Origin of the sequence: Syntrophotalea acetylenivorans (assembly GCF_001887775.1) — a bacterium.
GTDB lineage: Bacteria > Desulfobacterota > Desulfuromonadia > Desulfuromonadales > Syntrophotaleaceae > Syntrophotalea_A > Syntrophotalea_A acetylenivorans.
The window spans coordinates 1,671,340-1,729,010 of record NZ_CP015519.1; the positions used below are offsets into that span (position 1 = coordinate 1,671,340).

Sequence of the window (57,671 nt, forward strand, 5' to 3'; positions counted from 1 at the left end):
TTATCCGCTTCAAAGGAAACCTTGCCAAGAGGAGCCTGCACAATGCCAGCCTTCTCTACACGATAGGACACCTTACCGGACTTGGCTTCTTCTACCGCTTTACCGACTTCGAAAGTAACGGTTCCCACCTTCGGGTTAGGCATCAGGCTACGAGGCCCGAGCAAACGACCGATCTTACCAACTACGCCCATCATGTCAGGGGTAGCAATGGCCGTATCAAAGTCGAACCAACCACCCTGAATTTTTTCGACCAAATCGTCACCGCCGACGTAATCGGCACCAGCTTCTTTGGCTTCGAGAGCTTTTTCGCCTTTGGCAAAAACCAAAACGCGAACCGTTTTACCTAGACCATTCGGCAGTACAACCGCACCACGAACCATCTGATCGGCCTTACGCGGGTCAACGCCCAAGCGCACGGCAATCTCTACGGTTTCGTCAAACTTAGCGTAAGCAGCATCTTTGACCAGCGCCAGCGCCTCTTCAACAGGATAGTTGCGGCTCCGGTCAACCTTGGCCTTGGCTTCTTTTTGAAACTTTCCTATAGACATTTGCGTACTCCAGATTTTGCCAGGGATTAGATGACTTCCAGGCCCATGCTGCGGGCGGTTCCCTCAATGGTCCGCATAGCTGCATCGATGTCGAAGGCATTAAGATCGGGCATTTTTATCTCAGCAATCTCGCGCACCTGATCTTTGGTCACCTTGCCAACTTTGTCCTTATTAGGGACGCCGGAACCCTTTTCCAGCTTGGCGGCCTTAAGCAGCAGCACAGCAGCAGGCGGGGTCTTGGTGATAAACGAAAAGGACCGATCAGCAAAGACCGTGATGACAACCGGAATGATCATCCCGTCCTGGCTCTGGGTCTTAGCGTTGAACGCCTTACAGAATTCCATGATATTGACCCCGTGCTGACCGAGCGCGGGACCAACCGGAGGCGAGGGATTCGCTTTGCCGGCAGGAATCTGAAGCTTTATCATTCCTATTATCTTCTTGGCCATGAATTACTCCTTAACTTTATGACTTGCAGAACCAGCTTAACTGGTCTTTTCTACCTGAATAAATTCGAGTTCGACAGGGGTAACCCGACCAAAAATGCTGACCATAACCTTCAGCTTGGCCTTGTCAGGCTTAACATCTTCAACGACCCCGGTGAAATTCAGGAACGGACCATCAACAACCCGGACAGTCTCTCCGACCTCAAAAGCCACCTTCGGCTTGGGCCGTTCAACGTCCTCTTCCATGCGGGCGGTAATCTTGGCCACATCCTCATCCGGAATAGTAGCTGGCACAGTGCCGCCGCCGACAAAACCGGTAACCTTGGGCGTATCTTTCACAACATGCCAGGTTTCGTCGTTCAACTCCATCTGCACCAGAATATAACCGGGAAAGAATTTCCGCGTCGAAGTTTTACGTTCGCCCTTCTTCAGTTCAACAACCGTCTCGGAGGGAATCAGCACTTCACCGAAATATTCTTCGACATTCAGCGAGCGGATGCGCTCTTCCAAGGACAGCTTGACCTTGTTTTCGTAACCCGAATAGGTATGTACGCCATACCACTTCATTGTCATAACAACTCTTCTTTGGTGGCAGGCTTAAAGCACAGCCCGAATGGAAGTTGACAAAGCCGTGTCGACAACCCAGAGAAAAACGGCCGAGACAAGCACGAGCACAATAACTGCCAGAGTGGAGGCATAAGTGTCTCTCTGTGAAGGCCAGGTGACTTTACTCAACTCACTCTTTGCAGAAGCAAGAAATTCACTGACTTTATCAAACACCCGAAGCTCCCATAACAAATGCCGCACTGTGAAAATGGCAGGCCAGGAGGGACTCGAACCCCCAACACCCGGTTTTGGAGACCGGTGCTCTAGCCATTAGAGCTACTGGCCTGCATACAAAAAGCCGCACAAACCTGCGGCCCTGTCCTTACCCTTCGGAAACTATTTTGTCTCGCGATGAGCCGTGTGCTTTTGACAGAAGCGGCAGTACTTTTTAAACTCAAGCCGTTCCGGCTTGGTTTTTTTGTTTTTGGTGGTCGTATAGTTACGACGCTTGCAGTCGGTGCAAGCGAGGGTGACAATATCCCGCATAGCTAAACCCTTTGGCGGCTCCGTTGAAACCAACGGAGCCGCCTGCAGTTATAAATTACTCGATAATTTCGCTAACAACACCAGCGCCAACGGTACGTCCGCCTTCGCGAATCGCGAAGCGCAGCTCTTTGTCCATGGCGATGGGCGTGATCAGATTAACGGTCATCGCCGCATTGTCGCCAGGCATTACCATTTCAGTGCCTTCGCCAAGCTCGACGATACCGGTCACGTCCGTGGTACGGAAGTAGAACTGAGGACGGTAGCCATTGAAGAACGGCGTATGACGGCCGCCTTCTTCCTTGGTCAGGATATAGGCTTCGGCCTTGAACTTGGTGTGAGGGGTGATGCTGCCGGGCTTGGCCAGTACCTGGCCGCGCTCGATATCCTCACGCTTAACGCCGCGAAGCAGGATGCCGACGTTATCGCCAGCCTGGCCCTGATCGAGCAGCTTGCGGAACATCTCAACACCGGTAACGACGGTCTTGGTGGTATCTTTGATACCGACGATCTCGATCTCTTCCTGAACCTTGACAATACCGCGCTCTACACGACCGGTGGCGACAGTACCGCGACCGGAGATGGAGAAGACGTCCTCGACAGGCATCAGGAAGGGCAGGTCAATGGCACGAGCCGGCTCGGGGATGTAGCTGTCAACAGCTTCCATCAGCTCGAAAACAGGCTTGCAGGCCGCACAGGCAGCATCGCCGCAACCGCACTCCAGCGCCTGCAGGGCGCTGCCGGGGATGATCGGCAGATCGTCGCCGGGGAAGTCGTAAGCGGACAGCAGTTCGCGAACTTCCAGCTCGACCAGTTCCATCAGCTCTTCGTCGTCGACCATGTCGGCCTTATTGAGGAAGACAACCATGGCAGGTACGCCAACCTGACGGGCGAGCAGGATGTGCTCACGGGTCTGAGGCATGGGACCGTCAGCAGCGGAGACAACCAGAATGGCGCCGTCCATCTGCGCCGCACCGGTAATCATGTTTTTGACGTAGTCGGCGTGGCCGGGGCAGTCAACGTGAGCGTAGTGACGGTTTGCAGTCTCATATTCGACGTGGGCAGTGGCGATGGTAATACCGCGCTCACGCTCTTCAGGAGCGTTGTCGATCTGATCAAAAGCCTTGAACTCGGCTCCGCCGCCAGCGGCCATAACCTTGGTGATGGCTGCAGTCAGAGTGGTCTTACCGTGGTCGACGTGACCGATGGTCCCAATATTGACATGGGGTTTTGTTCTTTCAAATTTTTCTTTTGACATTGCGTCAACCTCCCTTGTTTTTTTATCTTTTTGTCGTGACTTAGGTGGGGCCGCCAGAGCACTGACCGGGGCCGATAAAATTTGCTCCAAAGCAAAATACCCAGCGACGAAACATCAACAAATGGAGCCCACAACCGGATTTGAACCGGTGACCTCATCCTTACCAAGGATGCGCTCTACCAACTGAGCTATGTGGGCCTATTCGTGATTACGCCTACTGGAGTCGCTGCTTTTTCTAAAATGGAGCGGGAAACGGGACTCGAACCCGCGACCCTCAGCTTGGAAGGCTGACGCTCTAGCCAACTGAGCTATTCCCGCCCGAGAAAACGACAACCAACCTTTGGTGAAGCATTTTGGACTCGGCGACAGCACTGCTTCCAGTACTAACGGCATCAGCCTCCTGGGATACAGCCACCGGCACTTTGCCCGGCAAGATTATTTGGTGGAGGGGGGAGGATTCGAACCTCCGAAGTCTACGACGTCAGATTTACAGTCTGATCCCTTTGGCCACTCGGGAACCCCTCCAAAAGAAATTTCTTTGCTATTCAGTTTTATGCGCCGTCCGATGCGCAGCCTACTGGAGCTGGCGACAGGAATTGAACCCGCAACCTGCTGATTACAAGTCAGCTGCTCTACCAATTGAGCTACGCCAGCACAGAACACAGACAGACTTTATACACGCTAAGCGATATCTTTGCAAGGAGCATTTTCAGAAAAATGCCGCATGCCGAACAACGGCGTTGTGTATATTATATTTTCGCGCCCCCTGTCAAGCACATTCAATGTTTTTTTCCTGGACCGGCCAATTTAATTATCGGATGAGGGCAGACGTCTCTGGCGGCCGGCCTCAAAAAGGGCTACGGATGTCGCTACCGACGCGTTGAGAGACGATACCTTCCCACGGAGAGGGATCGCCAGCAACAAGTCGCAGTGAGACCGGGTATTAGGGCGCAAGCCTGTCCCTTCGCTACCGACCACAAGGGCCAGGTCACCGCACAAATCGGTATCGTAGAGAGGGCTGGCCCCTTCTTCCCCAGCCAGCCCATAGACCCAAACACCCTCCTTGCGCAAGGCATCGAGAGTGCGGGCCAGATTGGTGACCTGACATAAGGGCACATGCTCCAGGGCACCGGCGGAAACCTTATCCACTACTCCGGTAACGGGACAGGCGCGGTCCTTGGTCACTATTACCCCATGACATCCTGCCCCGTCGGCACTGCGTAAGATCGCACCCAGGTTATGGGGGTCGGTAATACCGTCCAAAACCAGGAAAAAGGCCGGCGCTTCGGAAACCCGCCAGCGCTGCAGAAGCTCCTCAAGGGAAAGATAGGCGAAGGGTTCGATCTCCAGCAAGGCTCCCTGATGATGACCATGCCCTACTAGTCGGTCGAGCTCACGTCGGTCCCGGCGAGCAACCGGCACCCCTGCAGACTCTGCCTCCCGCTGCAATTGCACAAGGCGGGGCGACTTGCTGTCCCGCTGCAAGACCAACGACAACGGTTTCCGCCGCGAACTGCGCAGTCCTTCACTTACCGCATTGATGCCATAGATGAGATCAGCCACAGTCGACCTCGGCTAAAGCCCGGGCCATTTCTTCAAGAATCATCGTTGCCGCCACCCTCGAATCGTCTGCCTTAGCAATCGGCCGACCGACTACCAGGTAGTCCGCACCGGCGACGATGGCATCAGCTGGCGTGGTGATACGCTTCTGGTCGTCGACAGAAGCAAACGCCGGGCGCACCCCGGGAGTAACGATTACAAAGTCATTACCGCAGGCACGCCGGATCAAGGGCACTTCCCGGGGCGAGGCCACCACTCCGTCAAGACCGGCCTGCTGGGCAAGCTTGGCGAGGAGCGGCACCATCTCTTCTATCGGCCGATCAATACCTACCGCGCGCAACGTCTCCTGGTCACTCGAGGTCAGGATGGTCACCGCCAACAAAATAGGTCGTTCAAGATTTTCAGCCGCGCAGCATTCCTTCACTGCAGCCGCTGTTTCACGCATCATGGTTGGCCCGCCGAGAGCATGCACGTTGACCATTTTAACTCCCAGGCGGCAAGCTTCCACAGTGGCTCGAGCTACCGTGTTGGGGATGTCGTGGTACTTCAGATCAAGAAACACCTGCCCGCCCCGCTGCTGAATCCGCCGAACAATATCGGGGCCGCACTTGGTAAACAGCTGCTTACCGACCTTGAACAATCCAACCTTGTCATGCAACTGTTCCGCCCAACGTTCCGCAGCAGAACAGGAATCAACATCCAGAGCAAAAACAAGTCGTTGTTTTGCTGCCTCAATCATGATTTTCTCTCCAGAATATTTTTGATCCGCCGGGGGATTTCCTGCACCCGTTGCAATAATTCGGCAGATGCAGCGTTGCCGAGATCACGGCGCGCTGCGTGGCACTCCATATAAACCAGCTCACTCAGTGCTTCGGCGAGCAACTTCTTTTTGTCCCGTTCTTCGAGACCGGCCAGATTGGCTAAAATCCGTCCTCCATCCACAGAGCCGTCATCAAGCAAGGCAACATCCCGAAACACGTAGGAGAAGGGAGAAGGAACAGCCCTCAAGAAATTGCGCAACTCATCATTGAACCGGGGGTTGTTTTCGACAATTCGACGATACAGAAGAACGAGCACGCCGTTGAACACTTTGAGCATCTCGCCAATATCGCCGCCAATGGCAAAAGAGGGAGCATCCTCAATGCGAACAAGCCCCTTGCTTACCAGCTGGTGCAACAAACGCAACCCGTCGAGCTCGGCAACGCCACTGCGCCGTAAAACCGACTTGACATTGAGCCGACCGCGCCCAATAACATCGAGCATCACCTGTTCCTGCTCACCGAGGTTCGTCGCCTCTTTGTCCGTGGGCATGGGAATCGTTTCCAAAGAGCGAATCTGGCGCATGAACAGGGTCCGTTCATCGACCCGCCGCAGCCCCTCCATAATCAGATTCTGGGTGCTGGTGGACAGCCTTACCGCCTGGTCCTCTTCGACCTCCCGGTCCTCGTAATAAAAGCTGCCTTCAGCCGCCAGGAAGAGATTATATATACTCACTTCCACCTGATAGCGACTGGCAAGCCAGAGATCCTTGGCGGTAACAATTTTCTTTTCCACCAGACATTTGCCGATCTGAGCCTGACTACCCGCCAACTGACGGGCCTTGTGCAGGGCATCCCGGTCGAGCTTACCCTGATCATAAAGAATCTCGCAGAGATGTTCTTCGGCAAAGGTGCTGGTCGCAAAGACAATCTCACCCAGTTTGAAATAAATTTCTTTGCGGCCGCCTTTGAGTTCCAGGCATAGCACCCCGGTCTTGCGAAACATGTTAAAAAAGGACAACAAGTCAACCAGGGCAATATCACCCAGCCGACCAGCCATCTGCACAGGATTTTCGGGATCAATCACAAACAGGTGGCCAGGCCCATGGGAAGCAAGCTCCAAAGAATGGCCGCCGAGCTCCTTAGCCGCATAAAAGGGCAGCGCCAACCGGCCACTGCTATCGATACTGGTTTGTTTCATGACATGCACCTTTCACCCTGTGTCATGCAGCCAAGCGTTATTTATAGGGCCAAGGCCTGGCGGACTTCCTCGGCAAGGAGTTCCGCAGCCCCTGCCAGAGGCAGCATAGTCCGCTCACCGTCTTTGCGCCGCTGCAGCTCCACCGCCTCCTCTTTAAGACCACGGGTGCCGACCGTCAGTCGCAGGGGAATACCGAGAAGGTCGGCATCCTTAAACTTGCTGCCCGGGCGTTCGTCGCGATCATCCAACAGCACCTCGACACCAGCCTGCTGTAACGACTGATAGAGATCTTCAGAGGCCTTCAAGACCGCTTCATCCTTAGGATTAACCACTGCAATCAACACCTGGAAAGGCGCGATGGGCAGCGGAAAGATAATTCCATTTTCGTCGTGATTCTGTTCGATAGCCGAGGCAACGGTTCGACCGATACCGATGCCGTAACAGCCCATGATCAACACCCGGTCTTTGCCCTGATCGTCGAGAACCGTAGCACCCAACGCTTCGGAATACTTGGTGCCGAGCTTGAAGATATGCCCCACTTCAATCCCTCGCCAACTCTCCAACGGACTTGCGCAGCGGGGACAGGGATCGCCCGCCACGGTCAAGCGCAGATCGGCAAAGGCTTCAACGGTAAAGTCCCTCTGCAGATTAACACCGGCATAGTGACTGTCGGCAGCGTTGGCACCGACAATAAAATCGGCCATGGCCGCCACTTCGTGGTCGGCCAGCACTCGCAATTCAAGACCGACCGGACCGGCAAAACCGCTGGGCGCGCCGGTGACCTGCTGCACGACCTCTTCGCTGGCCAGAGTCACCTCGTTGCAGCCGAGCAAACGGCAAAGCTTGATGTCGTTCAGTTCCCGATCACCGCGCAACAGCACCGCTACGGTCTCTCCGCCATCGGTCTGCAGAACCAGAGTCTTGACCAGGCGCTGGGGAGTAACCTCAAGATAGGTCGTCACTTCTTCCACCGACTTCATACCGGGGGTGGCCACCTTCTGCAGATCCATCGCTGGCTCCGGTGTCGCCTCGGCAGTGGCGATCAGCTCCGCCTTCTCTACGTTGGCGGCATATTGGCAGCTGCTACAAGAGACAATAGCATCCTCGCCCGATTCGGCTAGAACCATAAATTCATGAGAGGAAGAACCGCCGATATTTCCGGTATCGGCTTCAACCGCTCGAAATTTCAGGCCACAGCGTTCAAAAATTCTTCGATAAGCCTGGAACATCTTTTCGTACGCGGCATCGGCACCGGCCTCATCGAGATCAAAGGAATAGGCATCCTTCATGATAAATTCACGACCGCGCATCAGGCCGAAACGGGGCCGGATCTCGTCGCGAAATTTGGACTGAATCTGGTATAAATTGAGAGGCAATTGTCGGTAGGAGCGTACCGCACCCCTTACGATGTCGGTAATAACTTCCTCATGGGTAGGTCCCAGACAGAAGTCACTATCTTTACGATCCTTGAGTCGCAACAGTTCCTTGCCGTACTGCTCCCAGCGCTGCGATTCCTGCCACAACTCAGCTGGGACAACCATCGGCATGAGCAGCTCCAGAGCTCCAGCCTTCTCCATTTCCTGACGAACGATCTCTTCCACCTTACGCACTGCACGCAATCCAAAAGGCAGATAGTTGTAGATGCCGGCGGCAACCTTACGGATCATGCCCGCCCGCAGCATGAGTTGATGGCTGACGATCTCAGCGTCAGCGGGGGTTTCCTTAAGGGTGGTGAGCAGGTATTGGGAATAGCGCATGGAGTACACCTCTGACTTGGCAGATTACAGAACACAGAAGCAGCAAAACAGCAGCGTCGAATTTAAAACAAAACAAGGCACCAAGTGCCTTTACGGGGCAGAAACTAGCTTATTTCCCGCCAGAATGCAAGCAAACTCGCTCACCAGTTAACCTCGTCAGGTTCACCAGTATCAACAGGCACAGGCATTCATGGACATTTTTCGCACAATGAATTAATGTTCAGTTCACAACCACCTGTGACCTTCCTTCACGGAGTATTCCCATGGACGAATTGCTCAATCCCTCTGTCTTTATCCGCCTGGTTGCAGCCGGAACGCCCCTGCTGTTAATTGCCACGGACAACGAGCAACGCAGCGAATCGTTGCTGAGCCGCTCCCTGCAGCAGGGTCTCAAAGATATGCCCGAGCCCCGGTCATGGAGTTGCACGGACGGCTTTCCCAACCAGGAAGATACCATCGAGCCGCTCAAAGCCCTGTCCTGGGCTATTAACCAGGAAGGCCGCGGCATCTATATCTTCAAGGATCTGCATTGGTTCTGGCAAGACCATCCCTTTATCCAGCGGCTGCTGAAAGACTTTGCCAGTCAACGCCGGGCCGCCGGCAAAGTGCTGGTACTGCTCTGCCCGAGGGTCGAGATCCCCCTGCCCTGCAGCCCTATATCACCGTACTGCGCCATGCCCTGCCAGACCGAGCCGAAATTCGCGGTTATCTGCAAGCCCACCGAGACAAGGACCCGGCGCTAGGCCGCATGATTACCGGTGATAACGACCTGAATCGTCTGACCCTGGCTGCCCAGGGCCTCGATTTGCGTGACATCGACGGTGCTCTACGCCTGGCCCGTGTCACCCGGGATGCGGGAGCCGAAGGAATTCGTGCTGCCCTGTTTCAAGACAAGAAGCAGCTATTGGCCCGCACCGGCATCATGGAATTCGTCGACAACGAACTCAATGTCGATCAAGTCGGAGGCATGGAAAACCTTAAGCATTGGATGGACAAACGGGAGCAGGCCTTCGGCGCCGAAGAACTGGCTTCCGGCAACAACCTGCCCAAAGGCGTCCTGATGATGGGTATCAGCGGATGTGGCAAAAGCATGTTTGTCAAAGCCATTGCCGCCCGCTGGCAGCTGCCCCTGGTGCGTCTCGATATGTCTACCGTCTACGAAGGAACCTACGGCTCTCCGGAAAGCAGCCTGCGCCAGGCCTGCAGTCTGGCCGAGTCGCTCTCCCCCTGCGTGCTGTGGATCGATGAAATCGAGGCCGGGATTTCCAACCAGGGCTTCAAGTCCGAAGGCGGCGCAGCATCCCGGGTGCTCGGCTATTTTCTCACTTGGATGCAGGAAAAACGCGCGCCGGTATTTGTGGCCGCCACGGCCAACGCTATCGAAATGCTACCGGCAGAGATGCTGCGCAAAGGAAGGTTCGATGAAATCTTTTACATCGCTCTGCCTAGCGTCGAAGAGCGGGAAGAAATCTTCAATATCCATTTGCGGCGGCGTGACTTCCAACCGGCGGACTTCTCGCCGTCGATGCTGGCTCATTCAACGAAGGGTTTTTCCGGCGCCGAAATCGAACAGGCGGTGGCCGGAGCCTCCTTCGAGGCCCTGGCCCAAGGCCGCCCCATGAACCAACAGGATATTATGGAGGCCATCGGCCGCACTGTGCCTATTTCGGTAACCATGGCCGAGCAGATCAAAAAGATCGAGGCCTGGGCCTTTAAACGGGCAGTACCGGCCAGTAAAAACGGCGGCCGCTGACTAAAGCGGCTAAGGAGAGCAGTATGTCCATCCATCGTTCACACCGCGCCGACTCCGTAACGCCCTTTCTGGCCATGGAGGTCATGGAGCGAGCCCAAGCCCTTGAAGCGGCTGGCCGCGATATTATCTATCTCTGCCTGGGAGAACCGGACCTACCAACACCGGCACCCGTTGTCAACCGGGCCATTGCCGCCATTGAACAGGGCCAAACCCGTTATACCCACTCTCTGGGTGATCGGGCAATCCGGCAAGCCATTGCCGATCATTACCGAAACCGCTACCGGGTAACCGTCGATCCAGACTGCGTGCTGGTGTCAGCCGGAACCAGTCCGCTGATGCTTCTGCTGTTCTCCATGCTGCTCGACCCAGGTGACGAGGTTATTCTCAGCGATCCAAGCTACGCCTGCTATCCGGACTTTATCCGGTTTGCCGGCGGCGTGCCTCGCCAGCTGCGCACCTTGGAAACGGCCGGGTTCCAGCCGCATCCGGCCAAGGTCCGCCCCTTGGTAAACGACCGTACTCGGGCAGTGCTGATCAACTCACCCTCCAACCCGACCGGCAGCCTGCTACCAACAGCCTGGCTGAAAGAACTGGCTCAACTACCAGTGCCTCTTGTTTCCGACGAAATCTACCACGGCCTGACTTATGAAGGAGAAGAACACAGCGCTCTGGAGTTCAGCGACCAGGCCTTTGTCCTCGGTGGGTTCTCCAAGGCCTATGCCATGACCGGCTGGAGACTGGGGTACCTTATCGCGCCGGCGGAGGCCATGCGTACGTTACAGACGCTGCATCAAAACTTCATGATCTGCGCCAGCAGTTTTGTTCAACAGGCCGGCATCAGCGCCCTTGAAGATTGCCAGACCGACCTCTGCCGCATGCGGGCCACCTACAATGAACGCCGCCTGTTTCTGCTGCAGGGACTACAAGATCTGGGGCTAAAGATCAAAAGCCAGCCCGCTGGGGCCTTTTACATTCTGGCCGATAGCCGCCACATCTCTGCCGACTCCTTGAAATTAGCGATGGAAATCCTTGAACAAACCGGCGTTGCCCTGACTCCGGGCATCGATTTCGGTGCCGGAGCCGAAGGTTTTTTACGTTTCTCCTATGCCAATTCCCGAGAGAATATCGACACCGCCTTGCAGCGACTTGCTCCCTTTTTCAAAGCCTGGGCCTGAAAAGTATACCGACAAAAGAAAGCGGGCCCCTCGATTCTCCGAGGCGGCCCGTTTTCTTTTGTCGGTCAGCTGACACCTGCAGCTTACTAGGTCCCTGCCTCAACCGGTCATAATGACATCGACCGGGCACACGTCGTCGCAGATTCCACAGTCGGTACATAATTCCTGATCGATCACATGGATTTCACCTTTTTCGCTGATAGCATCCACCGGACAGATATCGTCGCAGGCTCCACAATTGATACAGTCTTCCGTAATGTAATGTGTTCCCATTCTGGTACCTCCTCTGGTGATTGGTTTGGTCTGAATGACGTACTGATTTACAGCATAGCGAGGCCCGTTGGGATGTCCAGCCCGAACCACAGTTTTTTGCCTGCTATCGAATTGGCGGCCAGCTGGTATAATTACAGTCAGAAACAGCTCCAAGGCATCACGAAGGGAGAGTCACATGTTCCCCATCGTCAGCAACGACCTTATCGCCCCCAACCTGTATCGCATGGTGATTCGCGCACCGCGAATTGCCCGGTCTCGGCAGCCCGGCCAGTTTGTTATTGTACATGCAGATCAAGAAGCCGAGCGCATTCCCCTGACCATTGCCGACGCGGATATCGACCGGGGAACCGTCACCCTCTTTGTTCAGGCGGTCGGCTATTCGACCTGCCGTCTGACGGCCTTGCCGGCCGGAACCTCCTTGCGTGATCTGGCCGGCCCCCTTGGCCGACCGACGGAAATCAAACCCTGGGGGCGGGTCGCCTGCATCGGTGGCGGTGTCGGCACAGCGGTACTCTACCCTCTCGCAAAAGCCCTGGCCGAAGCCGGCAACCAGGTGATCAGCGTCATCGGCGGCCGTAACGCCGACCTCATTATCCTGGCCGACGAACTGGCAGAGTTTTGCGTCGAAGTGCTGGTAGCCACTGAAGATGGCAGCCGCGGCAGGCAAGGCTTTGTCACCCATGTTCTGCAGGGACTTATCGCCGACCCCCGCTCGATACCGCAAGCGGTCTACGCCGTCGGCCCGGTACCGATGATGAAAGCCGTAACCGAGATGACTCGCCCTCATCAGATTCGCACCATTGTCAGCCTTAATCCGATCATGATCGATGGGACCGGCATGTGTGGCGGCTGCCGGGTGGTGGTTGGCGGCGAACTTAAATTTGCCTGTGTAGACGGACCGGAGTTTGACGGCCATTTAGTTGATTTCGATTTATTGGCCGACCGGCTTTCCACCTATCGCACGGAAGAATGTAAAATGATCCGGAAACTTCCAGAGCAGCAACGCCCGGAGCAACGCAATCAATAGCCGGGGGTCCCGTCAACCGATCTCGGGCGTACACAAAAGGGTCATTTCCATTTCTGGAAATGACCCTATTTTATGTTTCACAATGGCTTGATCGACAAGCCGCTATGGACAGTCTTTCAGACTTAGATCACAAAGGCGAGTGCCCCGCACGGCTCCTTTCACGACGATGCGGAGCCCGCTCCGACATCCGGGCGCCCGTGGCCACAGGGGTCATCTTTTCCCCGTTACACATAACCTCGGCATCGCACTCGCTCCAGCAAATATCGCCCTTGCATACCTTGGTTACGGTAAATTCAACATCATATTCACCCGCTTTACCGATCAGAACATCACCATCTTGGAGTCTCATCTCTATTCTCCTTTCTTTTACAGAAGGTGGCATTAACCACCCTCTATATTATAGGCGTCTGCCAAACTTCCCGCAAGGCAAGCACCGACAAATATCACCGAGCAAAACACATCTGAAATCTTGTGCTTTGGATAAGACCACGCAAGGCCGCACACGCTGCTGAAGCAAGAACACACAGCAGTCAAAGACCATGACAATCACTCTTCGCCAACTTATTGAAATTGCACTGGAGCCGCCACGATCCGCCGATAAACGACAAGCTCCCGGTGATGAGGCTGCCACTCAATGAGCAGATTGGCCAAAGCCTGCCACAAGGAAACCCAGGCGGCTACCGTTAACCCCTCGGTGAGAATTTGACCTGGCACGCTGCCGTCATGGGCGATCTGTTGGCCTGCGATAATCGCCAGGGTCATCAGTGCCAAGCCAAGTCCGAACAGCGCCAGAGAGCGCCGGAACATGGCTTTTAACTCCCGTACCGTGACCTGTTGCAGATAATAGAGGTAGTTGCGAATACTCTGTTGAACCCGCTGCTTATTCTCTACGGAAGCAGGGCTTGTCAGGTTGATGCGGATGGTGAAATCGTGGCGGCCAAGCTCTTGGGCACAACCGATCAGGTAATCGACGAACTGGGGGTCGAGATCTTTTTTCAGATAAGGCGCGCTACGGTCAAAGCGGTCGAAAAGGTCTTCTACGGACCGTACCGATACGTCTACCACCACCTGCCGACTGTCGTTCATTTCGTAGCGGTCAATAATGCTTCGTTTCATAGCCACTCCACAAGCAGGGGTCCTTAATTACCAACATAGCCTTCGGAAACATTCTTACACTCCCCCACCTTATCCACCGAGTGAGGAAACCGGACTGGGCGCGGTATCTCCCACGCCAACGACTTCGCCTTGGTGAAAGAGCCACATTGTTCCGGGACGCATGGCCACCCAGGCTTCGTTGTCTGTCAGGGGTTGAGTCGCGATAAGGGCCACCCGATCGTCGGGAGTGGTCACCTGACTAAAATCAATGGTGACATCTTCATCTTTAAGATGAGCTTCGGCAAAAGGGGCGCAGCGAACGATGTAGTTCAACTCCGTGGAGCAATGCGCCACCAGGCAGTCACCGTTGGATAGCAGATAGTTGAAAATGCCAGTACCGGCGAGAGGCAGCGTCAATTCCCGTAACGCTTCGAATAATTCATCGCGCGGCGGCAGACTGGCACCAAAACGTTGCTGCAGGCTCTGCAGTAGCCAGCAGAAGATGAGTTCGCTGTCGGTATTACCGACCGGGATAAAATTACCGTCCAGTTCGGGCTTAAAATCGGGAAGGTGACCGTTGTGGGCGAAGATCCAGTAACGCCCCCAGAGTTCACGCATGAAGGGATGGGTGTTTTCAAGACTGGTAACACCAAGGGTCGATTTACGAATATGGGCGATAACATTGAGGGAATGGATGGGATAGCTGCGCACGAACTCCGAAACAATCGATTCCGCCGAAGGTTCCGGATCAAGGAACATTCGCACTCCCTTCCCTTCGAAAAAGGCAATCCCCCAACCGTCGGAATGAACATCCGTGTCTCCGCCACGGCGTCGAAATCCGGTAAAAGAAAAACAGATATCTGTGGGTACGTTACAGTTCATGCCAAGCAACTGGCACATAAGCCTTTCCCTTTCTCGTAAACACCGCGCCTCAACAGGCCGTGCACAAAATTTCAGGCGATATAGAGTCGGGGATAGTATAGCAGTTGCCCGAACTCCTCGTCTATCAACGACAGGCAACAGAAAAAGAAAGAAAGAAAGAAAAAAAGAGAGTGAAATCAGAGTCGGTTTTAAGCGGCACCTTTTCGACAGCCACGACGCTGCTGCCACTCAATACCATAGTAAACCGCCAGCCCAACCAAAAAGCCGCAGGCCATATTAATCCACAATGAAGCGACCAGGGTCGCCAACAGAGGCAGTAAATCAAGGTTCCAGCGGGTGTCTTTAGCAAACTTGGTCATCTCGATGCCGACCAAAAACATCATGGCACCAACAATGGCGAGGGGAAAAGCCGCGAAAAGGCCGGCAATTGACTGGGCTAACAAAAGCCCCAGTGCCAGTTCCAGCAAGCCTTCGATAATATTGGCGCCGCCGGTACGGGCTCCGAAATAATACTGCCCGGCCAAGCCACCCGCCCCATGGCACATAGGCATACCGCCAAAAAACGGGCTGAGCAGATTGATAAGCCCCATATTGAGGGACAGACGTGTTTCACTAACGGGCTTATCCGGCCAGTATTCCTTGATCAGCACAGAGGTGGCGATAACGGCATTGGTAGCCGTCAGAGGCAACTGGGAGAAGCCGGCCGCCAGTAGCGACTGCCAGGATTCCACCAGGGAGAAACTTACCATCGTCGGCAAGGCAAAGACCGGGGCCTGGACCTGAGCAAAGGTCCCCTTGACCAGCATAATAGCCATGCCGAGCAGCACCAAAACCACCGCCGCCGGAGCATAGCGATTTCGACGCAGCAACAAAACAATCGCGATTGCGAGCACGCCGAGCACCCAGCCGCCGGCCAGCATTTTAACAGCCTGAACAGCCAGCATCACACCAAGAGCCACCTGAATGCCGCGAATAACCGGCCGGGGAGTAATTCGAGCCAGCAACCCCATCAGGCCGGTCGCAGACAGAAACAGCCAAAGGACACCCATGGCAAAACCGGAAGCATAGACCATGGACGGTGACCACTGTTGGGCAATGGCCACAACCGCCAGCACCTTCATCGGCTCAACGGGCATGGGCAGACGATAGACCAAACCCGTGACAATATTGGTCAGGCCCATCATCACCAGCAAACCTGCGGGATCAAGACCACAGACCACAATGTAGCCGATAGCCAGGGGAAACAGGGTGCCAAAATCCCCCATGGCGCCGGCCAGTTCACTCAGATTGAATTCAAAGGACTTGATCTTCACGGTTTTACATCCCTTTTCCGGCAGAGGTGAGCATCAAGGCCATTCTGCCACAGATCACTTTCGCAAACAAAAGCCCTCCCCGTCAACAGAGTCGACAGGGAGGGCCAATGAACTGATCATATCAAACGGTAGTGATTAACACTTAGTCGTAGATGAAGAACAGGGGCTGACCGTTCTTACGGAAGTCAGCAATGGCTTTCTGGCCTTCGGGGCCGGTCAGGAAGGCAATGAAGGACATCGCCAGGTCGTAGTTGACATGGGGGTGCAGTTTCGGATTGACGGCAATCACGCCATAGGGGTTAAACAGGGCGGCGTCGCCGGCAAACAGAACCGGCAGTTCGATCTTGTCCTGATAGGCGATGAAAGTGCCACGGTCGGTAATGGTGTAACCCTGCAGTTCGTTAGCCATGGTGATAACCTTACCCATGCCCTGACCTGCTTCGATGTACCAGTCACCGGCAGGAGCAACACCGGCTGCTTTCCAGAGATTTTTTTCTTTGGTGTGGGTACCGGAGTCGTCACCACGGGAGATAAACTTGGCCTTGGCGGCAGCAAGCTTTTCAAAAGCTTCGGCAGCGGTCTTGGCCGACTTGATGCCTGCCGGGTCGTTTTGGGGACCGATGACCACAAAGTCGTTGTACATAACGTCGCGGCGGTTTACACCGTTGCCGTCGGCAACAAATTTGTCTTCTTTAGAACGGGCATGAACCATGGTCACGTCTACGTCGCCGGCAACAGCCAGTTTGATCGCCTTGCCGGTACCGACAGCGATAACGTCAACCTTGCAGTCATACTTTTTTTCAAAAGTGGGCAGCAGTGCATCGAGCAGACCGGAGTTGTCAGTCGAAGTGGTGGTGGACAGCTTCAGGCGCTCCATGGCCAGGGCGCCGGTGCAGAAAAAGGCCAACAGGGTCAGGGTAACAATTGACAGTCGAAAGATCGATTTCATTAGTTGTGCTCCTCCTTGGGTGCCAAAATGGCGGGTTAAAAAAACAACAGTTTCTGCCCTACAGAACAGAAGTACCAGTAACAATTATGACTTTGGCAACAACGGCCGCGGTTATCACTATCTTTATATTGCGCGGCGATGTTATCACTTTCTTTATATTGCGCCAAGAAAAATTTCAACCGGATTGATAAAGAACACCTTAGATATTAATACCGCCAAAGTAGTTGAGTGGTGCATAAACAGGATAGTCGGAAAGTTCAGGAAGGGGGGGATCGCAGGGATCTATGGCGTAAAGACAAAGGGCGGATTGCTGTAACAGCAACCCGCCCTGAGAGACATTTCAAACAAACAAGAGAACTGGCAAATGCACTGCAATTACCGCCCTTCGTTGGGATAGACCATCTTGCCGGTTAGCTCCAGATCATACCCTGGCAGGTAATCGACCAAGGCACGAAATTCGGGCTCGTGCAGCAATCCGAGGAAAAGTTGCACTCCCTGATCAAAAAAATGTTCTTTGGGCACCAGCAAATCAAAACGCTCCCAGCCAAGAGAAATAAAGTCGAGGCCGAGTAGAGCCGCTACCGGACGGATGGTCGGGCCGAGATCGGCTTGACCGCAAAGCACCTCAAGGCCGATGTCGAAATGGCGGGCCACTTCATGGCCGTAGCCTTTGATCTTGGCGGACTGCAGACCGGCTTTTTGCAACTCGCGATCGAATAAAATTCGTGTGCTGGTGTCCAGGGAACGATTCACCACCGTCAGCTTCTTTGCCACGATATCGGCGACACCGCTAATGCCCAGGGGATTGCCCTTGGCCACCGCCAGCCCTTGCTCACGACGGCAGAAATTAACCACGGCCGGCAACGAATCGAGCTCGCTGGCGGCAAAAGAAAAGTTGAAATCCCGCCCATCTTCTTCAGCCAGATGGCTGGTAGCCATGTGACAGAGGCCGCGCCTCAAGGCTTTAAGGCCACCGAGGCTGCCGAAAATACCGAAGGTCGCCAGGTAGCCGTTATTCAGACGCATAAAGAGGTTAAGGGTTCGTTCGAAAAGGACATCATCGCTACCAGCCACCATCAGCTGACCGGAGCGTAAAGAAGCCGTTTCCGACTGAGGAACATTAATGGTTCGACTCTCGACCCACTGCTCGACCAGATGGCGAGGGAACAGCCACTTGCCGGTAATCTTGGTCGCGGGCAGTCCTTTTTCGGTGATCAACGTATAAACCATCTTTTCGTTGACCCCAAGGAGCTGGGCGACCTGTTTGGTGGATAAAAGCTTATCCATATCTTGTCCCTGGGAAAATCAAACCTGAACCATCTGCCGATACCGAGAAATATCCTAACCCGACAGAGCCAGCGAGACAAGAAGGATCTCAGATAGTTTCCAGCCTGAGCCCCTTCTCTCCGAGTTCTTTGTTGGCCTCTTGCAACAGTCCTTCCGCCGAGACCACGCCTACGGCGCTGGCATCCCAACCGGAGAGCAAATAGGTCTCGACCAGCCGCATTAAAGTAGCCCGGTCGACGGCCAGAATTCCCTGGCGCAGAGCCTGCCGGCTCGCGGCACTGAGTCCCTGTAACCGGTAGCCGAAACCGCGCTGGCCTTTGCCCGCTGGCGAAACCGGTCGATCAAGGTTGCCAAACACCGCCAGAATGGCCTCGCGGATATCTTCATCGTTAAAGGATCCAGCCGCCGCCCACTCCGTAGCATCGCGATACACCTGCAGGGTTCGCAGCAGATGGGGATCCCGGTAAGAAAGCATGGAGAAAAGTCCCAACTGGGCATCGTAGGTGGCCATACCGCCATAAGCACCTCCCTTCTCCCGCACCTCGCGATGTAGATAACAAGCACGCAACAACTTAGCCAAAACCAGCAAGCCGGCGGCATCGGCATGAGTCATGGGCACCGTCGGGAACACTCGAGCCACGTAAGAAACAGGCACCGCAGCCGCCCAGCCCACTGCCGCCTCGCCAACGGCCAACTCCACAGGTTTTCCCGTCGGCTCATCGCCAGCGGGAATCGCCGCAAGAAAGGCTTGCAAAGGAGCATCGATGACAGCAAAGGCCTGTTCCTCAGCGGTCACCGAGCAACGCAGCCGCGAACGACACAGCACCAGCTCGGCCAGACGCTGCATGCGACCGGCAAACTCAGCCAATTGCTCGGGCTGTAGAGCCGCCAGCTTTTTGACCTCCCGTACCAAGTGCAGGCCACCCCACTCCTCCCTCAAACGGCCACAGGACGACAGAGCCGCTCCGGCACTGCGGGCCGCGTAGCTGTGGCCGGCCCCGGGAACACCATTTTCCAGGGAAACACTCAGTTGGTTGATTACCGTATGCAATCGCTGCAAATCACTGAAATCGGGAGCGGTGAAGAGATCGGTCAGGATCTCATACATCGCCTGCTGATTGCGCAGCAAAGCCTTGCTTCTCACCTCGAAAGCCAACTGGAAGTCTTCAAGGGAGTTAGGATCGCAGATCACCGTGCCGCTGGCCTGAACCCCGCCAGTCGAAGCAGAAATCCGTTCGGCCATCTGCAGATAGCTGTGACCGGCCGCACCAATCTTGGGCAGCAAAGTACCGAACAGGGGAACCAGGGGAAGCAGATCTGCCGGCAGATCATTCATTACCAGGCTGGTGGTGAAGTAACCGATACCGTTGGTCGGTTGGGGAAAACGGTACAGGGAGCAACCGGCAAGTTGCTCCTCCTGGCAGGGCACGGGACGTTCCGTCGCCGGGATATCGCTCAGCTCCAGAGTCGGCAGGCAGGACAGATCCTCTTCCTCCTCCTGCGCCTGCTGCAGCTCCTTGCCTAATCGGACCAGTTCCTGACGATCGGCAGCGCTGAGTTTTGAGGAGATATCTTGCAGGCGATTGTTCAAATCCTCTTCCTGCCGTTCCTTCAACTTCGCATCGGGCTGCAGCAGCAGGGTAACCCGATGCGGATTATCCAGCAGTTGGCGACGAATCAGATTTTCGAAGAAGGGCCCGGCATCCAATTCTTGCCGCAGCCTGGCTAAATTAGCATCCAGCAGCAGTGGCGAAACGGGATCGTCATTGTGCAGCCAGGGACCAAACATGCGCATGAGCAACAACAGAGCGTAGGGATACTGATCGCCGACTACTTCACGGTGGGAGAGTTCCAGCTGATGAATCGCGGCTTCGACCCGATCGGAACTGAACCCCTCTTCAGCCGTCTGCTCTAGGGTTTTCAGCACCAGTTCCTCAATGGCGTCGAGCTGCTCCGGGTCGGTGCCCTGCAAGCCAGCCGCCAGGAAAGTCTCCCGCTGGTCATCGTGATAGCCGGTACCCGGCGCCAGATTTTGTCCGAGCCCAGACTCGATCAGGGCCTTGTACAACGGCGCAGCCGGGTTGCCGAGCAACAATTGGGAGAGCAAACTTAGAGCGAGATTTTCAAAACTGTCAGAAAGGGGGCAGGTCAGCCAGGCCACCTGAACCATGGAACGCTGGCTCAGCGATTCGCCCTCCGCAATGGGAAATCCTTCGGTGACGCGCTGCGGCGCTTTAAACCGCACCTCGTCAGGCACGGCCGTATCGACTTCGAGCGGCTCGAAACGCTGCAGGACCTGTTCCTCGATCACGGCCAGGTGCTCCTCCAGAGGCAGATTGCCATAACTGAAGAAATAGGCGTTGGCGGGATGATAGTAGCTACGATGGAAGTCGACCAGCTGCTCATGGGTCAGGTCGAGAATGGCTTCCGGCTCTCCTCCGGAGTTAAAACCGTAGGTAGTCGTCGGAAACAGGGCCTTGGTCAGACGCCGGTGCAACAAAGAACCGGGGTCGGCCATGGCGCCTTTCATTTCGTTATAAACCACCCCCTTGAAGGCCAACGGCGAGCTGGCATCGGCCGCTTCGGTATACTCCAGACGGTGACCTTCCTGACGAAAATCCCGTTCCCGCAGTAGAGGGAAAAAGGCGGCGTCAAGGTAGATACCCATCAGGTTGTAAAAATCCTTGCGATTCTGGGAAGAGAAGGGATAGAGAGTCCAGTCGCTGGAAGTCAGGGCGTTCATAAAGGTGTTAAGACTGCGTTTGAGCATGGTGAAAAAGGGATCCCGCACCGGATAACGCCGGGAGCCGCATAACACAGTATGCTCCAGGATATGGGCCACCCCTGACGAGTCGCCCGGCGTGGTACGGAAACCGACCCCGAAGAGATTATTATCGTCCTCGCAGGCCAGATGGACCATCCGGGAACCGAGTCGCTCATGACGCAGCTCGACAAGAGTCAGGTTCAGCTCGGCCAAAGGGGTGACGCCGGTGACAATAAACCCGTGCCGCCGCTGACCAGCCTGCCATTCACAATCCATCATAGGCCGTAGCCTCCTATTTTTAAAACTTCAGTTGTTGGCGCTGAATGCTCAAAGAGGCTCCGATGAAATACCGAAGACCAGAACTTTTCTCCAGAGTTGGGGAGCCCTCCGTTTAACACAGCATACAGCCAAAGACAATCATGTTCACTTGTACGCGCCTATTTATCCGCGAGTAAAAGTCGATCATGCAGATCGATGACAATGGCCGTACAGTCATCATCGGGCGGGTCGGGGGCACCGAACTCTCGCAAGGCGTCAAACAAGCGATCGAGAAAGTCCAGATGCGGGTCGGGATGATTCAGCAACAGCTGTTCGATACGTTCGCTGCCAAAAGACTGTCCTCTGGCATTGAAGCTGTCGCTGATGCCATCGGTATAAAGCAGCAGGCGGTCATCGGCTTCGAATTGAAAGGTCTCTACCTCTAATTCCGGGTCACTGAAGTATCCGAGGGGCGAGGCGGTCGGTTGCAGGGCGAAGACTTCATCGCCCCGCCTCACCAAAGGAGCCACATGGCCGGCGTTGACATAAATCATCATCAGGCTGGCCGGATCGATGATACTGAAAAAAAGAGTGGCCGAAAAATAGTGATCAAACTTGCGCGAGCGTTTCGCAAAAAACTGCAAAAAGGCATTGGCTTCGGCCACGATCTGCTTCGGTAGACAGCCGCTGGTCGAAGCCCGGTGCAGATAACCGTAAAGCAAGGACATCACTACGGACGCCTGCAAGCCATGACCGGTGACATCGCCGAGGAAAACTACCTGGCAACCGTCGGGCAATGCAATGAATTCAAAAAAATCGCCGCCCAATCCCAGTGCCATGCGGTTTTTGACCCCCATGCAACACCAGTCGCAGGACGGTGAACTCTTGGGAAAGAGCAATCGCTGGACCTTGCTGGCCAGGTCGAGGTCAAGATCGATGGTCGTTGAATTCGCCATGGGACTCCTCGGCTTAGTTTATCCTGCTTAAATGTTTCAGTGCTAGAACTCAGTGAATCGCTTATCCAGCAGATGGCGGGGTTGTATATTACCCAAGGCGCCGAGCAGACTGCCTCGCAAATGAGGTATATCGCCGCTCAGATCCTTGATCAGCCGCTTCATCCGCCGGCGATTACGATCACCGTCGCTGCCAGCCGGACAGGCGCAGGCGATCGTCGGAAAATCATTGGCGTAACTGAACTCGACAATATCCCGCTCTTCGACGTAAACCAACGGCCGAATCACCGTATGCCGACCGTTATCGGCCTGCAGTTTAGGGCTCATGGCTTTAAGGGTGCCGACAAAAAACTGGTTAAGAAGCAGGGTCTCGATAAAATCGTCCGCATGATGGCCGAGAGCCAGCTTGTTGCAACCTAACTCATCCATCACCGAGTAGAGCACCCCGCGCCGCAGGCGGGCGCAGAAAGAACAGTAGGAAGAACCGGGCCGGCGCTTGGTTTCGATAATCTGATAGCAGTCGGTCAGCTCCATACGGTTGGCGAAACCATATTCCTTCAGATGCTGAGCCAGCGGTTCCGTGCGGTAACCGGGAAAGCCGGGGTGGACGTTAACCGTGATCAGCTCGTAGCGGACCGGCGCCCGGCGGCGCAAACTATCGAGGATGTGCAGCAAGGTATAGCTGTCCTTGCCACCGGAGACGGCCACCGCGATGCGATCCCCTTCTTCAATGAGATCGAAATCACCTATAGCCTTGCCGACCTGTTTTCTGATTTTACGAAAGAGACGATCTTCGATGATGGCCAAACGGTTTCCTCCCTTGCCTGCCGTGGAAGATGTTGTAAGCCATTTTGGGGGATTTTGCAAGGTCCGGCCTAATACTAATGAGTACCGCTGGCCCCGTGGTTAGCATGTTCCGGGCGCAATCCCAACAGCCGACGAACATCCTCCAAGACCAGATAGAGAGCCGGAATCAGCAGCAAGGTGATGCCGGTGGCGAAGAGGATACCAAAACCCAGGGAGATGGCCATGGGGATGAGGAACTTGGCCTGCATGCTGGTTTCAAGAATCATCGGTGCCAAGCCGAAGAAGGTGGTCAACGAAGTCAGCAGAATGGGCCGAAAACGCCGCCGACCGGCCTGCAGCAAGGCCTCGCGCAGGCCATCTCCGGCCCGACGACGGGTATTGACATAATCGATCAGCAACAGTGAATCGTTGACCACCACCCCGGACAGGGCGACGATACCGAACACGCTCATGATGCTCAGACTATAGCCCATGAGCAAATGACCGAGGGCGGCACCGACCACACCGAAAGGAATGGCCACCATGATCAGCAGTGGCTGGCTGTAGCTGCGAAAGGGAATCGCCAGCAGGGCAAAAATACCGAACATGGCCAGCAGATAGCCACGCTTCATGCTTTCCATGACATCTTTGAACTCTTTGGCCTCTCCCTCCATATTGAAGGTCAGGCCGGGATAGTCTGCAGCCAGGTCCTGCAACAGACTGCTTTTCAGTTCGGCCAGAATTTCCTCGGCATTAGCCTGCCGATCATCAACGTTGGCCGTGACATTGATAACCCGCTTGCGATCGGTACGGTTGATACTGTCGAAACCGCGCCCCGGCTCGACGGCGGCCGCCCGATCCAGGGGCAGTTCACCGCCATTAGCCAATCGCACCCGCAGCGACTCCAGATTCCACAGATGGCGACGATCCTGCTCCGGATAGCGCACCATGACCCGCACCTCGTTTCGACCTCGCTGCAGACGTACCGCCTCGGCTCCGTAAAAGGCGGCTCGCAGCTGTCGACCGAGTTCCTCCTCGGTAATACCAAGAGTACGGGCCTCACTGCTGAGTCGGAATTTAAGTTCTTTTTTCCCCCGCGAATAACTGCTGGCAATATCATCGACGCCCGGATAATCCCCAATAGCTGCTTTCAGGCGGTCGGCGGCCTGGGCAAGCACAGCAAAATCCTCATGAGCCAATTGGATATCGATATTGGCCCCCATCTGCACCAGATCGGTGGTAAAAGTCAGAGAATCGACACCGGGAATTTCACCGACCAGAGCCCGCCAACGGCTCGCCACCTGCGAAGCACTGATTATGCGCTGTTCGCTCGGCGTAAGAAACACGGCAATGGTCGACAGATTAGAACCGCTGGTTGTGACGACTCCCCCAGGGCCGCCGCCCTTAATGCTGCTGCCGATCAGGGAATACATATTACGCAGGATAGTCTCGTTCTCGGCATCTTGTTCATCGAACTCGGCGATAGCCGCCCGGCCTTGTTCCTCAATGAATTGCTGCACACGCCGGGTCTCGGCAACGGGCGTACCGGGCAACATGACCAGGTCGACCAGAATCAGCTCCCCATCGACCTTGGGCATGAAACGAAACTTGAGAATGCCGCCGCCCACCAGACCGGCACACAACAGCAGGATACTGATTGCCGCCGCCACCGTCACATAGCGCCAGGTCAGCACCAGCTGGAGAAGCCGGTGATAGGGCCCATCGATAAAGGCCCGCAGCTTGCGGCCAAAGCCAAGACGCACCCGTTCAATAGCAGCCAGAAAACCATCTTTACCCAGGGGTCGCGGTCCGCCTGTAGCCAGGTGAGCCGGCAGAACAAAGAGCGATTCGACAAGGGAAATCACCAGCAGAATAATAACCACCACCGGAATGGTCTTGATAAACTTGCCCATGGTGCCGGAGATGAAAAGCAGTGGGCAGAAAGCTACCACCGAGGTCAGAATGGCAAAGATCACCGGTGGCGCCACCTCGATAGCCCCGTCTATAGCAGCCCGAAGATAAGGTTTCCCCTGCTGGCGATGTTCAAAAACATTCTCTCCCACCACAATGGCGTCGTCCACCAGAATCCCCAAGGCCATGATAAAGGCGAACATGGAGATCATATTTATCGACGCATCAAAGACCGGGAGAAATAACAGCGCCCCAAGAAGGAGATGGGAATCCCCAGCATGACCCACAAGGCCAGGCGCACCTCAAGAAACAGGCCGAGCACCAGTAAAACCAACGTCAGGCCAAGCATCGCGTTTTTAGTCAGCAGGCTCATGCGACTGGCGAAAATCTCCGAAGTATCGTTCCACACCGCCAGTTTTATCGAGTCCGGCAGACGTTGGCGTTTTTGTTCCACATAACTTTTGACGGTGTCCGAAATCTCCGTCGGCTTCTGGTCACCGACCCGAAAGACCTTGACCATGGCCGCCGGCTGGCCGTCGAAGCGGGCAAACTCATCCGTTTCACGAAAAGAATCTTTGACGGCGGCGATTTCCCCCAGGCGGACCTCGGTGCCATCCGAATTGTTTACCACCACGATCGATTCGTATTCGCGGCCGAGATAGCGGCGTTCCTTGGTGCGAACCAGAATCTCGCCACCGGTGGTCTTGATCGTGCCGCCGGGCATATCAAGGGAGGCCTGGCGAATGCGCCGAGCGACCTGGTCTAAGGTCAAACGATAACGACGTAGATTGGCTTCGGAAATTTCGATGGAAATTTCATAGGGACGCACACCGGAAAGATCGACCTGGGTGATGCCCGGCAGGGTGAGCAGCTCCTCGCGCATGGTCTCGGCCTGCTCCCGCAGGCTGCGCTCGGTCAAATCGCCATAGACCACCACCGAAACGACCTCGCTGCGATTCAACAACTTGGTGATCACCGGTTTTTCCGCTTCTTCGGGAAAAGTAATAATGCGATCGACCTCGGTCTTTATATCCTGCAGCACCACATTGGGATCGGCACCGGTCATCAACTCGGCGGTCACCGTTCCGTAGCCTTCCAGAGCCAGGGCTTTGAGCTGCCGGATACCATCGACCCCGGTGAGATTTTCCTCGATCTTGAGTAGAATACCGTCTTCGACTTCCTCGGGGCCGGCTCCCGGGTAAGATACGGCCACCTGGACCTTGTCCAGGGCCACTTCGGGAAAAACTTCCTGCTTTACCGACAGGCCAATGATCAAACCACCAACCACAAAGGCCAGCATCAGCAAATTGGCGGCCACATGGTTTTGAGTCATCCAACGAATGGCCCCGTTCATGTTCCGGCCTCCTCCCCACGCACTCGCACCTTGAGACCTTCGGCCGCACCAGCCAGGGCGCTAACGATAACCCGCTCACCGTCCTGCAGGCCGCTCCCTATAATGACCGAATCTCGTTCGCGGCGCAGCACCTGCACAGAGCGAATATGCAACAGAGAATCCGAATCGACTATCCAGACCGTATTGTCGTCCCGCAAGGCGCGACGGGGCAGGACGCTTACCGCAGGCAATTGCTTTCCCTGCAGTTCCAAATCGACAAAGCTGCCGACAGCCAACGGTGGACGTTCATCAGTCGCCGGCTGTTGCCGTAGATAGGGATCGTCGACCGCCACCACCACTCGAGCCATGCGGCCCAAGGGATCGACCTCTCCCAGAGTCCGCACCACTTTTCCCGGCCAATCATAATTCAGCGTCCCCGCGACAAAACGTACCGTAGCCGCCGCTCCCTGACCAGCGCCACGGGGGATATCCAGCCAGGGCAAAGCATCCAGAGGGAGCGGCACCACAATCTCAGCCGTATCGGTACCGAGCAAGGTACCGACGGTGGCCCCCGCCCGCACATACTGCCCAAGGTCGATACCCTCACTGAGAACCAGGCAGTTGAAGGGAGCACGCACTTCGGTTCGTTGCAGATTGATTCCCGCCTGTTTTAAAGCGGCTTTAGCGGCAGTCACTCGCCCCTCGGCGTTCTTGAGCTGCGGCTCGTAAAGCACCAGCGGGTTGGGATCCCCCTTCCCCATTTGCAGACGCTGCCACTCGTCACGGGCCACGCGCGCCCGCCCCTTTACCATGGCCAATTCCAGCTCGGCAGCTGCCAAGTCGGCCTCGGCTTGTTCGACCGCCAGACGATAATCGATATCTTCAAGCAGAAAGAGGATGTCTCCCTTTCCAAACATGCCCCCGGCAATAAATTCATCGGCCAACTTGGTGACCCGACCGCTCACCTGGGCAACGATTTCGGTCTGCTGGCGGGCCTGTACGGTACCGGTGGCAGCTACCGTCACGATATGATCGCCACGCTGCACCGTCACCGTTTCCACCAACACTCCGGCAAACTCCCTAACTTCCTTGACCGGAGCCTGACGGCTGGCAAAAAGCGCCATCAGTATGGCCACACCGACCCCCAGCACCAGAAAAGGCAATACTACTTTCAGCACAGTTGTTCGACTCATATCTATGTTCCTTTGTCTTGTCTACTTTGACAGACGTTCTCCAACAAACGAATCCATCCAGCTGCCCCCCAGGGCGCGGGCCAGGGAAATACGGGCCACGATGCGCTGGCGCTTCGCTGCGAGCAGGGCGCTTTGCGCCTCGGCATGGGCAATCTGGGCGGTCAGTACCGGTAAATATTCTGAAAGTCCCTGCAAGTAGCGCTCGCTGGAAAGACGCAAGGATCCGGCGGTAGCGGCCACCCTCTCCTTCAACAGTTCGATGCGCCGGGTCCCGGTTTTTTCCTGTACCAGAGCATCCTCTACCTCCTGGAACGCTTGCAACACCGCCTGATGGTAGAAACCCAGCTTCTCGCGAAACAGAGCCCGGTTGCGGTCGACTTCGGCCTTGCGACGGCCCCCGTCAATCAGGGGTTGCGCCAGATTAACCAACAGGTTCCAGAAAATATTGGGTGAAGTGAGCAGGCTGCCCAGCTCGCTATCGGCACCGCCGTAATCGGCTACCAGATTGAAGGAAGGGAATCGTTCGGCGATGGCCGCACCAACCCTGGCATCCGCTGCCTGCAGGCGAGTCAAGGCCCCGGCAATGTCGGGCCGACGCTGCAACAGGGTAGCCGGCAATCCCACGGGAAAAGCCCCCTCCAAGGCCGGCAGTTCCGCCAGAGTACCAGCGGCAGAACGATCTGGAAAACGACCGACCAGCACCGCAAGAGCATGTTCCGCAGCCGCCAGGTTAGCCTCGAACAGCGGCCTTGAAGCCTTGGCTACCGCCAGATTCTGTCGTGACTGGTAAACATCGAGAGCCGGCACCAAGCCTTCACGGTACCGGTCTTCCACCCGCTGCAGGGTATCGGTAAAGGAAGCAATGGTCTCGTCGACTAACTCCAGCTGAGAGCGTTGTTCCACGGCCAGATAGTAGACATCGGCCAGGCGGGCCGACAGGGACAGATATACGGCCCCCAGGTCCTGACGCACCGCCAGAGTATCGAGACGCGCCGCTTCAGAGCGAGAGGCCAACTTGCGCCAGACATCGATTTCAAAACCGGCAGCCACCGAAAGGCGATAGATGTTTTCGGTTTGAACTCCGAACAACCCCGGCTGACGAACCCTTCCCGTCGCCCCCTGAAGAGCAACCGTCGGCCGTTGTGCCGCGCCGGCAATACGGGCCTGCGCCTCAAACTGTTCGAGACGGGCCCGGGTCTGTTCGAGATCGAGATTGTGAGCAAAGGCCTCAGCCATCAAACTATCGAGTTGGGGATCCCGAAACTGTTCCCACCAGCGCTCTAGCGGAGCCTTAGAATTCATGCCGCCGTCAGCCGTATAATTCTCCGGCAACGGTCCGGGCAAGGGCGTCTTCTGCTTCCGGTGCGGTGTACAGGCGACCAGCATCAGCAACATCAGAGCGAACAGGGGCCAACTCTTGCGCATTCTCATGGTGCCTCCATTCCGGCGACCAGGAAATCGACCAACATTGTAATCTGTTTTTCGGCACCGGGCTCCAACTCGACTCCGGGTGGCACTACCGGCAGTTTTTCCGGGAGAAAGGTACAGCGGGCAATGGCACCGATAGCGAAATTCAATCGCCAGAAAACCTGATTGTAATCCAAATCCGGCCGGGTTTCGCAGAGCAACTGAAACATCAGGGCGAAAACCGGACCGATCATGCGAAAAAATATAGACCGGACCGCGTCATCGGGCTCGGTCAAGGCCCGACCGACAAGATGAAGAAAATAGCGGGCGCCGGGGGCCGAGTCGCGAAAATGCAGGGTCGGCTCAATAAAGGCGCGCAGAGCCTCTTCCGCCGTCGGTTTTCGTCCCTCTGCAGCGGCCTTGACACGAACGACTTCCAGCCGTCCCAGACGTTCCTCATTGAGAGGCTGCAGACGGCGCTCAAAAATAGCCTCGACCAGTGCTTCTTTGGAGCCAAAGTGATAGCTCACGGAGGCGAGGTTCACCCCGGCCTCGGCGGTAATTTTGCGTAACGAGGTACAGTGATAGCCGCTGTCGGCGAAGAGCCTTTCCGCCACATCGAGCAGTCGCTGCTTGGTATTCGACCTGTCCATACCGCTCCGTCTTCAGTTGATGACCAAAAGTAACTTAATTAGCCGACCCCACAATTAAAACAAACGTTTGAATTGTTAGTCAAGAAGAAACGCCTCAGATATCGAGCCCAAGACCACAACAGGCAGCAGAAAATTGACCTCAAGTTCTTGCAATAACCGACTTGCAAGCAATAATCAAACAAGGACTGCGGCCGAAGAAAGGTGGTGGATGTTGCGAAGAAGGGTCTATCCTGCCCCCGGCCGCCCATAAACTTTCTAAAAAAAAGGGGGAGACAGCATGTTTCAGTGGCCAAAAACAAATGATGCTCTGGGCACCGTCAACCGCGGCGAGCCCTGTGAGTCGGGACTCTGCACCCTCTGCACCGCAGACTGCAAGGGCAAGTGTGAAACCTGGTTATCCTGCCTGATCGGCCGCAAGCTCCTTTATCCGCGCAGTTTCGGTCGCACCACCTCGGGCTCGGGCAATGTCTCCGCGGTTGGCGTCGGCTATCATGCGCTGCGCATCCAGGGCTATGCCTATGGCGCCCACGGACTGCCGTCCGGCCTGTCCAACGATCCCGATGACTGCATCTTTCCCAATGTCAGCGTCGAGACCGAATTCGGTGCCGAGGTAAAAACCCGCTGCCGCCTGCCGATCATGACCGGGGCGCTGGGCTCGACCTTCGTTGCCGCGGATTACTGGAACTCCTTTGCCGTCGGCGCAGCACTGTGCGGTTTTCCCATCGTGGTCGGTGAAAATGTGGTGGGGGTCGACAAGGAGGCCCAGATCGTCAACGGCAAGGTGACCACGTCACCGGAACTCGACCGCCGCATCGACTCGTTTTTCCGTTATTACGACGGTTACGGGGCGATTATCGTGCAACTGAATGTCGAAGACACCCGCAACGGCGTCGCCGAATATCTGATCAAAAAATACGGCGATCGGGTGATCATCGAGTTGAAGTGGGGCCAGGGGGCCAAGGATATCGGCGGTGAGATCCAGGTCACCACCCTGGAATACGCCCTGTTCCTCAAGAAACGGGGATACGTGGTCGACCCGGACCCCGGCGACCCCGTGGTCCAGGAAGCTTTTAAGAACCGCGCCATAACCTCCTTTGCCCGCCACAGCCGCCTGGGGGCCACAAACCTGGACAGCGCCGCACAGGTCAGAGAAGAGTTCCTCACCAGCGTCGCCTATCTGCGCCAACTGGGGTTCAAGCGTATCTCTCTGAAGACCGGCGCCTACGGCATGGAGGCCCTGGCCCTGGCCATCCGCCTGTCCGCCGAAGCCGGCCTCGACCTGCTGACCGTGGACGGCGCCGGCGGCGGGACCGGCATGAGCCCCTGGAACATGATGGAACACTGGGGAATACCTTCGCTCACCCTCCACGCCAAAACTTATGAGTATTGCGCCCTGCTGGCGCAAGGCGACCAACAGGTCCCGGACATCTCTCTGGCCGGAGGCTTTGCCCGCGAGGACCATCTCTTCAAGGCACTGGCGCTGGGGGCTCCGTACGCCAAGCTGGTGTGCATGGGCCGGGCGCCAATGATCGCCGGCTTCCTCGGCAACAACATTCAAGGCGTCTTCCAGCCGGACAACAGAGCCGAGCTCAAAGGCTCCTGGGAGGAATTGCCGACCACCGTCAAGGAGGCAGGAATCTATCCCGAAGAGATTTTCGCCGGTTGGGAATCGGTCAAGAAAAAAGTCGGCGCGGCAGAGATGAAAAATATTCCCTTCGGCGCCGTGGCCATGTACGGCTATGCGGACAAGCTCGCCTGCGGTCTGCAGCAATTCATGGCCGGAGCCAGGAAATTCAATCTGACCGAGATCTGCCGGGACGATCTCATGGCAGCAAACCGTGAAACCGCTGCGGAAACGGGCCTGCCTTTCATGACCACGGCCCAGGACGACACAGCCCGCCAAATTATTGCTGGAAAATTCTAGAAAAACAGATAGATCATATGCACACCCTTGGTGAAAAGTCTGACGAACTTTTCACCAAGGTGTGTGGTTGAACCCTGTTTACAGACAAACAGTCGTTGGATAATTAAAAGATCGGTATTTACAATATTTAGCGTGCATCCGTGGCCTCAACTTCAATCAGGCAAAACAGATAACTACATAAAATCATTATTTTTCTTGACCTTTTATGTATAGCCCGCTAAACTAAGAAACTACTCATTCCTCCGATAAAAGCAAACCTGAAGCGATTCAGGGACGCAAAGCCACGGATCCCAACGGGACCGCCGGGCCGCCGAAGAGAAACAGATCCCATCTTTGGCCATCGCGCAAAGATGGGATTTTTTGTTTATCGCAATTACCGTAGTCTTTTAATCCGGCGCCCCAAATTATGAATCGCCCCCTCTTACATTCAAAGACCGCCAGACCGGCACTCTTTTACGCCAGGCAAACGGGTTGGATTTTGTGTGCCCTCATTACGCTCATCTACGCTCTTCTTTACTTGCTTCCTGACGGGACAATGCCCCAGCTGCTTTCTCCTTCCCACCTCAGCGCAAGCCTGATAATTCTGCTGGCCGGCCTGCTCACGGGACAATGGTTACGAAATCATCATCTAACCAAAACCGCGGAAGAACACCACAGCACGGAGGCTGAATTTAAGCGATTGGCGCTATACGATCAGCTCACCGGCTTGCCGAATCGTTCTCTCCTCCGGGACCGCTTCGAACAATACCTGGCGGAAGCAAAACGATTCGACCATCTGTTGGGGGTAGTTTTTCTCGACCTTGACCGTTTTAAGCACATCAACGACTCCCTGGGGCATGCGGCTGGAGATACGCTCTTGCAGATGGCTGCGCAGCGCATGCAGGGCTGCCTACGTGATACAGACACCGTGGCCCGTTTTGCCGGCGATGAATTCGTCATTATCCTGTCCAGCTTTCGCGACATGCAAAACCTGCCGCACATCGCCACAAAATTGCTGAACACTCTTGCTGAGCCTTATCAGCTTGAAGGCCAAGAGGTTCTTTCGTCAGCCAGCCTCGGTATTTCTACTTATCCGCAAGACGGTACCGGCATAGAGCAACTGATGCGCAACGCCGATACCGCCATGTACGAAGCCAAAGAAGCCAACGGAAATACTTACCGCTTATTCTCCCGGGAGATGGAGCGCAAACTGAGCCAACGTCTGGAGATGGAAACCAGTCTGCGTCTGGGTCTGCACCGGGAAGAGTTCTTTCTCCTCTACCAGCCCCAGTTCGACATGCGCAATCAACAACTGGTCGGAATCGAGGCGCTGGTCCGCTGGAATCATCCTGTCCGAGGCCTGCTCACTCCGGAGAGCTTCATCGACCTGGCCGAAGAGACCGGCCTCATCGCTCCCCTGGGGGATTGGATTCTGCGCGAAGCCTGCAAGCAATGGCAACAGTGGCAAAAAAGCGACGGCCAACCACTACGCCTGGCAATCAATCTCACCAACCGACAGTTCCAAAACGCCAATTTGGCAAAGGATATTCAGGCCATCATCGAGGAAGCCGGCCTTCCCCCTCAGAGCCTAGAGCTGGAAGTTACCGAAGCAACCCTGATGCAGAATGCTTCCTCAGCCGACAAATTCCTGGGGCAGCTTAAAGAACTCGGTGTGCAGCTAAGCATCGACGACTTCGGCACCGGCTACTTCTCCTTGGCCTACCTGCAACACCTGCCCATCGACCGTCTGAAAATTGATCCTTCTTTTGTACAAGGAGGCCCCGGTGACAGTAACCACGCTTCAATCGTGACAACCATTATCGACCTGGCCCGAAACATGGACCTTGAGTTGATCGCCGAAGGGGTCGAGTCGGCCAGCCAAATCAAGTTTCTTCTCGAAAAAGGTTGTCACCTTGGCCAAGGCTATTATTTTTCCGAGCCTCTGGATGGCGACGGCATTGGTAATCTGATCAACGGCCTTCCGGAACCGCCGCAAAAAGCCAGAGATCTTGATTTTCGTCTTCCCAGCGATGCCCGCACTTACTGAGTGCGGGCTTTTTATTTGCCTTTGCCGTGCTAAAAAAGTAACTTAAGGGGTATAGTCGTTGAACAAAGGAGGATTGGCATGTCAGAGAAAAAGCCCTCAGACCTCAAGGTCTCAGGCTCCCTCAGTTTTAAAATGGCAGGAGAGGATTTTCTTGCCCTCAATCGGATTGAACTGCTGGAGAAGATCGACCAGCTCGGCTCGATTACCAAAGCCGGCAAGGCCCAAGGCATCAGCTATAAAACGGCCTGGGAACAGGTCGACGCCCTGAACAATCTGGCAGAGCAGCCTCTGGTCATGCGTTCGGCGGGGGGCAAGGGCGGCGGCGGAACCTGCCTGACCGAGGCGGGAAAGGAAGTGATCAAACGCTATCGGGCTATTCAGGCCGAACACGAACGATTTCTCGCCGCTCTCGGAGAGCACCTCGATGAAGGGGAAAAATTCTACCAGTTTTTAAGGAAGGTCAACATGAAGGTCAGCGCTCGCAACCTGTGGACTGGAGAGGTGGTGAAACTTTCGCAAGGCGCCATCAATACCCTGGTAGAACTCAAACTCAAGGGGGACGACAGCCTCACCGCTCAAGTAACCAACGAAAGTGTCGAAAGCCTGCAACTGGCCTTGGGCCGAGAGGTCTTTGCCATGGTTAAGGCCCCGGCGATCATTATCGTCAAGGACCTTGGCCAAGCCCGTCTCAGCTCGTGCAACATTCTCAAGGGAGTCATCTGCCGCGTCACCGAAGGGAACGTCAACTCCGAAGTCTCTCTGGAGCTTCCCGGCGGCAGCACCATCAGCGCCACCATTACCAAAGGTCAGGACACCATTCCTCTGGCCGAAGGCGATGAGGCCTGGGCGGTCTTTCAGGAATCGAGCGTCATCCTGGGTGTCGTCTGACTTTTTTCCTGCCGCCGTAAAAACTATGGCTTGAGGAACATGAACGAAATCCGCATCAATAGCTGGGATGAACTGCAACAGGAACTGTTCGCCGAATCCTGGAACGAGGACCTCGGCCGGTTCCGGTCTCGCTTTGCCTTTCGTGGGCTGTCCGACAGCAACTATACCCTGCAAACGACCCTTATGCGCCTCGGCGGAGACTACGCTCCCCTGGAGCGCCACCTGATGCGCAACTTTAAAAAGTACGCGCATCACAGCGCCGTCGAATCCGACTCATTCTGGCATTGGATGGCGCGGGCACAGCACTACGGCCTGCCGACCCGGCTTCTGGACTGGACCTACTCGCCCTTCATCGCCATGCATTTCGCCACGGCCAATATCTGCAAGTATCATCTAGACGGCGCCATCTGGGCCGTCAACTACATCAAGGTTCATCAACTACTGCCCGAATTGCTGCAGAAGCGCCTCGATGCCGAAGGGGCCAACGTCTTTACCGTGGAGATGCTGGCAGAAACCATCCATAACCAGGAAGAGCTGGCCGCCTTGTCGCGAGACCATTCGGTGATCTTCTTCGAACCGCCTTCCATGGAACAACGCATCGTCAACCAATTCGCCTTTTTCTCGGTGATGCCCGACCCGACAAAGTCTCTTTGCAAATGCCTGGACAGCCATCCCGATATGTGGCGGAAGATCATCATTCCTGCGGAACTGAAGTGGGAAATCCGCGACAAACTCGACCAGGCCAACATCACCGAGCGGGTGTTGTTTCCAGGCCTGGACGGCCTCAGCCAATGGCTGCGTCGTCACTACAGCCCGAAAGACGCTTCTTCGATCTGTCAAACCGACTAACGTCCACCCTCCCCTTGATCGGTCCTGAAACATGCCCCATTCCTACCCGGATATCACGCTGAGCCTGCCCGATTGGCTGGATGCTGTCCTGCCGCCGGCAGAGCGAATATATGCCACCCGCGAAGAGCGCATGGAGCTGGTGATCCATCTGGCGCGACAGAACATTCAGCGCGGCACCGGCGGCCCTTTTGCGGCTGCTGTATTTAACCTCGATAGCGGAAAGCTGCTGGCGCCCGGTGTCAATCTGGTACTCGCTGGACACTGTTCGGTAGCCCATGCAGAGCTGGTGGCGCTGATGCTGGCCCAGCAGTTAGCGGGAAGTCACGATCTCGGCGGCCCCTCCCTGCCACCTTGCGAGCTGGTCACCAGCACCGAACCCTGCGCCATGTGTCTCGGTGCCCTGCCCTGGTCCGGAATCGCCAGCCTGGTCTGCGGCGCCCGTGAGGGAGATGCCCGCGAAATCGGTTTCGACGAGGGCGACAAGCCTGCCGATTGGCCGGCCTCCCTTCAGCGAAGGGGCATTGCCGTTTATCGAGACGTCCGTCGCCTTCAAGCATTAGCGATATTGGAGGAATACCGGAACAAAGGTGGGCCGATCTATAATGGCCGAAGTGGCCGTTGACATAGGTTCCTGTTGCCCCAAAACAAAAAAAGCCCCGCCAGACCGCGGGGCTTTTTTGTGAAAGATGGAAGATAAGGCCTACATGATATGCCGTACGATATCACCCTCTATAAGATAGTGGACATCCTCGGCGATATTGGTGGCCAGGTCGGCGATACGCTCTAAATATCGGGACACCACCAGGTAGGAGATCAGGGCTTCGATCCGATCGGGCTGTTGTCGAATCTGCTCGATCACCATGCCGTAGCTTTTGTGATGCAGGGCATCGACTTCATCGTCCAAGGCAATCACCTCATGAGCCTCGTGCAGGTCGAGATTGACCAGCGAGTCGAGACTCTTTTTGACCATCGAATAAACCTTTTGCGACATGGAATTAAATTCAAAGGGGATTTCTATGGGCTGGACCTTCAGCAGATCGAGGGTCCGTTCGGCGATATTCACTGACATGTCGGCGATACGTTCCAAGTCGTTGTTGATCTTCAGCACCGAAACGATAAATCGCAGATCGTTGGCCACCGGTTGGTGCAAAGCAAGGATCTTAAGACACTCCTCCTCCAGATCGACTTCCTGGCGATCAATTCGGTCGTCCGAAGTAGCAACCTGTTTCGCTAAGGTTTCATCCATCTCTTCCAGCGCACGAACCGCCATCAGATAGGTTTCCTCCACATCGGCGCTTAAGGTCAACAGGCGTCTTTTGAGCTTTTCCGTTTCTCGTGCAATATGGCTCGTCATCTCTATCAGCCCCCTTATCCGAATCGTCCGGTAATATAGTCTTCGGTCTGCTTGCTCTTCGGTTTGACAAACAGTTCTTTCGTCAGGCCGTATTCGACCAGCGCCCCTTCATACAAAAAGGCGGTGTAGTCCGACACCCGTGCCGCCTGCTGCATATTATGGGTGACGATGATAATCGTATATTCGGAGCGCAATTCGCCGATTAATTCCTCAACGCGAATCGTCGACTTGGGGTCGAGAGCCGAACAAGGTTCGTCCATAAGCACCACTTCTGGATTAACGGCAATGGCGCGGGCGATACACAGGCGCTGCATTTGTCCACCGGATAGACCAAGGGCTGACTCATTCAGCCGATCCTTGACCTCATCCCACAAGGCCGCTCCCTGCAGGCTGCGTTCGACGGCTTCATCGAGCACCACCTTGTCCTTTACCCCGGCGATGCGCAATCCGTAGACGACATTTTCATAAATCGACTTGGGAAAGGGGTTGGATTTCTGAAAGACCATCCCGACCCGTCGGCGCAACTCTATGATGTCCATGGTTGCATCGTTGATTTCGGTATCTTCGAGTAGAATACTTCCTTCGACCCGCGCCCCGTCGACCAGGTCATTCATGCGATTGAAACAGCGCAGCATGGTCGACTTGCCGCAACCGGAAGGCCCGATCAGCGCGGTGACCTTTTCCCTGGGGAAATCGAGACTGATGTCGAACAGCGCCTGGGACGCGCCGTAGTAAAAACTCAGGTTGCTTACCCTGACTACAGGGTTATCAACGGTAATACGAATGGGTTCACTCATCGCAACAAAGCCTTTTTTCAGAAAGTTCGATAACTGTAACGCTTTTTCATCTTATTACGCAAATAGATCGCAACGCTGCTCATTGCCAATACGATCAACACCAGCAGCAGAGTGGTGACGAAAACCATCGGCTTGGCCGCCTCAACATTGGGCGACTGGAAACCGATATCGTAAATATGAAACCCGAGATGCATGAATTTGCGATCAAGGTGTACAAAGGGGAAAGTGCCATCAATAGGCAGGGCCGGAGCCAGCTTGACCACGCCGGTAATCATGAGGGGAGCCACCTCGCCGGCAGCGCGGGCCATGGCCAGAATCAGACCGGTCATAATGCCCGGCGAGGCCATGGGCAACAGAGTGCGCACCAGGGTCTGCAGCTTAGTTGCGCCCAAAGCCAGGGAACCTTCCCTCACCCCCTGCGGTATAGCGCCAAGGGCCTCTTCGGTGGCAACAATGACCACCGGCACGGTGAGCAGTCCAAGAGTCAGGCTCGCCCACAGGATGCCGCCGGTGCCGAAGGTCGGGGTCGGCAGGCGCTCAGGAAAAAACATCCGGTCGATACTGCCGCCAATGCCGTAGACAAAAAATGCCAGGCCGAAAATCCCGTAAACGATGGAAGGGATACCGGCCAGATTGTTAACTGCGATCCGCACCAAACGAACCACGACACCTTCCTTGGCGTATTCCCGCAGGTAGATGGCCGCAACCACCCCCAGGGGAAAAGACAGCAGGCTCATGATAAAGATCAGGGTCACGGTGCCAAAAATAGCAGGAAACAACCCGCCCTCGGTATTCGACTCCCGGGGCTCGCCAAAAATCAGTTCATAAAGCTTGCCGGCATAAAAGGCCGCCTTTTGCCACAAAGGCATCTGATTCGGGCGGTAGAAGCGCACTATATTCGCCACTGCCATGGCCTGCTCGGTGCCAGAAGCATCCACAAAGGTGGCGGTGACCTGTGAAAGCTTTTCCACTTGCGCCGCCTGCAACACAACCACATCGTTAAATTCCCGGTCTATGTTCAGCTGCTTCTCTTGAAGCTGGCGCATGGCCTCATCCTCGTCCGCAACCCCGAGATAGATCAGTTTATCCATGCGGGCGCGAATCCCTGACGTTTTGGCATTAAGTCGGGAAAGTTGCTTGGCGATCTGGCTCAGGCTGCCTTCTGTTTGCTCCTCGACATAGCGATGAGCGGCTTCCAGTTGTTCCCAGGGGCTCAATTGTGCCGCATCGGTCAATTGGGCGGTCTCCACATGGAGCAACCGACCATAAAAATTGCCGTACTCCTCGCGTTCAAGCACCACTGCATTATCCGGATGGGCCAGCCGAGAAATATCGCTTTCATCCACCCAGCGGAAATCGAGACCGTAGAGCTCGCGATTGCCAACCTTGAACTGCAAACGCTCACCTTCGCCCCGGTACACCGGTTCCCGGCGAATAACTTCCCCCATCAGACGGCTGCCATCTGCTAACTGGGCTTCCGCCACGGCTGACGGCCAAAAAACTCCAAGGCCGTTGACGATCACCACTACGATGAGCACCAGGGCCAGCAACAGGGTCAGGGTCAGGGCCGCGGCCGTGCCCCAGACACAATGTTCACCTCTACGCCAGAAGTTGGTCATAAAACATCCTGTATCCAGGTTACAAATACCAGCGACACCGCCAATGGCTCATTCAAGGCCATTTTGAGTGAAACGCAGGCAGATTCAAATTTACCCAGCAGAGGGTTGAAAATCCACCCATGGGATATTCACCCTAATTTTCAGCAGCCTGCTAGAAACGACCGTACTTTTTCCTTAACCGCTGCCGAACAACCTCCGCAAAGGTGTTGAGAACAAAGGTCATGAGGAACAATAGGACCGCCGACAGGAACAACACCCGATAGAGTGTTCCTCCGTGTGGCGCCTCGGGAATTTCGACAGCAATATTCGACGACATGGGCCGCATGCCGTTGAAAATACTCCAATCCATAATCGCCGTGTTGCCGGTAGCCATGAGCACGATCATGGTTTCACCGATAGCGCGACCGAAACCGATCATCGTGCCGGCAAAAATACCGGGACTGGCCGAAGGCAGAATAACCCGCTTGACCGTCTGCCAGCGGCTGGCCCCCAAGGCCAGAGAAGCCGCCCGCAAACTTTGAGGCACATTGGAAAGGGAATCTTCAGCGATCGTGAAGATGATCGGGATCACCGCAAAACCAAGAGCGAAGGAGATGACGATATTGTTACGGGGGTCGTAGCGGGTGCCTGCTTCGGTAAACAACCAGAGTTTGAAATCACCACCGAAGAACCAGCCCTCTACCACCGGTCCGAGCATCAGTGCACAGGCCACCGCGGCCACCAGCACTGGAGCCAACAGTAAAAATTCATGCCCTTTTTCAATACGTTTGAACAATGGATATTTGCGCACGAATTGCCAGACAACCAAAGCCAGCAATAGAAAGGTCGGCACGAACAGAACGCTGAGGAACAGAGCGGTTATCGATTTTTCCAGAAGCGGAGCAAACCACAGAGCAGCAAGAAAACCGATAATGACTGAAGGCACCGCCGCCATGACCTCAACCGCAGGTTTAATCATGCCCCGCAGCTTATCGCTTCCGAACTGACTGGTGTAGATAGCACCGAACAACGCCAACGGTACTGCAAACAGCATGGCGTAAACGGTCCCCTTAATGGTACCGAAGACCAGCGGGGTGAGGCTGAGCTTGGGCTCGAAATCATCGCTGGCAGAGGACGATTGCCAGGCATAGACCGGCTCGTCGTAGCTCTCATACCAGACCTTGCCGAACAGGGTTTTCCAGCTCACTTCCGGATGGGGATTGACCACCCGCCAGACCACGGCCCTTCCCTGTTCATCGATACCCACCAGCCCGTCGCCTCGCCGGGACAGGGCAACGTCACGCAGGGGACCGACTTCCGCCAGGTTCAGCAACTGTCGTTCGCTGGTCATATGGTCGAGATGAACGGAGCCATGTTCATCGACGCTGAGCAGACTCTTGTCGCGCAACGACGGTAGCAGCCTAGTTACCGCACCACGGTGGGATGCCAGCGTATGAATATGGTGCAGCCGCTTGACCCCGCCGGAAGCTTCACTCGCCACCGGGAACCAGGTTGTCACGCCGCCATCAGCATCGCCTACCGCCAGGGAAATATCGCCAAGGATCAGACACAGGGAGGTGATTGCCCGCCGTTGAGTAAAAGCCGGCAGACGATCGAGCAATACCGGCTCTTCCGGGTCGGAAAGATCCCAACGCAACAGGGTACCCTGATCGGTCCCCGCATAGAGGGCGGTGCCGGTACTGTCCATGGTCAGGGCGGTAATCTGTTCTTGGACCAAACCGGGATCGAGACTGTAACGGTAATCCTCTATCTCCTGTTCGCCGAACAAGTCCTCTATGGCGACTTGTTGATCAACCTGCAAAACACCATCAGCTCGCAGGCTGACCCTTACCAGGCTGGCCTCATCGGCGGCGCGGGCCACAAAACGCTGCGGTAGAACACCGTCCACCGGAGCCATAAGAGCCAAGCGCTCTACGCGGCGTTCAAATGACCGGCGCCCCTCGTCATCAAAGCGGGGCAAAAACCGAACTTCCTCAATGGTCAGGGAACCGTCGTTCCAGAGGATGTTGAAGCGCCGCGGGCCACTGCGTTCAACATCGACCACCGCCACTCCTTCGCCGGGTGGCGCCAGAACCACTGTCTCCAATTGTTTTCCGCTGTCGGTGGCATAAAAAAGCACCGAACCGTCGCTCCGCAGGGTAAAAACGCTTTCCAGATAATCGTCGACTCCCGCCTGCAGAACAGTGGCCTCTGAGGCGGCACTGACATTGACCAGGGCTTGACGCTCGATGGAGGGCGACTGAAACAGGGGGAAGGTTACCCTTGCGATGAGAAACAAGATCAACACAACACTGAGAATGACCGCCACCCCGCCAATGGAGATAACATAGCGGGCAATCCGGTCCCAGCGCTTGACGCTCTTTAAATGCTTTTTATTCATTTTCCCGTTCCAGTGCCAATTCCAAGGCCGAACATAAAAAAGCCCTGCCCACCGGCCCCATGGGTCCGGTGGGCAGAGTATTAACTGGCAATTGTGCCATGCAGGCTCAACTTACTTGATCGGGGCCAGCTGCTTCATGGCCACCGGAGCAGGCAGGGGCAGATAGCCGTCTTTGACAACGATTTCCTGGCCTTCTTTGGAAAGTACGTACTTGAGGAATTCCGCGGTCATTTTCGGCAGGGGCTTGTTAGGAGCCTTGGCAACATACAGGTAAAGCATGCGGCCGAGAGGATATTTTTTCGCCAGTACGTTTTCATAAGTAGGCTCGTAGGCTTTTTGACCTTCTTTTTTGGCCAGAGCGATAGCTTTCACGCCAGAGGTCTTATAACCGATACCGGAGTAACCGATACCGCCAAGATCTTCAGTTACCGACAGAACCACCGAAGCGGAACCGGGTTGTTCCTTGACGATATCCTTGTAATCGCCTTTGAACAGAGCCTTCTTTTTGAAGTAACCGTAAGTACCGGAAGCCGAGTTACGACCATAGAGACTGACCGGCTTGTTGGCCCACTCACCACTCAGGCCAGCCTGACCCCAGGTGGAGATTTCATCCATGCCGCCCTTGCGGGTTTTAGAGAAAACAGCGTCGATCTGCTGCAGAGAGAGGCTTTCGATTGGGTTGTCCTTGTTGACATAAACAGCCAGGGAATCGAGGGCTACGCCAACCGGGGTCGGCTTGAAACCGTACTTCTTCTCGAAGGCCTCGACTTCGCCCCGCTTCATGGCACGGGACATGGGACCGATCTGGGATACGCCTTCGATCAGTGCCGGGGGAGCGGTACTGGAACCCTTGCCTTCGATCTGAATGTTGACATTGGGGTACTTCTTGCGGAACCCTTCGGCCCACAGGGTCATAAGATTGTTGAGGGTGTCAGAACCAACACTGTTCAGATTTCCCGAAACGCCCTGGGTTTTCTGATAAATCGGCAGCTTCGCATCGACCTTAATCTGCGCTGCAGAGCTGCTTGCAACCATCATCGGAACCGCCAATACGGCGGCGAGGGCCACTGCGGCCACACCTTTGATTTTTCCAGCTGCCTTGAAATTCATCAAACCATCTCCTTTTTTGAATTGGGGAATGTTGGCCCACCGCAAACAAGTCAAGCAGCAGAGCCCGTAGTCGTCTTATGTTGGTGAGCCTAATCTGCCCACAGAATGTTAGGCCCTTGTTAGGCAAGCATAAGATGATTGCAAGCACGTCTTTCCCTGAATGGAAACCCTGATGATTTCGAATAAATGGTTTCAACTTAAAAAAGGAACATCTCAAGCAGCAGGCAGTAAAATGGTAAACACACTCCCCGCACCGGGTTCGCTGGAAACAGTTACCGTGCCGCTATGGGCCTGAACAATATGTTTAACGATTGCCAGACCGAGGCCAGTCCCTCCCTGACGACGGCTACGGGCCTTGTCGACCCGGTAAAAACGTTCAAACAGACGGGACAAATGTTCCCGTGCAATACCGCAACCCCGATCCCGAACCCTAATTTCGATCATATCGTTTCTGACTTCTGCTTCAACCTGCACACTGCTTTTCTGCTCACTGTACTTAATGGCGTTATCGACCAGGTTGATGACCGCCTGCTCAATAAGGGGAGCATTGATACGGGACTGCAGAGCAGGACTGCAGGCCACCCCCAGAGAAATCTCCTTGTCCGCCGCCGCCACTGAACAGGACTGAACCGCCGAACGAAGCACCGGTTCCAATTCCTGCATTTCCAGCATCATGCCACTGACATCGTCGTTCTGTTCAATGCGCGAAAGGGCCAGCAGGTCGTCGATAATGGCATTGAGCCGGTCAGCCTGTTTGGCGATAATCTTCAAAAATTCCTGACTGTCGGCCGGCGATACGGCAGCGCCATCCATCAGAGTTTCCACCGAAGCCTTGATCGCGGTGATCGGAGTCTTCAACTCATGGGAAACGTTGGCCACAAAATCGCGGCGGATATTCTCCAGCCGGCGCAACCGGGTTACATCGTTCAGCACAATTAGCACCCCGATTTCTTGTTGCTCGGCATCGCGCAATACAGTGCCATGGGCTTGCAGATAACGAGTTTCAGGGTCCTGCAGTACGATTTCGCCTTCTACCGGATCGGGACATTCCAGGGTTCGGCCGATGAAACGCTGTAGATCGGCCTTGCGGGCTACCTCGGCGATACGCTGCCCCTGCACCTGTTGTGGGTCGACACCGAGAAATTGTGCCGCCGCCTGGTTGAAATGAAGAACCCGTTCCTCCATATCGATAGCCAGCACCCCTTCGACCATGCTCGCCAACACCGCCTGTTGTTCATTTCGCTGTTCCATAATGGTCCGGATACGATCATCAAGCTGTTCGGCCATCAGATTCATCGCCCGGGCCAAAGCGCAAACCTCCATGGAACCTGCCGCTGTCAACTTGCGATCGAAACGGCCCTGAGCAAAGTCCACCGCACCGTGACGCATGGCCTCCAGCGGCCGACTGATGCGACGAGAAACCCAGAAGCTGGCCAGTGCCGCCAGTACCAGAGCCACCAAGCCACCAATCGGCACCTGGCGATAAAGCGTCTTCAAAGCGTTTTCAATGGCTGTCAGAGCGCGGGCGGCCCTTACCGTGCCGATGATCCTGGCTTCGTTGGCCACCGGCACCGCCACATACATCATAGCCTGCTGCAAAGTACGGCTATAGCGGGTCGAATGAGACACTCGGCCAGCCAGACCATCAGCAACCTCTACTCGACTGGCGTGGTTTTCCATTCGGGCCGGATCCTCGATGGAGTCGCCAACCACGACCCCCGACGGCAAAACCACGGTAAAACGGGCATCGGCAGCCGCACCGAAGTCCTTGCACAATTGATCAAGCTTGGCAAAGTCTCCGACCTCAAGAGCAAGGGCGACCTGCGGGCTCACCAAGCGGGCACGAGCCTCCAGGTCGGCTGCAGTCTGTCGAAGAAAGAAATCCTCGATGGCTCCCGTCAAGTGCCAGCCAACACCGAATAGAACCGCCATAACAATGAACACGTAGGAGGGAAAAATCTGCCAGAGCAAACGGATATTTCTCATCGTCATCAATCCTTGAACTACATGAAAAAAGGCATAAGATGGATAAACAAAAATTTCGTTCTACAAGGCTTGGTGTTTTTCAGGGGCGAAGGCATACACGGGTATGTCGAGGTCCTGAAAAACGCCGTAACGCCGTAGAGCGGACTTTTTGCGACGCCATCAGTCCTTGAAGCGGTAGCCGACCCCCCGCACGGTTTCTATAAGCTTTCCGTAAACACCCAGTTTTTTCCGCAACCCAACAATCTGCACATCGACAGCCCGGTCCGTTACCGAATAATCGTCCCCGCGCACGGCATTGACGATCTGGTAGCGGGTAAACACCCAACCGGGACGGCTGGCCAGAAAGTGTAACACCCGAAACTCTGTGTAAGTCAGGTCGACAGCCTGGCCGTCAACCAGAACCTCGTTGCGGCCCGGATGAACTAGCAAACCGTCGGTTTTGATCACCTCGGACTGCTCGGCCGAATCATCGTCCCCCGCATTGCGTCGCAACACCGCCCTGGCGCGGGCGATAAGGATTCGCGGGCTGAAGGGCTTGGTCACATAATCGTCCGCCCCCATTTCAAGGCCGGCCACCACATCAGCCTCTTCGCCTTTGGCCGTCACCATCAACACGGCGATAGAACGGGTCTCGGGTTGACTTTTAAGGGTACGACAAACCTCAAGGCCATCAATACCCGGCAGCATCAGATCGAGCACGACCAAGTCAGGCGGGTCCTTCTGCACGATTCGCAGAGCCTCTTCTCCGCTGGTGGCACAGGTCGAACGAAACCCTTCCCGGGTCAAGTTGTAATGGATTAAAGCCAGGATATCTTCCTCGTCCTCGACCACCAGAATATGTTTCCTGGACTTTGAATGCCCTTGGGGCATCGATTGATTGTCTGTCATGGGCAGCTCATCTCCCTGCCTTAATGGTTAGCGTCACAGATGCTATTACATTGCAAATGTTAGGAAATTATGAGTACGCTTCTGAATATCGTATTCAACCTCTCTAAACATGATCTCAGTCTAACATATCAGGAACACCCTTCATTCCGTATCGGAGACCGTCTAACTCACAAGGGTATTTGCCCGTTACCCCACGGGCATTATAGACTGGAAAAATTGTTGCTTTTTTCCGATAGTCGTGATAGAAATCTGCCTCTGTCGGAAGCCTCGGGATGTAGCGCAGCCTGGTAGCGCACCTGCTTCGGGAGCAGGGGGCCGCTGGTTCGAATCCAGTCATCCCGACCAATTCCTACACTGAAGCGGCCTTCCGGGCCGCTTTTGTATTTTTAGCGACTTTCTCCGGGGACTACATGATGATCTTTGCACTCGTACTGCTTACCGCTTACCTGATCGGCGCCATTCCAACCGGCCTGCTGCTGACCCGTATGGTCGGCGGCGGTGACATCCGCAACAGCGGTAGCGGCAACATCGGCGCTACCAACGTCTACCGCACCATCGGCCGCAAACTCGGTGCCTTGACCCTGGTCGGCGACGCCCTTAAGGGTGCCCTGCCAGTGCTGGCAGCCAACACCCTGTTCGGCGACAACCTTTATCAGGTCGGTGCAGTTTCTGTCGCGGCCTTTCTCGGCCATTGCTTTCCGGTTTATCTCGGCTTCAAGGGTGGCAAAGGGGTCGCCACCGCTCTTGGCGTCTATCTGGTTCTGTCTCCCCTGGCAGTGCTCGGCGCCTTCCTGACCTTTGCCGGGCTGGTGTGGAAAACGCGTTATATCTCAGTGGGTTCCATCAGTGCTGCCGCAGTTATTCCTGTGTTGGTCTGGTTTACTAGAGGCTCGCTGCCCTTGCTGTTGGCCACCTTGATAATCAGCAGCATTGTTATCCTGCGCCACCGCACCAATATTCAACGCCTGTTCGCAGGCACAGAAAATAAATTTAAAGCCTGATGAAGCGTCGGCTGTTCTTCTTCATTTTCGCTCTGGCGCTTCTACCTCTGCTTTTCTGTGGCGGGTATTATACCTTCTTCCTGCGACAGACCGTCTCACCACCGACGCCCATCACCATCAGCATAGCTCGGGGCAGCTCTTTTGGTGCCGTGGCTCAGAAGCTTCATGGTGCCGGAGTCGTTTCCAACGTTTTCAGCTTTAAATTACTCGCCCGGCTACGGCGAGATTCCGCAGCTATCCAGGCGGGCGACTATCATTTTACCGAGCCCGCCACCCCCGGCCAAATCCTCGACCGCCTGGTAGCCGGCGATGTCCAACTCCACCGGTTGACCATCCCCGAAGGCTTTGCCATCAAAGAAATCGCCGAACGTCTGCAGCACAGCGAATTTCAAGACGCCGCAGCCTTTCTGCCCCTAACCCGCGAGCCCGCGCTGCTCCGTGAATTGGGCATCAAAGCTGCCTCGCTGGAAGGCTACCTGTTTCCTGAAACATACACCTTCGACAGCCGTACTAACAGCCGCCAGCTGATTGAAGCCATGGTCGATCAGTGTCTGGCCGTACTGACGCCTGCCCTTTTGGCCAAGGCCAAAGAACAGAATCTCAATCGTCATCAGCTGCTGACCCTGGCATCCATCATTCAAAAAGAAGCCGGCAACAACAGCGAGATGCCCCTGATTTCGGCGGTCTTTCATAATCGCTTGCAGCGGGGCATAGCCCTGCAGGCGGACCCAACCGTCATCTACGGCGTCAAAGACTTCGACGGCAACCTCACCCGCCGCCATCTGCGGGAAATCACTCCCTACAACACCTATCGCGTTCCCGGCTTACCGCCCGGTCCCATCGCCAGCCCCGGCCAAGCCGCCCTGCAGGCTGCGGCCAATCCGGCATCGGTAAACTACCTCTACTTCGTCGCCCGCGGCGACGGCAGTCACAAGTTTTCCAGCACCCTGCGCGAGCACAATGCGGCGGTACGGCGTTATCAGCTCAAGCAATAAATTCCAGTGATTAGTAATGAGTGATGAGTAAAAAAACTGAAAGCCCCAAAATCCTGAGATTTTGGGGCTTTCCACACATTACTAATTACTGACTACTCGAAGTTTCCTTATTTCCCCAACAACCCCCGCACAGCACCGATGACATCGGCTGGCAATAGGACCAACTTGGAGTTCGAAGAACCGGACATCTCTTTAACCGCTTCCACATACTGTTCGCCGAGCAAATAGGTAGCGGGCAGTTGATTTTCGCCGATCGCCTCGGTCACCCGGCTGATCGCCTCGCGCGTCGCGTCGGCGAGAATCTTTTTCGCCTCGGCATCCCGCTTGGAAGCTTCAAGGTTACCTTCGGCTTCACGAATAGCGGCCTCTTTGGCCCCTTCGGCATTGAGGATGGCGGCCGATTTCTTGCCTTCGGCTTCGGTGATAGCGGCACGGCGGGTACGCTCGGCAGCGGCTTGCTGTTCCATCGCCATCTGCATGGTAGCAGAAGGCTTGATGTCCTGAATTTCTACCGTCTTGACCACGATTCCCCAGGCCGCCACATCATCTGAAATCGACTCTTTGAGCCGCGTCTTTATGAGCTCCCGGGAAGTGAGCGCGTCATCGAGGTTCATCTCGCCGATAATGCTCCGCAGCGAGGTCTGCACCAGGTTGCGAATCGCGACCAGGTAGTTATCGATGCCAAACACCGCCTTGGGCGGATCGATGATATTGATGAAGGCAATCGCGTTGGCGGTAATCACAGCGTTGTCCTTGGTGATAACCTCCTGGCTGGGAATATCGAGGGAGATATCCTTGGTCAGTACTTTGTACGCAATCGTATCGAGATAGGGAATGACGAAGTTAAGGCCGGGGTTGAGAGTCTTGTGGTACTTACCCAGCCGTTGCACCACGTGCTTGTATCCTTGAGGTACGATGCGTACGCCGAGAAAGATGGTTACCAACACCAGCGCCAGCAAAATAACGATCAGAATCAAACCTGGCATAATCCGAACCTCCCGATTGCAATAGAGTGATTAACGTTTGATGCATTCGCAAAACTCATAGGATGGCTGAGCCATCAACGTTTTTCTACTGTCAGCACATGACCTTCAATGCCGGTAACTCTTACCTCATCCCCCGCCTGCAGCGATTCGGAGCAGATGCAAGGCCATTCCTCGCTGCCCAACAGAGGCACCGTAAAACGCACCCTCCCCTTGTCCCGAGGGCTGGCCGAACCTTTGATGACCAGGGCCAGTTCACCAATGATCGCCTCGCGAGCCATACCGGCGGTACTGCGATCAGCCATGCGCGGCTTCAAAACCCGAAACCAGAAGATCGTAGAGCCCGCCGAGAAAAGGGCAAATAAAGCCAATTGAGCGGTCAGGGACAGGCCCGGAAAGAGCAACAACAACAGACCGGTAAATCCTGCACCGAGCCCGAACCAAAAAATGGTAAATGAAGGCACGATCAATTCGGCCCCGACCAACAACAAGCCGAGGGCCAGCCAATGCCACCACTGCATAGAAAATTCCATGTTGGACTCCATTTAATCAGCGCCGCTTACCGCGAAAAATTTTACGGCTCCTGGCGATTGATAAACACCTCTCTTGGACGACTGGTACCGTCCGAGGGACCGATGATCCCTTCCTGCTCCATCTTTTCAACCATGCGTGCGGCCCGGTTGTAACCGACTCGCAAACGCCGCTGCAACATGGAGATGGAGGCCTGACGGGTTTCTGCTACCAGGGCCAAGGCCTCATCCCACTTCTCGTCGTATTCATCGTCCCCGTCCCCGTCGCCCCCTCCGTCGCTTGATGGCGGGGCAGTAAGGATCGACTCATCGTATTCGGGGGTCCCTTGCTTTTCCAGGAAATCAACGACCCTTTTCACCTCCAGCTCGGAAACAAAGGCGCCGTGAACCCTCTGCAGCGCGCCGGTCCCCGGAGGCAAAAAGAGCATATCCCCCATGCCCAGCAAGGTTTCCGCGCCCATGGTGTCAAGAATGGTGCGGGAATCGACGCGGGAAAAAACCTTAAAGGAAATACGGGTCGGGAAATTGGCCTTGATCAAACCGGTGATAACATCCACGCTCGGCCGTTGGGTAGCCAGTATCAAATGAATTCCGGCGGCCCTTGCCATCTGGGCCAGGCGGGCGATGGATTCTTCAAGTTCGCGGCCGGCGACCAGCATCAGGTCGGCCAGCTCATCGACAATAACCACGATGCGCGGCAAATGACCGTGTTCCAGCTCTTCCTCGGGGTCGACCTCCACCGGCGGCAATTCCTCGTCGACCTCTTCCACCGCCTCGACGATCATCTGCCCCTTGGCGCGCAGCTCCTCTTCCTCCTGCAGTTCCTTACGCAGTTTTTTATTGTAGCCGTCGACGTTTCGCACACCCTTGTCGGCCATCAGTCGATAACGCCGCTCCATCTCCCGGACCGCCCAATTCAGGGCCAGAGCCGCCTTTTTGGGGTTGGTTACGACCGGCAACAGCAGGTGGGGGATCCCCTCATAAATGGACAATTCAAGCATCTTCGGATCGATGAGAATGATACGCACATCCTCGGGAGCCGCCCTGTAGAGAAGAGACAGGATCATGGTATTGATGGACACCGACTTACCGCTGCCGGTGGAACCGGCCACCAGCAAGTGAGGCATCTTGGCCAGATCGGAGACCACCGTGCGGCCGAAGATATCCTGCCCCAGGGCCATGGGGAGCCGGCTACCGGAGCGCTGGAATTCGTCGGACGCCAGAATTTCTTTCAGGTAAACGGTCTGCCGTTCATGATTGGGGATTTCGATACCGACCACCCCACGACCGGGAATAGGTGCCACGATACGGATAGCGATGGCCTGCAGGGCCATCGCCAGGTCATCGGAGAGGCCGGCGATCTTATTGACCTTCACCCCCGGCGCCGGCGAGAATTCGTACATGGTCACAACCGGACCCGGTTTAACCTCGGTCACCTCGCCCACCACGCCAAAATCGGCAAGCTTCTTCTCCAGAATTCGGGCGTTCATCATCAACGCCTCGCGATCGACGGGGGCCGGCCCCTCATCTTCGTGATCGAGCAAAGACAAAGAGGGAATGTGATAGGTACCGCTTGGCTCCAAAAAGTCGAAGGATTCCTGTTGGCGCTGAGCTTCTTCCTTAGCCTTTTTTTTGCCTTTTTTGGCCTTGCTTGGCACCTTCGGCACCGCCGTGGGGGCGATAATCGGACCGGCCTCAGTTCGTTGCTGAGCAGCGCTGCGTTTTTCGGCACGACGGACCTTCCGCAACTCACGGCGGCGGTCGAGATAACCACCCAAACGGCTCAACAGGCCTTCAAGAAAAAGCATCATGGAAAAGCGGGCCGCCAGCATCAGCGCTACAAGCAGACAGACCGTGAGGAAGATCGCCGCACCGGTCACATTCAACAACCCGCTCAGCTGAGAAGCCAATAGACGTCCAATCGCCCCCCCAGCCTCTTTGATTTGTTCGCCGAACAGGCTCAGGGCCCGAAAGCGCAGGGCCAGCAATCCGGCAAGGGACAGCACCAGGCCGAAAAAAGCACAGCCCCGATACCAACGCAAACGCAAATCACGAAACTTGAGCAGCCGCCAGGCCAGGAGAAAACAGCCGCCGGGAAACAGCAGCGACGGTAAACCGAAGACCTGGTACATGAGGTCGGCCAGATGAGCGCCGACCGTGCCACCGAAGTTACTGATGGTGTCGGGATGAAGATTATTGTTGAAGGAAGGGTCGGCATTGCTAAAGGACAGCAGGGCCAGCAGCAGGTAAAAGCCCACAGCAAGCCAGAAGACCCCGAGAATCTCCTTCTTGAGATGTTCGCGCATCAACGGTTGGGCTTGATCGGTCATATCCGTGCCTCTATTACAGGGAGCCAGGCTCCTTTATTGGGAAAGATACAAAAACAGTCCGCCGGCCAGCCAGCAGTAAAGGGCAAAAGCAAACAGCCGCTTGCGCCGCACCACGGCCAACAACAGGTGGATAGACAATAAACCGGCAAAAAAGGCCATCAGCATGCCAGCAATATAGTTGGACACTTCGGCTGCGGGGACAGCCGTCATATCCCCGGCCGACAGCAAGCCGGCACCAAAAATGGCCGGCAGAGCAAGCAGAAAGGAGAAGCGGGCCGCCGTTTCCCCATCGACTCCCTTAAGCAGTAAAGCGGCAATGGTCGAACCGGAGCGGGAAATCCCCGGGATAATGGCCCCACCCTGTACCGTACCGACCAACAGGGCGTCGCTCCAGGTCAGCTGATTTTCTTTGCGAGTTCCGCGCCGAAATCGTTCGGAGACAAATAATAATGTGCCGGTCACCAGCAGCATCAGCGCCACGGCCGTCAGATTGTGAAACAGACCTTCGAAAAAGTCCTTGAACAACAGACCAATGACGGCTGTCGGCACACTACCCACCATCAACAACAGCAACAGTCGACGGTAAAGAGTTGCCTCTTCATCCCGCCGAAAGGGAGCCGTTGCCAGCAACAGGCATTCGCGGCGAAAATAAAGAATCACCGCGCCCATGGTGGCGACATGCAACAGCACGTCAAAAAGTACTCCGGGCTGACTGAAGTCAGACAAAAAGTGCTGGGCAATGGCCAAATGACCGGAAGAGGAGACGGGCAGGAACTCCGTCACCCCCTGCAGCAGGCCAAGAAATATAGCATCAAACAGATTCACTTTAAATCACTCCTGGTCCGCCGCAGTCGGCGATTTGATTGTTAACGCACTACTAATGGCTAAGCAAAAAGCGCCAAATGCAAGGCGCGTAATTGTCGAGGAATGAGGCGTACCCAGGTACGCCGCAGTGACGAGAGCAATTGCAGCAACGCAGCAGTTGGTGAGTTTTTGCGACGCCATCATTGTTCAAAGATCACCGGTAGTATCAGCGGCCGCCGGTCGATATGACGATTGAAAAAGCGGCGCAAGGTCTTGCGCACTTCGGCCTGCATTTCTTCCCAGTCCGACAGGACTTCGAGGCTGTGTTCCTCCAGCAGTTGACAAAGCTGCTGCCGAGCTTCGTCGAGAAACTCCCGGTGTTCCTCTTCGACAACAAAACCGCGGGTAACAAGCTCGGGGCCATACGATATGGTTCCATCGTTCTGATTGATTCCGAGCAGCACCATAACCAGACCGTGGTTGGCGAGATGGCGTCGATCCCGCAACTCCATCATACCGACGTCACCAACCCCCTTGCCGTCGATAAAGACCCGGCCCGTTGCAACCCGATCTTCCAGCCGCAAACCGTTGATGGAAACCAACAGGGGTTGGCCATTTTCCAACACCTGTACCCGTTCGGCGGCTACCCCCATGCTCTTCGCCAACTGGGCGTGTTTGACCAAATGGCGATACTCGCCATGAATCGGTACGAAACAGTGGGGCCGGGTCAGGGAGAGCACCAGCTTCAACTCTTCCTGACTGGCGTGACCGGAAACATGCACCTCGCTGGTCTTTTCATAAAAAACTTCGGCGCCACGGCGATAAAGCAGGTTGATCAAGCGACTGATAGCCTTCTCATTGCCGGGGATAAATTTGGAGGAAAGAATAACCGTATCGCCCGGTTCCAGCGGCAGCTTTCGGTAGTCATCCATGGCCATGCGCGACAAGACGCTCAACGGCTCGCCCTGGCTGCCGGTAGTAATCACCACCACTTCGTTGCGAGGCAGATCGCGTAACGCTCCCAGCTCCACCAAAGTCTCCGGAGGAACCTGGAGATAGCCAAGCTGGCGGGCAACGGTCGTATTGGACACCATACTGCGACCGTTGACCAGCACCTTACGGCCGCAGGCCACAGCCGCATCGATCACTTGCTGGATACGGTGGATGTTGGAGGAAAAGGTCGCCACCAGGACCAGGCCGTCACAGCCCGGCAAAATCTCGGCAAGGGCCTCGCCGACCTCCCGTTCCGACAGGGTATAACCTTTGCGCTCGACATTGGTCGAGTCGGACAACAGCAGCAGAACACCCTCGTCACCGTAGGCGGCAAGCCGAGCCAGGTCCGTCGGCTGATTATCCACCGGTGTCTGATCGATCTTGAAATCGCCGGTATGCACGACCAGCCCAGCCGCGGTGCGAATCGCCAGACCGACTCCGTCGACAATGGAATGAGCGGCACGGAAGAACTCGACCTCAAAAGCGCCCAGGGTAACCTGCTGCCGAGGACGCACCTGATGCAGACAAGCACTGCTCTTCAGATCGTGCTCTTCCAGTTTGTTAGCCAGCAGCCCGAGGGTCAGAGCCGTGCCGAAGATGGGGGGATTACCCAACCGTTCGAGCAAAAAAGGCACCGCTCCGATGTGATCCTCATGGCCGTGAGTTAACACCAGGCCACGGATGTCATCGATGCGTTCGTCCAGCACTGTAACATCGGGGATCACCAGGTCGATGCCCAGCATGTACGCCTCGGGAAACATCAACCCGCAGTCGATGAGCAGCAGTTCGCCTTGATACTCCAGAGCCATCATGTTGAGGCCGATCTCTCCCAGCCCCCCCAACGGCAACAGCCTCAGAGTATCGGCAGCGGACTCGGTCATGCCTGGCCGGCCTCCTTGAGAGCATCGACGATGGGCTGTCGCACCTCTTCCATCAGAACAGTCCGTTCGGCCACTTCCCGACCGCTTGTGATCACCGGCGGCATGATTGCCAGACGAATATGACCACCGCGTATCCAGCGACTGTGTTTGGGCATCACCTCGCCACTGCCGATAATAGCCAAAGGCACCACCGGCACCTGCGCCTGCAAAGCCAGAGTGAAGCTGCCGGTCTTGAAGCCCTGCAAGGTACCGTCCGGAGAGCGCGTCCCTTCGGGGAAAATAATCACCGAGGTACCGGCGGCGATGCGGCGCACCGCCTCCCTCATGCTGAGCACGCTGTTTCTACGGTTCGACCGGTCGACGGGAATGGCACCGGCACGGCGCATGGCCAGACCGAACAGCGGGATGCGAAACAGTTCGATTTTAGCCATCCAACGAAACTGATCGGGCACCCCGGCAAACAGCGCCAGGATATCAAAGTTGCTCACATGGTTGGCCATATAGACCACCGGACCATTGTGAGCAAGATGTTCCCGGCCGGTGACGGTCAATCTTACACCGGCCAGCCACAAACTGACGCGTCCCCAGATACGGGCATAGGCATGTAGATAGTCGGCGCCAAACAACGATAGAGGTACCCCGGTAAAAATTACGAACAGGGTCCAGGGAACAAACGTAAGCAGAAAAAACAGGGTGCGAAACATCCGGAAATCCTTTCATAAATCTATTAATGGCGCCAGTTTAAGAGAGGGGCGCGGGGGAGTCAAACCTTTTTCGGCAAAGGCCTTTACAGGCTCGGCCAATTTCGCTAGACTCTTGCCAACTCAATCTACGAAGGAGGCTCACCGCTATGTCGGTTAACAAAGTAATCCTGGTCGGAAACCTCGGCAAAGACCCCGAGTTACGCTATACTGCCAGCGGCACCGCTGTTTGCAATTTCTCCATCGCCACCACGGAAAGCTACAAAGACCGAGACGGCAACCGGCAGGAGAAGACGGAATGGCACAACATCGTCGTCTGGCGACAGCTGGCCGAAATCTGCGGCAAATACCTGGCCAAAGGCAAACAGATTTATATCGAGGGCAAGCTACAAACCAGAAAGTGGGAGGATCGCGACGGAAATCCCCGCTACACCACCGAAATCGTCGCCGACCAGATGCAAATGCTCGGTCGGGCTGGAGACGACAACAGTGCAGGACCCCGCCGTGAACCCCGGCAAGAGCCGTCGATGAATCAGAGTCCTCCACAGAATAATTACGACAACGTCCAGTTCAACCCCGATGACGATATTCCCTTTTAATTCCTCGTTATCTGCAAGAATGTTTATAGCCGCCGACCTCAGTGTTGGCGGCTTTTTTAATTTAATTCCTCTCCGCAAACACCTCACACCGGCCCTCATTTTAACGAGAGGCGGCCGATAAAGACGACTATACAAAAAAGAGCCCCGCAGATTTGCAGGGCTCTTTTCTTTTAGCTAATCACTATCCGGCGGCACAAGGCTATTCATCGCCCTCGTCATCCATCTCATGCTTAGGGCCGCGGGGCAGAGCCTTAAGCTCAGCGCCGATGCCTTCAGCAATCGCATCCAGTTCGCACTTACGCAGATGCTTACCAAAAATCTTGAGGTTGACGTCGGCAACCGCAACCACCATGTAACGAGCCTGGTGGGAACCTTCGCCGGGCTTACGACGCTCCCGATAGAAAATCTTTCCTGCCATAATCAAATCTCCTTTTCTGGGTGTACCGCTCTAAGTAGCGGTAGATACAGTTGATTCTTTACCTGTACCACAAAGGAAATTTTCTTGCCACAGCTTTATCAAGCTACTTGCGGACTACAGTACCGACTTTTTCGCCACGCATGGCCTTCTCGATATTACCGCGCTTATGACCATTGACTATGCGGATTTCTTGAACATTGGCGGCATCGCGAAGCAAATAGAGCAATTTCTGTTCAAAGACCAGATCTTCCATGTCCAGGTCCAGCAACTCCGCAACCGTAATATCTTCAATCAGTGTGGCATCGGGGTTAACAACCGGGTTTTCAGTAAAAAGGCCATCGACATTTTTAACCAAAATGCAGCTCTTGGCGCCGAGGACTTCCGCCATAAGGAAGGCACCGGTATCGGTACGGTGCGGCGGTATCAACCCGATCCCCGGCGGGTGCTCGAACAGACCGTATGGAGGAGTCCCATGGGTAACGGGCAACATGCCGAGCCTGAGCATCGTCGGCAACTCGAGCAACTCGCCACTGGCAACGCAAGTCCCACCCCATTTGGAGAGAAGCAACGCTACCATTTCGGCATTTTGTTCGCTGATCTTGCTTGCCAGTTGAGCCAATACACCCGTTGGCATACCGAGATCTATGCCCAGGTCGAGAATGTGTCGGACCCGAACCCCGCCACCGGTCACTACCAGCATCTGATACGACTTGGACAGCTCGCCAACTTCTTCCATCAAAGGCAACACCACCTCTCGGCCGAAGTCGATGGTGCCGTGGCCTCCGATTTTGACCACATGCAGGTCAGGCAGCAGCCGCAATTGTTCAACTTGCGCATGTTTCTTCATCAATCCCTTGCGACCAAGGGTTTCCCCCCGCAACTTGTTCTCCAACTCGTGCCTACCAGCCATAGTCAAATCCTCTCCTGTTAATCATATGAAAAACTCGCACATAGAAATTTCCGACTTGAGATTGCTTTTCTCTTACAGGCTATTAATAACACAACATTACCACTAAACCACAATTCATTTTACCCGCACCTCCGCCAAAAAAAATCGGAACTGTAAACGGTGCCCAGGTCTTTGCTGCCAAGTTTCACATCAAGGCCTGTACAAAGCATGTTTATGATGGATAAAGTTGTAGGGAGCCTTAAAATCAGAAAACCCGCAAATTCTTCCCTGGAGAGCTCCAAGGGTCCCATCAGAACGTTAAAACCGCCCCTTAGAGGCCCCAGTCAGGCGGGTCGTAGGCAACGGCCAAAACTAAAGGAGAGGGAGAAAAAAAGCAATACATTGATATAGCAGGTCATGAATTGTCGCGACACGACCACTATTGCAGACCTTGAACCGAAACCAAGGAAAAGGCAATGTGGATGATAAACAACCAGAAACACCCTCCGGAGAAGAGCTCTCCCAGAGAAAAGTTGCCTTGTTCTATAGCTCTTGCGCTAACAACTCTGCAAAGCCGAATCCAAGACACTAGAAAGCAGAACACTATTTTAAAACTTACATAATTTCGTATAATTACAGCCAGAACTGCTTTAAACATAGGGGCGAACGGCAATAACATCGTTCCCAAACAAATCAGAATTAAAAGATACCTGGCTAATTTGCGTTATAAAAAAAACTATGTTATGGTCTATCAAACAACATGATCACGACAGACGGGATACGCAGAGTTGCGCCCCTCACTAAATAAGCGCCACAGGCCGCACCTCGAAGCGAACAGCCTTCTATCGCACCGTCATCAGCATTATCAGTAATACCTCCCGCCGGGCACCAAGCACTGACTGCAGCCAAATCGTCAGCCGTAGGCCAGCCGACCAAATTACAAGCCCGCGCCAAGGAAAACCTCTTCTCGACAAAGCTCGAGAGGCCAGGTATTGCTGTCTCGTTTTTTTACTAAAAACGGGCAGGCATAAAAGGAGCAAACCATGACCAAAACCAAATACCTAAACAAGCTGAGCCAGGTTTCGCAACTTGCAGAC

51 protein-coding genes, 6 tRNA genes, 1 pseudogene and 1 riboswitch (2 of these 59 only partly in view) are annotated in these 57,671 nt (G+C 55.4%); of the genes and pseudogenes, 14 read left to right on the forward strand and 44 right to left on the reverse strand.

Annotation, left to right across the window (positions count from 1 at the left end):
• From rplA to A7E78_RS07725, 15 genes are all read right to left on the reverse strand, one after another.
• Positions 1 to 548 carry the 5' portion of a 50S ribosomal protein L1 gene (gene rplA, locus A7E78_RS07655; RefSeq protein WP_072283674.1) on the reverse strand. Its footprint begins 154 nt before the window's first position, so 548 of the gene's 702 nt are visible here — the first part of the coding sequence; it begins with the start codon at positions 546 to 548; its stop codon lies off the left edge, out of view.
• Between the two features lie 26 nt (positions 549 to 574).
• On the reverse strand, positions 575 to 997 hold the full coding sequence (gene rplK / locus A7E78_RS07660) for a 50S ribosomal protein L11 (protein WP_072283675.1): 423 nt from the start codon (positions 995 to 997) through the stop codon (positions 575 to 577).
• A 36-nt stretch (positions 998 to 1,033) separates the two neighbouring features.
• Complete coding sequence (gene nusG / locus A7E78_RS07665; protein ID WP_072283676.1) at positions 1,034 to 1,567, reverse strand: transcription termination/antitermination protein NusG; 534 nt, start codon at positions 1,565 to 1,567, stop codon at positions 1,034 to 1,036.
• A 24-nt stretch (positions 1,568 to 1,591) separates the two neighbouring features.
• The gene (secE, locus tag A7E78_RS15750; protein WP_418361388.1) at positions 1,592 to 1,801 is read right to left on the reverse strand and encodes a preprotein translocase subunit SecE; all 210 of its coding nucleotides are present in this window, start codon (positions 1,799 to 1,801) and stop codon (positions 1,592 to 1,594) included.
• 8 nt (positions 1,802 to 1,809) lie between these two features.
• Positions 1,810 to 1,886, reverse strand: a tRNA-Trp gene (locus A7E78_RS07675).
• A gap of 50 nt (positions 1,887 to 1,936) precedes the next feature.
• Positions 1,937 to 2,086, reverse strand: a complete 150-nt coding sequence (rpmG, locus tag A7E78_RS07680) for a 50S ribosomal protein L33 (protein ID WP_072283678.1) — start codon at positions 2,084 to 2,086, stop codon at positions 1,937 to 1,939.
• Between the two features lie 55 nt (positions 2,087 to 2,141).
• A complete protein-coding gene (tuf, locus tag A7E78_RS07685; protein WP_072283679.1) occupies positions 2,142 to 3,341 on the reverse strand; it encodes an elongation factor Tu in 1,200 nt (399 codons plus the stop codon).
• A gap of 122 nt (positions 3,342 to 3,463) precedes the next feature.
• A tRNA-Thr gene (locus A7E78_RS07690) sits at positions 3,464 to 3,539 on the reverse strand.
• Positions 3,540 to 3,582: 43 nt separating this feature from the next.
• Positions 3,583 to 3,659 (reverse strand) — tRNA-Gly (locus A7E78_RS07695).
• Positions 3,660 to 3,781: 122 nt separating this feature from the next.
• Positions 3,782 to 3,866, reverse strand: a tRNA-Tyr gene (locus A7E78_RS07700).
• A 53-nt stretch (positions 3,867 to 3,919) separates the two neighbouring features.
• Positions 3,920 to 3,995: transfer RNA gene (locus tag A7E78_RS07705), tRNA-Thr, on the reverse strand.
• Positions 3,996 to 4,148: 153 nt separating this feature from the next.
• Positions 4,149 to 4,904: a 23S rRNA (guanosine(2251)-2'-O)-methyltransferase RlmB gene (gene rlmB, locus A7E78_RS07710; RefSeq protein WP_072283680.1), complete on the reverse strand. Its 756-nt coding sequence runs from the start codon at positions 4,902 to 4,904 to the stop codon at positions 4,149 to 4,151.
• Positions 4,897 to 5,640 (reverse strand): orotidine-5'-phosphate decarboxylase, encoded by a 744-nt coding sequence (gene pyrF, locus A7E78_RS07715; RefSeq protein ID WP_072283681.1) that lies wholly within the window; start codon positions 5,638 to 5,640, stop codon positions 4,897 to 4,899. The genes rlmB and pyrF overlap by 8 nt, the downstream gene beginning before the upstream one ends.
• Positions 5,637 to 6,860, reverse strand: coding sequence for a DUF4388 domain-containing protein (locus tag A7E78_RS07720; RefSeq protein ID WP_072283682.1), 1,224 nt, complete (start codon positions 6,858 to 6,860; stop codon positions 5,637 to 5,639). The genes pyrF and A7E78_RS07720 overlap by 4 nt, the downstream gene beginning before the upstream one ends.
• 41 nt (positions 6,861 to 6,901) lie before the next feature.
• Positions 6,902 to 8,617 (reverse strand): proline--tRNA ligase, encoded by a 1,716-nt coding sequence (locus A7E78_RS07725; RefSeq protein ID WP_072283683.1) that lies wholly within the window; start codon positions 8,615 to 8,617, stop codon positions 6,902 to 6,904.
• 263 nt (positions 8,618 to 8,880) lie between these two features.
• Here A7E78_RS07725 and A7E78_RS15370 point away from each other — a divergent pair, with 263 nt between their 5' ends.
• The 3 genes from A7E78_RS15370 to A7E78_RS07735 are packed head-to-tail and all read left to right on the forward strand — an operon-like array spanning position 8,881 to position 11,545.
• Positions 8,881 to 9,360, forward strand: coding sequence for a hypothetical protein (locus A7E78_RS15370; protein WP_235606714.1), 480 nt, complete (start codon positions 8,881 to 8,883; stop codon positions 9,358 to 9,360).
• A gap of 5 nt (positions 9,361 to 9,365) precedes the next feature.
• Positions 9,366 to 10,370 (forward strand): AAA family ATPase, encoded by a 1,005-nt coding sequence (locus A7E78_RS07730; protein ID WP_235606715.1) that lies wholly within the window; start codon positions 9,366 to 9,368, stop codon positions 10,368 to 10,370.
• 23 nt (positions 10,371 to 10,393) lie between these two features.
• Entirely contained in the window at positions 10,394 to 11,545 is a 1,152-nt protein-coding gene (locus tag A7E78_RS07735) for a pyridoxal phosphate-dependent aminotransferase (protein ID WP_072283684.1), read from the forward strand.
• A gap of 99 nt (positions 11,546 to 11,644) precedes the next feature.
• On the opposite strand, the gene A7E78_RS07740 is transcribed toward A7E78_RS07735, so the two are convergent.
• Entirely contained in the window at positions 11,645 to 11,818 is a 174-nt protein-coding gene (locus A7E78_RS07740) for a DUF362 domain-containing protein (RefSeq protein WP_072283685.1), read from the reverse strand.
• A 175-nt stretch (positions 11,819 to 11,993) separates the two neighbouring features.
• Between A7E78_RS07740 and A7E78_RS07745 the strand changes: the two genes are divergently transcribed.
• Positions 11,994 to 12,845: a sulfide/dihydroorotate dehydrogenase-like FAD/NAD-binding protein gene (locus tag A7E78_RS07745; RefSeq protein WP_072283686.1), complete on the forward strand. Its 852-nt coding sequence runs from the start codon at positions 11,994 to 11,996 to the stop codon at positions 12,843 to 12,845.
• Between the two features lie 127 nt (positions 12,846 to 12,972).
• Here A7E78_RS07745 and A7E78_RS07750 read toward each other — a convergent pair whose 3' ends face one another.
• From A7E78_RS07750 to A7E78_RS07810, 13 genes and pseudogenes are all read right to left on the reverse strand, one after another.
• The gene (locus A7E78_RS07750; RefSeq protein ID WP_072283687.1) at positions 12,973 to 13,194 is read right to left on the reverse strand and encodes a hypothetical protein; all 222 of its coding nucleotides are present in this window, start codon (positions 13,192 to 13,194) and stop codon (positions 12,973 to 12,975) included.
• Positions 13,195 to 13,406: 212 nt separating this feature from the next.
• Positions 13,407 to 13,961 carry a hypothetical protein gene (locus A7E78_RS07755; RefSeq protein ID WP_072283688.1) on the reverse strand — a complete coding sequence of 185 codons (555 nt, stop codon included), beginning with the start codon at positions 13,959 to 13,961 and terminating at the stop codon, positions 13,407 to 13,409.
• A 69-nt stretch (positions 13,962 to 14,030) separates the two neighbouring features.
• A complete protein-coding gene (locus A7E78_RS07760) occupies positions 14,031 to 14,840 on the reverse strand; it encodes a class II glutamine amidotransferase (protein WP_072283689.1) in 810 nt (269 codons plus the stop codon).
• A gap of 170 nt (positions 14,841 to 15,010) precedes the next feature.
• Positions 15,011 to 16,135, reverse strand: coding sequence for a putative sulfate/molybdate transporter (locus tag A7E78_RS07765; RefSeq protein WP_072283690.1), 1,125 nt, complete (start codon positions 16,133 to 16,135; stop codon positions 15,011 to 15,013).
• 142 nt (positions 16,136 to 16,277) lie between these two features.
• Positions 16,278 to 17,084, reverse strand: coding sequence for an ABC transporter substrate-binding protein (locus tag A7E78_RS07770; protein WP_072283691.1), 807 nt, complete (start codon positions 17,082 to 17,084; stop codon positions 16,278 to 16,280).
• 375 nt (positions 17,085 to 17,459) lie between these two features.
• A complete protein-coding gene (locus A7E78_RS07775; RefSeq protein WP_072283692.1) occupies positions 17,460 to 18,371 on the reverse strand; it encodes a helix-turn-helix transcriptional regulator in 912 nt (303 codons plus the stop codon).
• Positions 18,372 to 18,459: 88 nt separating this feature from the next.
• The gene (locus tag A7E78_RS07780; RefSeq protein ID WP_072283693.1) at positions 18,460 to 21,414 is read right to left on the reverse strand and encodes an insulinase family protein; all 2,955 of its coding nucleotides are present in this window, start codon (positions 21,412 to 21,414) and stop codon (positions 18,460 to 18,462) included.
• A gap of 158 nt (positions 21,415 to 21,572) precedes the next feature.
• Positions 21,573 to 22,349, reverse strand: a complete 777-nt coding sequence (locus A7E78_RS07785) for a PP2C family protein-serine/threonine phosphatase (RefSeq protein ID WP_072283694.1) — start codon at positions 22,347 to 22,349, stop codon at positions 21,573 to 21,575.
• 42 nt (positions 22,350 to 22,391) lie between these two features.
• Positions 22,392 to 23,153, reverse strand: a complete 762-nt coding sequence (ttcA, locus tag A7E78_RS07790; protein WP_072283695.1) for a tRNA 2-thiocytidine(32) synthetase TtcA — start codon at positions 23,151 to 23,153, stop codon at positions 22,392 to 22,394.
• Positions 23,154 to 23,227: 74 nt separating this feature from the next.
• Positions 23,228 to 26,397: pseudogene (locus A7E78_RS15755) on the reverse strand (efflux RND transporter permease subunit).
• A complete protein-coding gene (locus A7E78_RS07800) occupies positions 26,394 to 27,569 on the reverse strand; it encodes an efflux RND transporter periplasmic adaptor subunit (protein WP_072283696.1) in 1,176 nt (391 codons plus the stop codon). Before A7E78_RS07800 ends, A7E78_RS15755 begins: the two are co-directional and overlap by 4 nt.
• Positions 27,570 to 27,590: 21 nt before the next feature.
• On the reverse strand, positions 27,591 to 29,000 hold the full coding sequence (locus A7E78_RS07805; protein ID WP_083552869.1) for an efflux transporter outer membrane subunit: 1,410 nt from the start codon (positions 28,998 to 29,000) through the stop codon (positions 27,591 to 27,593).
• Positions 28,997 to 29,629, reverse strand: coding sequence for a TetR/AcrR family transcriptional regulator (locus A7E78_RS07810; protein WP_072283698.1), 633 nt, complete (start codon positions 29,627 to 29,629; stop codon positions 28,997 to 28,999). Before A7E78_RS07810 ends, A7E78_RS07805 begins: the two co-directional genes overlap by 4 nt.
• 277 nt (positions 29,630 to 29,906) lie before the next feature.
• On the opposite strand from A7E78_RS07810, the gene A7E78_RS07815 reads away from it, so the two are divergent.
• The 5 genes from A7E78_RS07815 (at position 29,907) to A7E78_RS07835 (ending at position 35,938) form a co-directional block, all read left to right on the forward strand.
• Complete coding sequence (locus A7E78_RS07815; RefSeq protein WP_072283699.1) at positions 29,907 to 31,553, forward strand: glutamate synthase-related protein; 1,647 nt, start codon at positions 29,907 to 29,909, stop codon at positions 31,551 to 31,553.
• 240 nt (positions 31,554 to 31,793) lie between these two features.
• Positions 31,794 to 31,868, forward strand: a riboswitch (cyclic di-GMP riboswitch).
• A 220-nt stretch (positions 31,869 to 32,088) separates the two neighbouring features.
• On the forward strand, positions 32,089 to 33,579 hold the full coding sequence (locus A7E78_RS07820; RefSeq protein ID WP_072283700.1) for a putative bifunctional diguanylate cyclase/phosphodiesterase: 1,491 nt from the start codon (positions 32,089 to 32,091) through the stop codon (positions 33,577 to 33,579).
• A gap of 78 nt (positions 33,580 to 33,657) precedes the next feature.
• On the forward strand, positions 33,658 to 34,467 hold the full coding sequence (locus A7E78_RS07825) for a TOBE domain-containing protein (protein ID WP_072283701.1): 810 nt from the start codon (positions 33,658 to 33,660) through the stop codon (positions 34,465 to 34,467).
• Between the two features lie 39 nt (positions 34,468 to 34,506).
• Positions 34,507 to 35,316 (forward strand): FRG domain-containing protein, encoded by an 810-nt coding sequence (locus A7E78_RS07830; protein WP_072283702.1) that lies wholly within the window; start codon positions 34,507 to 34,509, stop codon positions 35,314 to 35,316.
• A 31-nt stretch (positions 35,317 to 35,347) separates the two neighbouring features.
• The gene (locus A7E78_RS07835) at positions 35,348 to 35,938 is read left to right on the forward strand and encodes a nucleoside deaminase (RefSeq protein ID WP_072283703.1); all 591 of its coding nucleotides are present in this window, start codon (positions 35,348 to 35,350) and stop codon (positions 35,936 to 35,938) included.
• A 78-nt stretch (positions 35,939 to 36,016) separates the two neighbouring features.
• On the opposite strand, the gene phoU is transcribed toward A7E78_RS07835, so the two are convergent.
• From phoU to A7E78_RS07870, 7 genes are all read right to left on the reverse strand, one after another.
• Positions 36,017 to 36,670 carry a phosphate signaling complex protein PhoU gene (gene phoU, locus A7E78_RS07840; RefSeq protein ID WP_072283704.1) on the reverse strand — a complete coding sequence of 218 codons (654 nt, stop codon included), beginning with the start codon at positions 36,668 to 36,670 and terminating at the stop codon, positions 36,017 to 36,019.
• A gap of 14 nt (positions 36,671 to 36,684) precedes the next feature.
• On the reverse strand, positions 36,685 to 37,467 hold the full coding sequence (gene pstB / locus A7E78_RS07845) for a phosphate ABC transporter ATP-binding protein PstB (protein WP_072283705.1): 783 nt from the start codon (positions 37,465 to 37,467) through the stop codon (positions 36,685 to 36,687).
• Between the two features lie 17 nt (positions 37,468 to 37,484).
• Positions 37,485 to 39,086, reverse strand: coding sequence for a phosphate ABC transporter permease PstA (gene pstA / locus A7E78_RS07850; RefSeq protein ID WP_072283706.1), 1,602 nt, complete (start codon positions 39,084 to 39,086; stop codon positions 37,485 to 37,487).
• A 151-nt stretch (positions 39,087 to 39,237) separates the two neighbouring features.
• Positions 39,238 to 41,466: an ABC transporter permease subunit gene (locus tag A7E78_RS07855; RefSeq protein ID WP_072283707.1), complete on the reverse strand. Its 2,229-nt coding sequence runs from the start codon at positions 41,464 to 41,466 to the stop codon at positions 39,238 to 39,240.
• Between the two features lie 111 nt (positions 41,467 to 41,577).
• Positions 41,578 to 42,576, reverse strand: coding sequence for a PstS family phosphate ABC transporter substrate-binding protein (locus A7E78_RS07860; RefSeq protein ID WP_072283708.1), 999 nt, complete (start codon positions 42,574 to 42,576; stop codon positions 41,578 to 41,580).
• Between the two features lie 213 nt (positions 42,577 to 42,789).
• On the reverse strand, positions 42,790 to 44,562 hold the full coding sequence (locus A7E78_RS07865; protein WP_158516086.1) for a HAMP domain-containing sensor histidine kinase: 1,773 nt from the start codon (positions 44,560 to 44,562) through the stop codon (positions 42,790 to 42,792).
• A 159-nt stretch (positions 44,563 to 44,721) separates the two neighbouring features.
• A complete protein-coding gene (locus A7E78_RS07870; protein WP_235606718.1) occupies positions 44,722 to 45,450 on the reverse strand; it encodes a response regulator in 729 nt (242 codons plus the stop codon).
• A gap of 268 nt (positions 45,451 to 45,718) precedes the next feature.
• Between A7E78_RS07870 and A7E78_RS07875 the strand changes: the two genes are divergently transcribed.
• The 3 genes from A7E78_RS07875 to mltG all read left to right on the forward strand — a co-directional run bounded on the left by A7E78_RS07875 (position 45,719) and on the right by mltG (position 47,446).
• Positions 45,719 to 45,795, forward strand: a tRNA-Pro gene (locus A7E78_RS07875).
• Between the two features lie 65 nt (positions 45,796 to 45,860).
• Positions 45,861 to 46,451, forward strand: coding sequence for a glycerol-3-phosphate 1-O-acyltransferase PlsY (gene plsY, locus A7E78_RS07880; RefSeq protein WP_145924865.1), 591 nt, complete (start codon positions 45,861 to 45,863; stop codon positions 46,449 to 46,451).
• Positions 46,451 to 47,446, forward strand: a complete 996-nt coding sequence (mltG, locus tag A7E78_RS07885; protein ID WP_083552875.1) for an endolytic transglycosylase MltG — start codon at positions 46,451 to 46,453, stop codon at positions 47,444 to 47,446. The genes plsY and mltG overlap by 1 nt, the downstream gene beginning before the upstream one ends.
• Positions 47,447 to 47,553: 107 nt before the next feature.
• On the opposite strand, the gene A7E78_RS07890 is transcribed toward mltG, so the two are convergent.
• From A7E78_RS07890 to A7E78_RS07915, 6 genes are all read right to left on the reverse strand, one after another.
• Positions 47,554 to 48,432, reverse strand: coding sequence for an SPFH domain-containing protein (locus A7E78_RS07890; RefSeq protein WP_072283711.1), 879 nt, complete (start codon positions 48,430 to 48,432; stop codon positions 47,554 to 47,556).
• Between the two features lie 74 nt (positions 48,433 to 48,506).
• Positions 48,507 to 48,962 carry an NfeD family protein gene (locus tag A7E78_RS07895; protein WP_072283712.1) on the reverse strand — a complete coding sequence of 152 codons (456 nt, stop codon included), beginning with the start codon at positions 48,960 to 48,962 and terminating at the stop codon, positions 48,507 to 48,509.
• Positions 48,963 to 49,003: 41 nt separating this feature from the next.
• The gene (locus A7E78_RS07900; RefSeq protein WP_072283713.1) at positions 49,004 to 51,289 is read right to left on the reverse strand and encodes a DNA translocase FtsK; all 2,286 of its coding nucleotides are present in this window, start codon (positions 51,287 to 51,289) and stop codon (positions 49,004 to 49,006) included.
• 33 nt (positions 51,290 to 51,322) lie between these two features.
• A complete protein-coding gene (locus A7E78_RS07905; protein WP_072283714.1) occupies positions 51,323 to 52,114 on the reverse strand; it encodes an undecaprenyl-diphosphate phosphatase in 792 nt (263 codons plus the stop codon).
• Positions 52,115 to 52,293: 179 nt separating this feature from the next.
• Positions 52,294 to 53,967: a ribonuclease J gene (locus tag A7E78_RS07910; protein ID WP_072283715.1), complete on the reverse strand. Its 1,674-nt coding sequence runs from the start codon at positions 53,965 to 53,967 to the stop codon at positions 52,294 to 52,296.
• Complete coding sequence (locus tag A7E78_RS07915; RefSeq protein ID WP_072283716.1) at positions 53,964 to 54,671, reverse strand: lysophospholipid acyltransferase family protein; 708 nt, start codon at positions 54,669 to 54,671, stop codon at positions 53,964 to 53,966. Before A7E78_RS07915 ends, A7E78_RS07910 begins: the two co-directional genes overlap by 4 nt.
• Before the next feature lie 146 nt (positions 54,672 to 54,817).
• On the opposite strand from A7E78_RS07915, the gene A7E78_RS07920 reads away from it, so the two are divergent.
• Complete coding sequence (locus tag A7E78_RS07920; RefSeq protein ID WP_072283717.1) at positions 54,818 to 55,267, forward strand: single-stranded DNA-binding protein; 450 nt, start codon at positions 54,818 to 54,820, stop codon at positions 55,265 to 55,267.
• 199 nt (positions 55,268 to 55,466) lie between these two features.
• Here the strand turns inward: A7E78_RS07920 and A7E78_RS07925 are convergent, their stop codons facing one another.
• Positions 55,467 to 55,685 (reverse strand): hypothetical protein, encoded by a 219-nt coding sequence (locus A7E78_RS07925; RefSeq protein ID WP_072283718.1) that lies wholly within the window; start codon positions 55,683 to 55,685, stop codon positions 55,467 to 55,469.
• Between the two features lie 103 nt (positions 55,686 to 55,788).
• On the reverse strand, positions 55,789 to 56,595 hold the full coding sequence (locus A7E78_RS07930; protein ID WP_072283719.1) for an amino acid kinase family protein: 807 nt from the start codon (positions 56,593 to 56,595) through the stop codon (positions 55,789 to 55,791).
• A 1,022-nt stretch (positions 56,596 to 57,617) separates the two neighbouring features.
• Here A7E78_RS07930 and A7E78_RS07935 point away from each other — a divergent pair.
• Positions 57,618 to 57,671, forward strand: the 5' portion of a protein-coding gene (locus A7E78_RS07935) for a KamA family radical SAM protein (protein ID WP_072283720.1). Its footprint extends 1,068 nt past the window's final position; the window shows 54 of its 1,122 coding nt (coding positions 1–54); it begins with the start codon at positions 57,618 to 57,620; its stop codon lies off the right edge, out of view.

Coding starts and splice junctions, on each gene's coding strand:
- rplK (WP_072283675.1), bottom strand. CDS start 997: ATGGCCAAGAAGATAATAGGAATGATAAAGCTTCAGATTCCTGCCGGC.
- nusG (WP_072283676.1), bottom strand. CDS start 1,567: ATGACAATGAAGTGGTATGGCGTACATACCTATTCGGGTTACGAAAAC.
- rpmG (WP_072283678.1), bottom strand. CDS start 2,086: ATGCGGGATATTGTCACCCTCGCTTGCACCGACTGCAAGCGTCGTAAC.
- tuf (WP_072283679.1), bottom strand. CDS start 3,341: ATGTCAAAAGAAAAATTTGAAAGAACAAAACCCCATGTCAATATTGGG.
- pyrF (WP_072283681.1), bottom strand. CDS start 5,640: ATGATTGAGGCAGCAAAACAACGACTTGTTTTTGCTCTGGATGTTGAT.
- A7E78_RS07720 (WP_072283682.1), bottom strand. CDS start 6,860: ATGAAACAAACCAGTATCGATAGCAGTGGCCGGTTGGCGCTGCCCTTT.
- A7E78_RS07725 (WP_072283683.1), bottom strand. CDS start 8,617: ATGCGCTATTCCCAATACCTGCTCACCACCCTTAAGGAAACCCCCGCT.
- A7E78_RS15370 (WP_235606714.1), top strand. CDS start 8,881: ATGGACGAATTGCTCAATCCCTCTGTCTTTATCCGCCTGGTTGCAGCC.
- A7E78_RS07730 (WP_235606715.1), top strand. CDS start 9,366: ATGATTACCGGTGATAACGACCTGAATCGTCTGACCCTGGCTGCCCAG.
- A7E78_RS07735 (WP_072283684.1), top strand. CDS start 10,394: ATGTCCATCCATCGTTCACACCGCGCCGACTCCGTAACGCCCTTTCTG.
- A7E78_RS07740 (WP_072283685.1), bottom strand. CDS start 11,818: ATGGGAACACATTACATTACGGAAGACTGTATCAATTGTGGAGCCTGC.
- A7E78_RS07745 (WP_072283686.1), top strand. CDS start 11,994: ATGTTCCCCATCGTCAGCAACGACCTTATCGCCCCCAACCTGTATCGC.
- A7E78_RS07750 (WP_072283687.1), bottom strand. CDS start 13,194: ATGAGACTCCAAGATGGTGATGTTCTGATCGGTAAAGCGGGTGAATAT.
- A7E78_RS07755 (WP_072283688.1), bottom strand. CDS start 13,961: ATGAAACGAAGCATTATTGACCGCTACGAAATGAACGACAGTCGGCAG.
- A7E78_RS07760 (WP_072283689.1), bottom strand. CDS start 14,840: ATGTGCCAGTTGCTTGGCATGAACTGTAACGTACCCACAGATATCTGT.
- A7E78_RS07770 (WP_072283691.1), bottom strand. CDS start 17,084: ATGAAATCGATCTTTCGACTGTCAATTGTTACCCTGACCCTGTTGGCC.
- A7E78_RS07775 (WP_072283692.1), bottom strand. CDS start 18,371: ATGGATAAGCTTTTATCCACCAAACAGGTCGCCCAGCTCCTTGGGGTC.
- A7E78_RS07780 (WP_072283693.1), bottom strand. CDS start 21,414: ATGATGGATTGTGAATGGCAGGCTGGTCAGCGGCGGCACGGGTTTATT.
- A7E78_RS07785 (WP_072283694.1), bottom strand. CDS start 22,349: ATGGCGAATTCAACGACCATCGATCTTGACCTCGACCTGGCCAGCAAG.
- A7E78_RS07800 (WP_072283696.1), bottom strand. CDS start 27,569: ATGAGTCGAACAACTGTGCTGAAAGTAGTATTGCCTTTTCTGGTGCTG.
- A7E78_RS07805 (WP_083552869.1), bottom strand. CDS start 29,000: ATGAGAATGCGCAAGAGTTGGCCCCTGTTCGCTCTGATGTTGCTGATG.
- A7E78_RS07810 (WP_072283698.1), bottom strand. CDS start 29,629: ATGGACAGGTCGAATACCAAGCAGCGACTGCTCGATGTGGCGGAAAGG.
- A7E78_RS07815 (WP_072283699.1), top strand. CDS start 29,907: ATGTTTCAGTGGCCAAAAACAAATGATGCTCTGGGCACCGTCAACCGC.
- A7E78_RS07820 (WP_072283700.1), top strand. CDS start 32,089: ATGCCCCAGCTGCTTTCTCCTTCCCACCTCAGCGCAAGCCTGATAATT.
- A7E78_RS07825 (WP_072283701.1), top strand. CDS start 33,658: ATGTCAGAGAAAAAGCCCTCAGACCTCAAGGTCTCAGGCTCCCTCAGT.
- A7E78_RS07830 (WP_072283702.1), top strand. CDS start 34,507: ATGAACGAAATCCGCATCAATAGCTGGGATGAACTGCAACAGGAACTG.
- A7E78_RS07835 (WP_072283703.1), top strand. CDS start 35,348: ATGCCCCATTCCTACCCGGATATCACGCTGAGCCTGCCCGATTGGCTG.
- phoU (WP_072283704.1), bottom strand. CDS start 36,670: ATGACGAGCCATATTGCACGAGAAACGGAAAAGCTCAAAAGACGCCTG.
- pstB (WP_072283705.1), bottom strand. CDS start 37,467: ATGAGTGAACCCATTCGTATTACCGTTGATAACCCTGTAGTCAGGGTA.
- pstA (WP_072283706.1), bottom strand. CDS start 39,086: ATGACCAACTTCTGGCGTAGAGGTGAACATTGTGTCTGGGGCACGGCC.
- A7E78_RS07855 (WP_072283707.1), bottom strand. CDS start 41,466: ATGAATAAAAAGCATTTAAAGAGCGTCAAGCGCTGGGACCGGATTGCC.
- A7E78_RS07860 (WP_072283708.1), bottom strand. CDS start 42,576: ATGAATTTCAAGGCAGCTGGAAAAATCAAAGGTGTGGCCGCAGTGGCC.
- A7E78_RS07865 (WP_158516086.1), bottom strand. CDS start 44,562: ATGAGAAATATCCGTTTGCTCTGGCAGATTTTTCCCTCCTACGTGTTC.
- A7E78_RS07870 (WP_235606718.1), bottom strand. CDS start 45,450: ATGACAGACAATCAATCGATGCCCCAAGGGCATTCAAAGTCCAGGAAA.
- plsY (WP_145924865.1), top strand. CDS start 45,861: ATGATGATCTTTGCACTCGTACTGCTTACCGCTTACCTGATCGGCGCC.
- mltG (WP_083552875.1), top strand. CDS start 46,451: ATGAAGCGTCGGCTGTTCTTCTTCATTTTCGCTCTGGCGCTTCTACCT.
- A7E78_RS07890 (WP_072283711.1), bottom strand. CDS start 48,432: ATGCCAGGTTTGATTCTGATCGTTATTTTGCTGGCGCTGGTGTTGGTA.
- A7E78_RS07895 (WP_072283712.1), bottom strand. CDS start 48,962: ATGGAATTTTCTATGCAGTGGTGGCATTGGCTGGCCCTCGGCTTGTTG.
- A7E78_RS07900 (WP_072283713.1), bottom strand. CDS start 51,289: ATGACCGATCAAGCCCAACCGTTGATGCGCGAACATCTCAAGAAGGAG.
- A7E78_RS07910 (WP_072283715.1), bottom strand. CDS start 53,967: ATGACCGAGTCCGCTGCCGATACTCTGAGGCTGTTGCCGTTGGGGGGG.
- A7E78_RS07915 (WP_072283716.1), bottom strand. CDS start 54,671: ATGTTTCGCACCCTGTTTTTTCTGCTTACGTTTGTTCCCTGGACCCTG.
- A7E78_RS07920 (WP_072283717.1), top strand. CDS start 54,818: ATGTCGGTTAACAAAGTAATCCTGGTCGGAAACCTCGGCAAAGACCCC.
- A7E78_RS07925 (WP_072283718.1), bottom strand. CDS start 55,685: ATGGCAGGAAAGATTTTCTATCGGGAGCGTCGTAAGCCCGGCGAAGGT.
- A7E78_RS07930 (WP_072283719.1), bottom strand. CDS start 56,595: ATGGCTGGTAGGCACGAGTTGGAGAACAAGTTGCGGGGGGAAACCCTT.